59 protein-coding genes, 4 pseudogenes and 1 other annotated feature (2 of these 64 running past the window's edge) are annotated in these 56,800 nt (G+C 51.0%); of the genes and pseudogenes, 37 read left to right on the top strand and 26 right to left on the bottom strand.

The window, feature by feature from the left end:
- The 3 genes in view from pspC to pspA are tightly spaced (at most 54 nt apart) and all read right to left on the bottom strand, a layout consistent with a single transcriptional unit that may run on beyond the window.
- Positions 1–65, bottom strand: the beginning of a protein-coding gene (gene pspC, locus SK32_RS04610; protein ID WP_048211520.1) for an envelope stress response membrane protein PspC. Its footprint begins 295 nt before the window's first position; the window shows 65 of its 360 coding nt (coding positions 1–65); its start codon is at positions 63–65; the stop codon falls past the left edge of the window.
- Positions 65–289 (bottom strand): envelope stress response membrane protein PspB, encoded by a 225-nt coding sequence (pspB, locus tag SK32_RS04605; protein WP_048211519.1) that lies wholly within the window; start codon positions 287–289, stop codon positions 65–67. Before pspB ends, pspC begins: the two co-directional genes overlap by 1 nt.
- 54 nt (positions 290–343) lie before the next feature.
- A complete protein-coding gene (pspA, locus tag SK32_RS04600) occupies positions 344–1,012 on the bottom strand; it encodes a phage shock protein PspA (RefSeq protein WP_048211518.1) in 669 nt (222 codons plus the stop codon).
- A gap of 155 nt (positions 1,013–1,167) precedes the next feature.
- On the opposite strand from pspA, the gene pspF reads away from it, so the two are divergent.
- The 7 genes and pseudogenes from pspF to SK32_RS26380 form a co-directional block, all read left to right on the top strand.
- Positions 1,168–2,157 (top strand): phage shock protein operon transcriptional activator, encoded by a 990-nt coding sequence (pspF, locus tag SK32_RS04595; RefSeq protein ID WP_163190173.1) that lies wholly within the window; start codon positions 1,168–1,170, stop codon positions 2,155–2,157.
- A 214-nt stretch (positions 2,158–2,371) separates the two neighbouring features.
- Positions 2,372–3,235 carry an arginase family protein gene (locus SK32_RS04590; RefSeq protein WP_048211516.1) on the top strand — a complete coding sequence of 288 codons (864 nt, stop codon included), beginning with the start codon at positions 2,372–2,374 and terminating at the stop codon, positions 3,233–3,235.
- An 85-nt stretch (positions 3,236–3,320) separates the two neighbouring features.
- Positions 3,321–3,893 carry a TetR/AcrR family transcriptional regulator gene (locus SK32_RS04585; RefSeq protein ID WP_048211515.1) on the top strand — a complete coding sequence of 191 codons (573 nt, stop codon included), beginning with the start codon at positions 3,321–3,323 and terminating at the stop codon, positions 3,891–3,893.
- A gap of 374 nt (positions 3,894–4,267) precedes the next feature.
- A complete protein-coding gene (locus SK32_RS04580) occupies positions 4,268–4,663 on the top strand; it encodes a RidA family protein (RefSeq protein ID WP_048211514.1) in 396 nt (131 codons plus the stop codon).
- 26 nt (positions 4,664–4,689) lie between these two features.
- A complete protein-coding gene (locus SK32_RS04575) occupies positions 4,690–5,658 on the top strand; it encodes a threo-3-hydroxy-L-aspartate ammonia-lyase (protein ID WP_048211513.1) in 969 nt (322 codons plus the stop codon).
- Between the two features lie 126 nt (positions 5,659–5,784).
- Positions 5,785–6,426: a helix-turn-helix transcriptional regulator gene (locus SK32_RS04570; protein ID WP_048211512.1), complete on the top strand. Its 642-nt coding sequence runs from the start codon at positions 5,785–5,787 to the stop codon at positions 6,424–6,426.
- 5 nt (positions 6,427–6,431) lie between these two features.
- Positions 6,432–6,572: pseudogene (locus SK32_RS26380) on the top strand (pentapeptide repeat-containing protein); the annotation flags it as partial.
- Positions 6,573–6,646: 74 nt separating this feature from the next.
- Here the strand turns inward: SK32_RS26380 and SK32_RS04565 are convergent.
- On the bottom strand, positions 6,647–7,099 hold the full coding sequence (locus tag SK32_RS04565; RefSeq protein WP_048211511.1) for an SgcJ/EcaC family oxidoreductase: 453 nt from the start codon (positions 7,097–7,099) through the stop codon (positions 6,647–6,649).
- A gap of 545 nt (positions 7,100–7,644) precedes the next feature.
- Here SK32_RS04565 and sapA point away from each other — a divergent pair.
- Genes sapA through sapF form a run of 5 tightly spaced genes read left to right on the top strand, consistent with a single transcriptional unit; the run spans position 7,645 to position 12,927 of the window.
- Positions 7,645–9,288 carry an ABC transporter substrate-binding protein SapA gene (gene sapA, locus SK32_RS04560; protein ID WP_048211510.1) on the top strand — a complete coding sequence of 548 codons (1,644 nt, stop codon included), beginning with the start codon at positions 7,645–7,647 and terminating at the stop codon, positions 9,286–9,288.
- Positions 9,285–10,250, top strand: coding sequence for a peptide ABC transporter permease SapB (gene sapB, locus SK32_RS04555; RefSeq protein WP_005126482.1), 966 nt, complete (start codon positions 9,285–9,287; stop codon positions 10,248–10,250). Before sapA ends, sapB begins: the two co-directional genes overlap by 4 nt.
- Positions 10,237–11,127 (top strand): peptide ABC transporter permease SapC, encoded by an 891-nt coding sequence (sapC, locus tag SK32_RS04550; RefSeq protein ID WP_005126480.1) that lies wholly within the window; start codon positions 10,237–10,239, stop codon positions 11,125–11,127. The genes sapB and sapC overlap by 14 nt, the downstream gene beginning before the upstream one ends.
- Positions 11,127–12,119 carry a peptide ABC transporter ATP-binding protein SapD gene (gene sapD / locus SK32_RS04545; protein WP_003020556.1) on the top strand — a complete coding sequence of 331 codons (993 nt, stop codon included), beginning with the start codon at positions 11,127–11,129 and terminating at the stop codon, positions 12,117–12,119. The genes sapC and sapD overlap by 1 nt, the downstream gene beginning before the upstream one ends.
- Before the next feature lies 1 nt (position 12,120).
- Positions 12,121–12,927 carry a peptide ABC transporter ATP-binding protein SapF gene (sapF, locus tag SK32_RS04540; protein ID WP_048211509.1) on the top strand — a complete coding sequence of 269 codons (807 nt, stop codon included), beginning with the start codon at positions 12,121–12,123 and terminating at the stop codon, positions 12,925–12,927.
- 44 nt (positions 12,928–12,971) lie between these two features.
- Here the strand turns inward: sapF and SK32_RS04535 are convergent, their stop codons facing one another.
- Positions 12,972–13,661 (bottom strand): EAL domain-containing protein, encoded by a 690-nt coding sequence (locus SK32_RS04535; RefSeq protein WP_048212578.1) that lies wholly within the window; start codon positions 13,659–13,661, stop codon positions 12,972–12,974.
- A 499-nt stretch (positions 13,662–14,160) separates the two neighbouring features.
- On the opposite strand from SK32_RS04535, the gene fabI reads away from it, so the two are divergent.
- From fabI to osmB, 7 genes are all read left to right on the top strand, one after another.
- Complete coding sequence (gene fabI / locus SK32_RS04530) at positions 14,161–14,949, top strand: enoyl-ACP reductase FabI (RefSeq protein WP_005126472.1); 789 nt, start codon at positions 14,161–14,163, stop codon at positions 14,947–14,949.
- 216 nt (positions 14,950–15,165) lie between these two features.
- The gene (locus tag SK32_RS04525; RefSeq protein WP_048211508.1) at positions 15,166–16,311 is read left to right on the top strand and encodes a carboxymuconolactone decarboxylase family protein; all 1,146 of its coding nucleotides are present in this window, start codon (positions 15,166–15,168) and stop codon (positions 16,309–16,311) included.
- Between the two features lie 89 nt (positions 16,312–16,400).
- Positions 16,401–18,335, top strand: a complete 1,935-nt coding sequence (locus SK32_RS04520) for an exoribonuclease II (RefSeq protein ID WP_048211507.1) — start codon at positions 16,401–16,403, stop codon at positions 18,333–18,335.
- 261 nt (positions 18,336–18,596) lie between these two features.
- Positions 18,597–20,588, top strand: coding sequence for a cyclic di-GMP phosphodiesterase (gene pdeR, locus SK32_RS04515; protein ID WP_048211506.1), 1,992 nt, complete (start codon positions 18,597–18,599; stop codon positions 20,586–20,588).
- 194 nt (positions 20,589–20,782) lie between these two features.
- Positions 20,783–20,965 (top strand): YciZ family protein, encoded by a 183-nt coding sequence (locus tag SK32_RS04510; RefSeq protein ID WP_048211505.1) that lies wholly within the window; start codon positions 20,783–20,785, stop codon positions 20,963–20,965.
- Between the two features lie 96 nt (positions 20,966–21,061).
- Positions 21,062–21,814, top strand: a complete 753-nt coding sequence (gene yciT, locus SK32_RS04505) for a DNA-binding transcriptional regulator YciT (protein WP_048211504.1) — start codon at positions 21,062–21,064, stop codon at positions 21,812–21,814.
- A 266-nt stretch (positions 21,815–22,080) separates the two neighbouring features.
- The gene (osmB, locus tag SK32_RS04500; RefSeq protein ID WP_003020583.1) at positions 22,081–22,299 is read left to right on the top strand and encodes an osmotically-inducible lipoprotein OsmB; all 219 of its coding nucleotides are present in this window, start codon (positions 22,081–22,083) and stop codon (positions 22,297–22,299) included.
- Positions 22,300–22,390: 91 nt separating this feature from the next.
- Here the strand turns inward: osmB and yciH are convergent, their stop codons facing one another.
- The 5 genes from yciH to pgpB form a co-directional block, all read right to left on the bottom strand.
- Positions 22,391–22,717: a stress response translation initiation inhibitor YciH gene (yciH, locus tag SK32_RS04495; protein ID WP_048211503.1), complete on the bottom strand. Its 327-nt coding sequence runs from the start codon at positions 22,715–22,717 to the stop codon at positions 22,391–22,393.
- Positions 22,718–23,455: an orotidine-5'-phosphate decarboxylase gene (pyrF, locus tag SK32_RS04490; RefSeq protein WP_048211502.1), complete on the bottom strand. Its 738-nt coding sequence runs from the start codon at positions 23,453–23,455 to the stop codon at positions 22,718–22,720.
- A gap of 189 nt (positions 23,456–23,644) precedes the next feature.
- The gene (gene lapB, locus SK32_RS04485; protein ID WP_048211501.1) at positions 23,645–24,814 is read right to left on the bottom strand and encodes a lipopolysaccharide assembly protein LapB; all 1,170 of its coding nucleotides are present in this window, start codon (positions 24,812–24,814) and stop codon (positions 23,645–23,647) included.
- Between the two features lie 6 nt (positions 24,815–24,820).
- Positions 24,821–25,129 carry a LapA family protein gene (locus SK32_RS04480; protein WP_005126452.1) on the bottom strand — a complete coding sequence of 103 codons (309 nt, stop codon included), beginning with the start codon at positions 25,127–25,129 and terminating at the stop codon, positions 24,821–24,823.
- A gap of 155 nt (positions 25,130–25,284) precedes the next feature.
- Positions 25,285–26,043, bottom strand: coding sequence for a phosphatidylglycerophosphatase B (pgpB, locus tag SK32_RS04475; RefSeq protein WP_048211500.1), 759 nt, complete (start codon positions 26,041–26,043; stop codon positions 25,285–25,287).
- Positions 26,044–26,239: 196 nt separating this feature from the next.
- Between pgpB and ribA the strand changes: the two genes are divergently transcribed.
- Positions 26,240–26,830, top strand: coding sequence for a GTP cyclohydrolase II (gene ribA / locus SK32_RS04470; protein WP_005126450.1), 591 nt, complete (start codon positions 26,240–26,242; stop codon positions 26,828–26,830).
- Positions 26,831–26,884: 54 nt separating this feature from the next.
- On the opposite strand, the gene acnA is transcribed toward ribA, so the two are convergent.
- The 5 genes from acnA to topA all read right to left on the bottom strand — a co-directional run bounded on the left by acnA (position 26,885) and on the right by topA (position 34,265).
- Positions 26,885–29,560, bottom strand: coding sequence for an aconitate hydratase AcnA (gene acnA / locus SK32_RS04465; RefSeq protein WP_048211499.1), 2,676 nt, complete (start codon positions 29,558–29,560; stop codon positions 26,885–26,887).
- Positions 29,561–29,858: 298 nt separating this feature from the next.
- A complete protein-coding gene (locus SK32_RS26225) occupies positions 29,859–30,029 on the bottom strand; it encodes a hypothetical protein (protein ID WP_165712368.1) in 171 nt (56 codons plus the stop codon).
- A gap of 3 nt (positions 30,030–30,032) precedes the next feature.
- The gene (locus SK32_RS24310; protein WP_213083770.1) at positions 30,033–30,173 is read right to left on the bottom strand and encodes a YmiA family putative membrane protein; all 141 of its coding nucleotides are present in this window, start codon (positions 30,171–30,173) and stop codon (positions 30,033–30,035) included.
- Positions 30,174–30,484: 311 nt separating this feature from the next.
- Positions 30,485–31,459, bottom strand: coding sequence for an HTH-type transcriptional regulator CysB (cysB, locus tag SK32_RS04460; protein ID WP_005126442.1), 975 nt, complete (start codon positions 31,457–31,459; stop codon positions 30,485–30,487).
- Between the two features lie 208 nt (positions 31,460–31,667).
- Positions 31,668–34,265 (bottom strand): type I DNA topoisomerase, encoded by a 2,598-nt coding sequence (gene topA / locus SK32_RS04455; RefSeq protein ID WP_048211498.1) that lies wholly within the window; start codon positions 34,263–34,265, stop codon positions 31,668–31,670.
- A gap of 398 nt (positions 34,266–34,663) precedes the next feature.
- Between topA and SK32_RS04450 the strand changes: the two genes are divergently transcribed.
- Complete coding sequence (locus SK32_RS04450) at positions 34,664–34,915, top strand: YciN family protein (protein ID WP_003020616.1); 252 nt, start codon at positions 34,664–34,666, stop codon at positions 34,913–34,915.
- 108 nt (positions 34,916–35,023) lie between these two features.
- Here SK32_RS04450 and sohB read toward each other — a convergent pair whose 3' ends face one another.
- Positions 35,024–36,070 carry a protease SohB gene (sohB, locus tag SK32_RS04445; protein WP_048211497.1) on the bottom strand — a complete coding sequence of 349 codons (1,047 nt, stop codon included), beginning with the start codon at positions 36,068–36,070 and terminating at the stop codon, positions 35,024–35,026.
- 220 nt (positions 36,071–36,290) lie between these two features.
- Between sohB and SK32_RS04440 the strand changes: the two genes are divergently transcribed.
- Together SK32_RS04440 and cobO are read left to right on the top strand one after the other, a co-directional pair.
- On the top strand, positions 36,291–37,052 hold the full coding sequence (locus SK32_RS04440; protein ID WP_048211496.1) for a YciK family oxidoreductase: 762 nt from the start codon (positions 36,291–36,293) through the stop codon (positions 37,050–37,052).
- Positions 37,049–37,639, top strand: a complete 591-nt coding sequence (gene cobO / locus SK32_RS04435; RefSeq protein WP_048211495.1) for a cob(I)yrinic acid a,c-diamide adenosyltransferase — start codon at positions 37,049–37,051, stop codon at positions 37,637–37,639. The genes SK32_RS04440 and cobO overlap by 4 nt, the downstream gene beginning before the upstream one ends.
- A gap of 83 nt (positions 37,640–37,722) precedes the next feature.
- On the opposite strand, the gene rluB is transcribed toward cobO, so the two are convergent.
- The 3 genes from rluB to rnm form a co-directional block, all read right to left on the bottom strand.
- Positions 37,723–38,598: a 23S rRNA pseudouridine(2605) synthase RluB gene (gene rluB / locus SK32_RS04430; protein ID WP_048211494.1), complete on the bottom strand. Its 876-nt coding sequence runs from the start codon at positions 38,596–38,598 to the stop codon at positions 37,723–37,725.
- Positions 38,599–38,698: 100 nt separating this feature from the next.
- The gene (locus SK32_RS04425; protein ID WP_048211493.1) at positions 38,699–39,319 is read right to left on the bottom strand and encodes an L-threonylcarbamoyladenylate synthase; all 621 of its coding nucleotides are present in this window, start codon (positions 39,317–39,319) and stop codon (positions 38,699–38,701) included.
- Entirely contained in the window at positions 39,316–40,194 is an 879-nt protein-coding gene (gene rnm, locus SK32_RS04420; protein ID WP_048211492.1) for an RNase RNM, read from the bottom strand. Before rnm ends, SK32_RS04425 begins: the two co-directional genes overlap by 4 nt.
- Before the next feature lie 135 nt (positions 40,195–40,329).
- On the opposite strand from rnm, the gene trpL reads away from it, so the two are divergent.
- From trpL to trpA, 6 genes are all read left to right on the top strand, one after another.
- On the top strand, positions 40,330–40,374 hold the full coding sequence (trpL, locus tag SK32_RS26220) for a trp operon leader peptide (RefSeq protein ID WP_133087228.1): 45 nt from the start codon (positions 40,330–40,332) through the stop codon (positions 40,372–40,374).
- Positions 40,351–40,445, top strand: a sequence feature (Trp leader region). Its footprint overlaps the gene before it by 24 nt.
- 23 nt (positions 40,446–40,468) lie before the next feature.
- Positions 40,469–42,031: an anthranilate synthase component 1 gene (locus SK32_RS04415; protein ID WP_048211491.1), complete on the top strand. Its 1,563-nt coding sequence runs from the start codon at positions 40,469–40,471 to the stop codon at positions 42,029–42,031.
- Entirely contained in the window at positions 42,031–43,626 is a 1,596-nt protein-coding gene (trpD, locus tag SK32_RS04410; protein WP_048211490.1) for a bifunctional anthranilate synthase glutamate amidotransferase component TrpG/anthranilate phosphoribosyltransferase TrpD, read from the top strand. The genes SK32_RS04415 and trpD overlap by 1 nt, the downstream gene beginning before the upstream one ends.
- A 3-nt stretch (positions 43,627–43,629) precedes the next feature.
- Positions 43,630–44,988: a bifunctional indole-3-glycerol-phosphate synthase TrpC/phosphoribosylanthranilate isomerase TrpF gene (gene trpCF, locus SK32_RS04405; RefSeq protein WP_048212577.1), complete on the top strand. Its 1,359-nt coding sequence runs from the start codon at positions 43,630–43,632 to the stop codon at positions 44,986–44,988.
- Between the two features lie 10 nt (positions 44,989–44,998).
- On the top strand, positions 44,999–46,192 hold the full coding sequence (trpB, locus tag SK32_RS04400) for a tryptophan synthase subunit beta (RefSeq protein WP_003020645.1): 1,194 nt from the start codon (positions 44,999–45,001) through the stop codon (positions 46,190–46,192).
- Positions 46,192–46,998 carry a tryptophan synthase subunit alpha gene (trpA, locus tag SK32_RS04395; RefSeq protein WP_048211489.1) on the top strand — a complete coding sequence of 269 codons (807 nt, stop codon included), beginning with the start codon at positions 46,192–46,194 and terminating at the stop codon, positions 46,996–46,998. The genes trpB and trpA overlap by 1 nt, the downstream gene beginning before the upstream one ends.
- A 32-nt stretch (positions 46,999–47,030) precedes the next feature.
- Here trpA and SK32_RS25920 read toward each other — a convergent pair.
- A pseudogene (locus SK32_RS25920) lies at positions 47,031–47,213 on the bottom strand (GGDEF domain-containing protein); the annotation flags it as partial.
- 56 nt (positions 47,214–47,269) lie between these two features.
- Between SK32_RS25920 and SK32_RS04390 the strand changes: the two are divergent.
- Positions 47,270–47,967, top strand: a protein-coding gene (locus SK32_RS04390; RefSeq protein ID WP_094096600.1) for an IS1-like element IS1A family transposase whose coding sequence is annotated in 2 segments (ribosomal slippage) — positions 47,270–47,519 and positions 47,519–47,967 — 699 coding nt in all. Because the reading frame shifts where the segments join, the coding sequence is not laid out codon by codon here.
- Positions 47,968–47,983: 16 nt separating this feature from the next.
- Here SK32_RS04390 and SK32_RS04385 read toward each other — a convergent pair.
- The 3 genes and pseudogenes from SK32_RS04385 to ompW all read right to left on the bottom strand — a co-directional run.
- Positions 47,984–49,276, bottom strand: a pseudogene (locus SK32_RS04385) (GGDEF domain-containing protein); the annotation flags it as partial.
- A gap of 187 nt (positions 49,277–49,463) precedes the next feature.
- Positions 49,464–49,739, bottom strand: a complete 276-nt coding sequence (locus SK32_RS04380; protein WP_048211488.1) for a hypothetical protein — start codon at positions 49,737–49,739, stop codon at positions 49,464–49,466.
- 130 nt (positions 49,740–49,869) lie between these two features.
- Positions 49,870–50,508: an outer membrane protein OmpW gene (gene ompW / locus SK32_RS04375; protein WP_048211487.1), complete on the bottom strand. Its 639-nt coding sequence runs from the start codon at positions 50,506–50,508 to the stop codon at positions 49,870–49,872.
- Between the two features lie 281 nt (positions 50,509–50,789).
- Between ompW and SK32_RS26375 the strand changes: the two are divergent.
- The 4 genes and pseudogenes from SK32_RS26375 to yciA all read left to right on the top strand — a co-directional run.
- A pseudogene (locus tag SK32_RS26375) lies at positions 50,790–50,876 on the top strand (YkgJ family cysteine cluster protein); the annotation flags it as partial.
- Between the two features lie 28 nt (positions 50,877–50,904).
- A complete protein-coding gene (locus SK32_RS04370; protein ID WP_040233207.1) occupies positions 50,905–51,648 on the top strand; it encodes a YciC family protein in 744 nt (247 codons plus the stop codon).
- A 56-nt stretch (positions 51,649–51,704) separates the two neighbouring features.
- On the top strand, positions 51,705–52,244 hold the full coding sequence (locus tag SK32_RS04365; RefSeq protein ID WP_005126421.1) for a septation protein A: 540 nt from the start codon (positions 51,705–51,707) through the stop codon (positions 52,242–52,244).
- A gap of 165 nt (positions 52,245–52,409) precedes the next feature.
- A complete protein-coding gene (gene yciA / locus SK32_RS04360) occupies positions 52,410–52,811 on the top strand; it encodes an acyl-CoA thioester hydrolase YciA (RefSeq protein ID WP_048211486.1) in 402 nt (133 codons plus the stop codon).
- Between the two features lie 68 nt (positions 52,812–52,879).
- Here the strand turns inward: yciA and tonB are convergent, their stop codons facing one another.
- Positions 52,880–53,599 carry a TonB system transport protein TonB gene (tonB, locus tag SK32_RS04355; protein ID WP_048212575.1) on the bottom strand — a complete coding sequence of 240 codons (720 nt, stop codon included), beginning with the start codon at positions 53,597–53,599 and terminating at the stop codon, positions 52,880–52,882.
- A gap of 223 nt (positions 53,600–53,822) precedes the next feature.
- Here tonB and SK32_RS04350 point away from each other — a divergent pair, with 223 nt between their 5' ends.
- The gene (locus tag SK32_RS04350) at positions 53,823–54,119 is read left to right on the top strand and encodes a YciI family protein (RefSeq protein WP_048211485.1); all 297 of its coding nucleotides are present in this window, start codon (positions 53,823–53,825) and stop codon (positions 54,117–54,119) included.
- 52 nt (positions 54,120–54,171) lie between these two features.
- Here the strand turns inward: SK32_RS04350 and SK32_RS25915 are convergent, their stop codons facing one another.
- On the bottom strand, positions 54,172–54,345 hold the full coding sequence (locus SK32_RS25915; RefSeq protein WP_005126414.1) for a YciY family protein: 174 nt from the start codon (positions 54,343–54,345) through the stop codon (positions 54,172–54,174).
- A 142-nt stretch (positions 54,346–54,487) separates the two neighbouring features.
- On the opposite strand from SK32_RS25915, the gene cls reads away from it, so the two are divergent.
- Positions 54,488–55,948, top strand: a complete 1,461-nt coding sequence (gene cls / locus SK32_RS04345) for a cardiolipin synthase (protein ID WP_048211484.1) — start codon at positions 54,488–54,490, stop codon at positions 55,946–55,948.
- A 34-nt stretch (positions 55,949–55,982) separates the two neighbouring features.
- Complete coding sequence (locus tag SK32_RS04340) at positions 55,983–56,312, top strand: HI1450 family dsDNA-mimic protein (protein ID WP_040233211.1); 330 nt, start codon at positions 55,983–55,985, stop codon at positions 56,310–56,312.
- Positions 56,313–56,349: 37 nt separating this feature from the next.
- On the opposite strand, the gene SK32_RS04335 is transcribed toward SK32_RS04340, so the two are convergent.
- Positions 56,350–56,800, bottom strand: partial view of an ion transporter gene (locus SK32_RS04335; RefSeq protein ID WP_048211483.1) — the 3' portion only. It continues 386 nt past the right edge of the window; the window shows 451 of its 837 coding nt (coding positions 387–837); its start codon lies beyond the right edge, outside the window; its stop codon occupies positions 56,350–56,352.

Below are 56,800 nucleotides of genomic sequence, written 5' to 3'. Positions count from 1 at the left end.
ACCCCTTTAACCATGCCCTGCTGCGGGATACGCCACAGCTTTTTGTTCAGGTTAACGCCCCCCATTAGCGGTCCCTCCAGTTTGGATGTTCGGCATCAAGGATATCTTCCAGCGCCTGAATACGTTCACGCATACGCTGTGCATCATTGTTGAGCTCTACCAGACGTTGCTGATCGCTTTGCGACAGTTCACCACGGCTGGAACGATTGCTGTAATGCAGCCACAGCCAGATCGGCAAAACGAACAGCACAAAGATAGTTAACGGAATGGCCAGAAATAGCGCGCTCATGAGTACTCCTTACAGGTGATGAGCGGCGGCGCGTTCGGGCACCGCCAGATGTTATTATTGCTTGTCTTGCTGCATTTTGGCTTTAAGCTGCGCCAGCTGCTCGCTGATTTCATCATCTGCTTTCAGGCCAGCAAATTGCTGATCCAGAGATTTTTGCTTACCGAAGTTATGGCTTTCGGCTTCCGCTTCCATCTGATCAATACGGCGCTCAAAAGATTCAAAGCGGGCCATTGCTTCATCCAGTTTGCCGCTATCCAACTGACGACGGACATCACGAGAAGAACTCGCCGCCTGATGACGCAACATCAATGCCTGCTGACGAGCCCGGGTTTCACTGAGTTTATTTTCCAGCTCACCAATCTCTTTTTTCATCCGCGCCAGCGTATCGTCAACCAGCGTGACCTCATGCTCCAGAGAGGCAATCAGGTCAGTCAATTTCTGTTTTTCGATTAACGCAGAACGCGCCAAATCTTCTTTCTCTTTGCGCAGCGCCAGCTCCGCTTTTTCCTGCCACTCCGCCTGCTGCGCACTGGCCTGTTCAATCCGGCGGGACAGCTGTTTTTTTTCTGCCAGTGCACGCGCTGAGTTAGATCGAACCTCAACCAGCGTGTCTTCCATTTCCTGAATCATCAACCGCACCAGTTTCTGCGGATCTTCGGCCTTTTCCAGCAACGCATTAATATTGGCGTTCACGATGTCGGCAAAACGAGAAAAAATACCCATAATGTAATCCTCACTTACTGTTCTGATATCGGGCAATGCCCTGCTGCTTCCATAATGCACTTGTCGTGCCAACTTTTTATATTATTGATTTTTAAGATAATATCTAATTTTACCTGACGAGATAATTAGGGTAAATTGGTGAATAACACTAACAAATGGTGAATTTCATCATGGCAGGATACAAAGATACTCTTCTGGGGGAAGCAAACAGCTTCATTGAAGTGCTGGAACAAGTCTCCCATCTGGCCCCCCTGGAAAAACCCGTGCTGGTTATCGGTGAGCGTGGCACAGGAAAAGAGTTAATCGCCAACCGTCTGCACTACCTTTCCACTCGTTGGCAAGGACCGTTTATTTCTCTTAATTGTGCGGCGCTGAACGAAAATTTACTCGATTCCGAACTCTTCGGCCATGAAGCTGGCGCTTTTACCGGAGCGCAAAAACGCCATCCTGGCCGCTTCGAGCGCGCCGACGGTGGCACACTTTTTCTTGATGAACTGGCAACCGCACCGATGTTGGTACAGGAGAAATTGCTGCGCGTTATTGAGTATGGAGAGCTCGAGCGCGTAGGCGGTAGCCAGCCGCTGCAGGTTAACGTGCGCCTGGTCTGTGCCACCAATGCCGACTTACCGAGAATGGTCAGTGAAGGTACTTTCCGCGCAGACCTGTTGGATAGACTGGCCTTTGATGTCGTGCAACTTCCACCTTTACGGGAGCGTAAAAGCGACATCATGTTGATGGCCGAACATTTTGCGATTCAAATGTGCCGCGAGATTGGATTACCGCTGTTTCCCGGTTTTAGCACACAAGCCAGAGAAACACTTCTCCACTATCGCTGGCCGGGCAATATCCGCGAATTGAAAAACGTTGTTGAACGCTCGGTATACCGACATGGTACCAGCGATTATCCGCTGGACGAGGTAGTGATAGATCCGTTTAAGCGCCACACTACAGACGTTCAGCAGCAGGAAACCCCCTCTACAGCGGCAACGTTACCGCTGGATCTGCGCGCATTCCAGCAACAGCAAGAAAAGACGTTTCTGCAAACCAGCCTACAACAGGCAAAATTTAACCAGAAAAAGGCCGCCGAACTGCTTGGGCTGACGTACCATCAGCTCCGCGCGTTGCTTAAAAAACACCAGATTTAGCGATGCATTACCAACCGTTAAGCGCCTTCATGTGCAAAATCCTCCACAAAGCACATTGAAATAGTACCGTTTAACGGTTCCCACATATCATCAATCTTGCATAAGTTTCATACTGACCCCATAATGAATGAACGTTCATTCACATAATCACTACAAGGCGACCAACACGGATACGCCTTGAGGATCCTCTTTAGAAACTGACAGCAGGTAAATTATGGCTAAAAAAACGCTTCGACTTTCCTTCCCCCAGTGGCAGGGAGGCAACAATCCCCCCTATCATCTCGGATCACTTCTGTTGTCCTTTCTCTCGCCTGAAGCGAAAGGCCCCGTCGAGGATGTTCCGGTTGCTTTACCTGAAAGCGAGCCGCTGAGTGTAATAGATGGCATTACTGGTAAACCACAGATTCTTAAACAGTTGAACGATGCGGTGACGCGTATTGAAAAACACGATCCCGACGCGATTGTCGTATTGGGCGGTGACTGCCTGGTTTCTTTGGTGCCCTTCGCGCATCTGCTGAATAAGTACGGTGATAAGCTGGGCGTGCTTTGGATCGACTCTCACCCCGACGTGCAGACGGCTGAACAGTATCCAAATGCGCATGCCCATGTACTTGGCGCACTGATTGGCACGGGCGATAAAGATTTAGTGGATCACGTCACACACAAGGTTTCGCCGTCAAAAATTATGATTGCCGGCATTCACAATCCACTGATATACGAAAGCGACTATCTGGCCCATCACCGGATTGCGACGGTTGGCCCTGATGATGTCAAAAACGGTGCCAACGAGGTTATGGAATGGATTGCCCGCGAACACATTGAATATCTGGCGATTCATATTGATCTGGATGTTCTGGACCCGTCACTTTTCCGTTCTGTTTTGTTCGCCAAACCAGGCCGAGGGGAACATGATTTTGGCGATGTGGCTGAGGGTAAGCTGACTATTGAAGAGGTGCTTAAACTGGTTAATCTTGCCACTGCAAACGCCGAGGCCGTCGGGCTTACCATTGCTGAACATCTGCCGTGGGATATGGTGAACCTGAAGAACATGCTCAGTGCATTACCTCTCATGAAGTAACGCAAGATATCGATAAATCTCATCGCTGGTTCCAGGCCTCAAAGCACGGTAAAGTTTCGCCATAGATTCAAAGATAAAGGTCGATATGCTAAAGAATACTGAAACCTACCATAAGCTTATTACCGCTGCCGCAGCCTGTTTTGCTGAGAAAGGATTCAATGCAACCAGCGTGCGCGAAATTTCCACGCGTGCAGGTATCAGCCAGGGAGCCATGTACACTTACTTCAAAAGTAAGGATGAGCTTATTCGGGCAATCGTTCTGGAAGAGCAAAACACTGCGCTGGCTGCCCATAATGAGCCCTGTAGCGGATCGTTTTTTGATCGTCTTTGCAAGCAGGTCGTTTCTTGCATAAGCGATGTCGGTTACCCTGTCACGCACAACCTTTGGATAGAGATCATGGCCGAATCGGCACGCAATCCGGAACTCAGGGAAGCGTTTATCGCCAGTGATAACATCATGCGACAAAGCATTGCGGGAATAATTGCGCAAGGTATCGCCGCAGGAGAGTTTCGTCAGGATATTAACCCACAAGCGATAACCATCATTCTGTTTGCATTTATTGACGGACTGATTGCCCGTAAGGCTATTAACCCTGCGTTCTCATTGGAAACAGATGTACCAGCGTTCCCTGATTTAATGTCAAAGTTGCTTAAATAAAATACTTCCCGAGCCTGCTTTCTGATCTTTCCCCTGCCCACTTCGCGCCAGAAGTGGGCATTGCGGGCGTCAACACAATCAATACATAAAGTATCAATTTATACAATTGTCGGTGAATTGCAGCTGAACTCCCGACCACGAGTAAAAGCAAAAAATCATTTCTGCGCACTCATCATTCCTGCCCGACATCACAGCCATAAATCCTAACGTTATACAAGCATTTCAGCGGGTATGCCGATCGTTTTACGTCGTCCACAGGGCCATGTCGTTGAAAAAAGAGACTGGATGCCAGGATGACGATGGTGTATAAAATAATACAAACAGTATTATTTTATACTAAATGAATCATCAATACTTAAGCTGGAGATTGAACCATGCCCACCAATATTACCCAGAACACAACCACGGATAGCTTCCCGCCAGCAGGCCATTACTCACATAGTGTGACTGCCGGAGGATTCGTTTTCATTTCTGGACAGCTACCTGTCACGACTAATGGCGAAAGAAAAGCGGATGCTTCTTTTGAAGAACAGACCAGACTGGCTCTACAGAATGTTGATGCTTGTCTGGCAGGAGCCGGCGTTTCCCGTCAGCACCTGGTATCGGTACGCGTCTATGTCACGGACATTAATCAGTGGCCGACGTTTAATCGGATCTACGGCGAATGGATCGGTGATTCCCGTCCAGCCCGTGCTGTCGCTGGCGTTGCAGAGCTTCATTACGGCTTTGCCGTAGAAATTGAAGCCATTGCGTTAGCACAACAAGTGTGACTATTAACTGTTACAGGTGAACAACAATGACTGAAATGACACTACCTGATTACCACGATGTTGCCGCGGCCGCTGAGCGTATCGCAGGTTATGCGAACAAGACACCGGTTATGACATCACGAACGGTGAATGAAGAGTTTGGTGCTGACGTTTTCTTCAAATGCGAAAACTTCCAGCGGATGGGGGCATTTAAGTTTCGCGGCGCGATGAATGCTTTGCGCCAGTTTACACCAGAACAGAGAGCAGCCGGCGTCGTGGCTTTTTCATCCGGAAACCATGCTCAGGCAATTGCCCTGTCCGCAAAATTACTGGGTATTCCGGCGACAATTATCATGCCGCACGATGCGCCAGCCGCTAAGGTTGCTGCCACGAAAGGGTATGGCGGACATGTCGTGATGTACGACCGTTATACTGAAGATCGTGAAAAAATTGGCCGGGATCTGGCAGAAAAACAGGGACTAACGCTGATCCCACCTTACGATCACCCGCACGTTATTGCAGGCCAGGGTACTGCCACGAAAGAACTGATTGAAGAAGTTGGTGCTCTGGATGCCCTTTTTGTTTGTCTGGGTGGTGGCGGTCTTCTATCTGGTTCCGCACTGGCCGCGCGACACTTGTCCCCTGATTGTCTTATCTATGGTGTGGAACCTGAGGCAGGCAACGACGGTCAACAGTCGTTTCGCAGTGGCAAAGTTGTGCACATCGATACGCCGAAAACCATTGCAGATGGCGCGCAAACCCAACATCTAGGACAGCATACCTTTCCACTGATCCAGAAACATGTTAACGATATTCTGACGGTTTCAGATGATGAATTAATTGCCGCAATGAAATTTATCGCGGAACGAATGAAAATGGTCGTGGAGCCAACAGGCTGCCTTGGTTTTGCCGCCGCGAGAGCGCGAAAAGCAGGCCTTCGGGGAAAGAGAATCGGCATTATCATCAGTGGTGGCAATGTTGATATCAACCGCTACAGTGAATTCCTTGCAGGGTAATCTCATTAAGGTATCTGCGGTGCGGATACCTTATCGCTATACGCCTGTTCCAGTCTGGAAAAGAAGCCCCAGGACGCTGTAAACTGGCCGCCATAATGGCAACAGGCATCACTGCAGGAGACTGGCATGCCAAAAACCGACGATAACTCGCTACTCAATCAAATTGAAACCATCGCCAAAGGACTGAGCGATACCTTCTCTCCGTTTTGCGAGGTTGTGGTTCATGACCTCAAGAACCCTGAGCATGCGATCTTATCCATACATAATAATCTGTCCGGTCGCAAAGCTGGCCAGCCCGCAACGGAGCTTGGACTGGCGCGGATCGCATCACCTGATTTTCCTAGCATCGTTGCCAACTACAGCAATCAGTTTGCTGATGGTCGCCCGGTAAAAAGTACCTCTATTGGCATCAAGGACGAACAAGGCAAATACATCGCGGCGCTATGCCTGAATGTTGATATGACGCTATTTCGCGGGATGCAGAGTGCGCTTGCACGGTTTACTGAAACCGAGTGCTCACCTGTCAGCGAACACCTCGATCCTGGCAGTAATGAAGTGATTCGCCAGCGTATTGATAACTTTGCGGCTGAACGTGCAACAACGGCGCGAGCGCTGAAAACAGAAGACAGAAAGGTACTGATTCAACAATTGCGTAAGGAAGGTTTACTGAACGTACGAAAATCCATGGATACAGTGGCGCAGCATCTGGGAGTGTCCAGAGCAACCGCATACCTGTACGCCCGTCAGGCTAACGCTATCGGCGAATAAGTTGGTCGTTTAACTGGCGAGCAGCGAACTTCACGCATTGCGATCTGACCAATTCTGAACTGGGTGATTTAGATATTCGGGGCGTCGATTTACAAGGCGTTAAGATAGATAGTTACCAGGCCTCTTTGATCATGGAACGGTCTGGGCGGTTAGCCCTGGTTAATCAAGCCCGCAATACACCTGGGAGCGGTGAATCCCCGCCCCCTACGTATCTGTTCTGTTACCCTTCAGGCATTGCTGAAGAGTGGTGGGTGGAAATTTTCCACGCCTTCCCATCCCATGCGTAAGTAAACGTATAACGGGCCGAAACAGTCGATTTGTCTGCGAAGGTGAAGGTATAGGTACCAGCATCAATCGCCTTATTACAGCCAAGACGAATGGTACGACTGTCAATTTTCCCGGTCGGTTTCTTTGCCAGAAAATGTTCAAAATAATCCTCACGCTCAGCATCTGTTAAGCGGGCTTTATTCGACACCGTGGGAAGTAATACTGCATCACTAAGATAATTTTCAGATACTGTCTTCGCGTTACCCGTTTTCAGTGATTCATTCCACTTGTCGAATAGCGCTTCGATTTGCGCTTTGTTCACCTTCACACATTCTGGGGCCGGAGTCGCAAAAACGGGGCCCGATAAAAGGATCAGTGAACAAGCAAAACCAAGTAATTGCTTCATAGTAATCATTCCATTAATGGTTAGATGGCCACAAGAAGGTCATTGATAACCGGATAGTCAAATCACCTGTAATAACCAATAGAAACCATTAACATACGCCGGGTGTAGAAAATAAAGACGTTAAATAAATGAGTAATTAATACAATGAAATAATTAGATATTTTGGCGTTGATGCTCTGTATTTAACATAAACCACTACCTGAATGATTATAGTTCAGCATGCATATGATTTCTGTCCCCCTTCCCGAATCTCTTTAACGCTATCCCTTCCTTACGTTTCGGTACTTGCGACACCCCTGCACATAAATTTGGCATAGCTATACCCTCATGAAACTCGCGCTTCGTTTATTACGGGTCAGATGAGGCATGAAAATGCTAAGATAGTTTATGAGTTATATTCAAAGTGGAGCGCTGGTATGAATATTGACCAGGCCGCGACGTAGAATTTGCAACTAACTGTATGGTTGCCCCCAAACTCAAACGGTAATGGCGAATGTCATTAAATATTAGTAAGATAGCTTCTTTATTCATAGTCCCTTAAAATTATGCGCCTGGTTTTATCAACTCTGATCGTAATGGCTGGACTTCTGAGTGGTCAGGCTGTTGCCGCGCCTCTGCAGACCACGCACGCTGATATTCGTGACAGCGGCTTTGTCTATTGCGTCAGCGGGCAAGTCAATACATTCAACCCACAGAAAGCGAGCAGCGGCCTGATTGTCGACACTCTGGCAGCCCAACTCTATGACCGGCTACTTGATGTGGATCCGTACACCTACCGACTGGTGCCAGAACTGGCTGAGAGCTGGGAAGTGCTGGACAACGGCGCAACCTACCGTTTCCACTTGCGCCGCGACGTTTCGTTTCAAAAGACGGCCTGGTTTAAGCCTACCCGTAAGCTAAATGCAGATGATGTGGTATTTACCTTTGAGCGCATATTTGACCGTCACCATCCGTGGCACAACGTCAATGGCAGCAGCTTTCCCTACTTCGATAGCCTGCAATTCGCTGATAACGTGCAAAGCGTGCGCAAGCTGGATAACAACACGGTTGAATTTCGTCTGACTCAGCCAGATGCCTCCTTCCTGTGGCATCTGGCGACACACTATGCCTCTGTAATGTCGGCTGAATATGCCACACAACTGGCCAAACAGGATCGCCAGGAATTACTCGACAGGCAGCCCGTCGGTACCGGACCGTTCCTGCTTTCAGAAAACCGCGCGGGGCAATATATTCGTCTACAACGTCACGAAAAATTCTGGCGCGGCACGCCCCTGATGCCACAGGTCGTTGTGGATCTCGGTTCAGGCGGCACCGGACGGTTATCAAAGCTCCTGACCGGGGAGTGCGACGTTCTGGCCTGGCCCGCGGCCAGTCAGCTCACCATATTACGTGATGACCCACGCCTGCGCCTGACGCTGCGTCCTGGAATGAACATTGCCTATCTGGCATTCAACACCAATAAACCGCCGCTGGATAACCCCGCAGTGCGGCATGCGCTGGCACTGGCCATTAACAACCAGCGTCTGATGCAGTCTATCTACTACGGTACGGCAGAAACTGCAGCATCTATTTTGCCCCGCGCCTCGTGGGCTTATGACAACGAAGCTAAGATTACTGAATACAACCCGGCTAAATCCCGTCAGCAGCTAAAAGCACTGGGACTTGAGAACCTGACGTTGCAACTGTGGGTCCCGACCAGCTCTCAGGCCTGGAATCCGAGTCCGCTGAAAACAGCGGAACTGATCCAGGCAGATATGGCGCAGGTGGGTGTGAAAGTGAAGATCATCCCGGTTGAAGGTCGTTTTCAGGAGGCGCGATTAATGGATATGAACCATGATCTGACGTTGTCCGGTTGGGCGACGGACAGTAACGATCCTGACAGTTTTTTCCGACCGTTGCTCAGTTGTGCCGCCATCAACTCACAGACTAACTTCGCACACTGGTGCAATCCGCAGTTCGACAGCATTTTACGCAAAGCGCTGTCTTCGCAGCAGCTCTCCTCGCGTATTGACGCCTATGACGAAGCACAAAATATCCTGGCGCAAGAGTTGCCGATCCTGCCGTTGGCCTCATCATTGCGTCTACAGGCTTACCGCTATGACATCAAAGGTCTGGTGCTAAGTCCGTTCGGGAATGCTTCCTTTGCCGGGGTTTCCAGGGAAAAGACTGATGAGGTGAAAAAACCATGATTATCTTCACCCTGCGCCGCTTCTTATTGCTGCTGGTCACCCTGTTCTTCCTGACATTCATTGGGTTCAGCCTGAGCTACTTCACCCCCCATGCGCCGTTACAAGGCGCATCGCTGTGGAACGCCTGGATATTCTGGTTCAACGGTCTGATCCACTGGGATTTTGGCGTTTCCAGTATTAACGGTCAGTTAATCTCAGAACAGCTGAAAGAGGTTTTCCCAGCCACGATGGAGCTGTGTATTCTTGCCTTTGGGTTTGCGCTGATGGTCGGGATCCCCATCGGCATGCTGGCCGGCATCACACGTAATAAATGGCAGGATCGCTGCATCAGCGCATTGGCTCTGATGGGGTTTTCCATTCCCGTTTTTTGGCTGGCGCTGCTGCTGACGCTCCTCTTCTCACTGACTCTCGGCTGGTTACCCGTTTCGGGACGTTTCGATCTACTTTACGAAGTAAAACCGGTGACCGGTTTCGCCATTATTGATGCGTGGATCTCTGACTCCCCCTGGCGCGACGAAATGTTGGTTAGCGCAATCCGTCATATGGTGCTTCCGGTATTGACGCTTTCCGTCGCGCCCACCACGGAGGTCATTCGCCTGATGCGTATCAGCACCATTGAGGTCTTCGATCAGAACTATGTCAAAGCGGCAGCCACGCGCGGTTTGTCACGCTTCACCATTCTGCGTCGCCACGTATTGCACAACGCACTTCCGCCGGTCATTCCTCGCCTTGGATTACAGTTTTCCACCATGCTGACGCTGGCGATGATCACCGAGATGGTCTTTAGCTGGCCAGGGCTGGGACGTTGGTTGATTAACGCGATTCGCCAGCAAGACTACGCCGCTATTTCGGCGGGTGTGATGGTGATTGGCTCCCTGGTTATTATCGTTAACGTCATCTCTGATATTTTGGGTGCTATGGCTAACCCTCTGAAACATAAGGAATGGTATGCCTTACGATAGCGTATATAGCGAGAAGCGCCCACCCGGAACGCTACGCACCGCATGGCGTAATTTTTATGGCGATGCTTCTGCGATGGTGGGTCTGTACGGTTGTGCGGGACTGGTCATTCTGTGTGTGTTCGGTGGCTGGTTTGCCCCTTACGGCATCGATCAGCAATTTCTTGGCTACCAACTGTTGCCACCGTCCTGGTCACGCTATGGCGAAGTGTCATTCTTCCTCGGAACTGACGATCTGGGCCGCGACGTATTAAGCCGTCTGCTCAGCGGCGCGGCCCCGACCGTTGGCGGTGCGTTTGTCGTTACCCTCGCCGCCACACTCTGCGGTCTGTTGCTGGGCGTGGTTGCCGGGGCAACGCACGGACTACGCTCAGCGGTGCTGAACCACATTCTGGATACCCTGCTGTCAATTCCATCGCTACTGCTGGCCATTATTGTGGTGGCTTTTGCCGGGCCACATCTGACGCATGCGATGTTCGCCGTCTGGCTGGCTTTACTGCCGCGTATGGTGCGCTCCGTCTACAGCATGGTACATGACGAGCTGGAAAAAGAGTATGTCATTGCTGCTCGTCTGGATGGCGCGAGCACGCTCAATATCCTGTGGTTTGCAATTCTGCCGAATATCACTGCCGGTCTTATCACTGAAATCACCCGAGCACTGTCAATGGCGATTCTGGATATCGCCGCCCTGGGCTTCCTTGATCTCGGCGCACAGCTGCCCTCCCCAGAATGGGGCGCCATGCTCGGCGATGCGCTGGAGTTGATCTATGTTGCGCCGTGGACCGTCATGCTGCCCGGAGCGGCAATTATGATAAGTGTGCTGCTGGTAAATCTGTTAGGTGACGGCGTACGCCGCGCAATTATTGCGGGGGTGGAATAATGCCATTACTGGATATCCGCAACCTGACAATCGAGTTCAGGACCGGTGACGACTGGGTGAAAGCAGTGGACCGCGTCAGCATGACGCTAAACGAAGGTGAGATCCGTGGACTGGTCGGTGAATCGGGTTCAGGTAAAAGTTTGATCGCTAAGGCCATCTGCGGCGTCGCCAAAGATAACTGGCGCGTTACCGCGGACCGCATGCGTTTTGATGATATCGACCTGTTGCGCCTTTCCGCCCGCGAGCGACGTAAGCTGGTCGGCCATAACGTGTCCATGATCTTTCAGGAGCCGCAGTCTTGTCTGGATCCGTCTGAACGTATTGGACGCCAACTGATGCAAAACATTCCCGCCTGGACTTACAAGGGGCGCTGGTGGCAACGTATCGGCTGGCGCAAACGCCGCGCGATTGAGCTGCTGCACCGCGTCGGGATAAAAGATCATAAAGATGCCATGCGCAGTTTCCCTTATGAGCTGACCGACGGTGAGTGCCAGAAGGTCATGATCGCCATCGCACTGGCAAACCAACCTCGCCTGCTGATTGCAGATGAACCCACCAATGCGATGGAACCCACAACCCAGGCGCAAATTTTTCGTCTGCTGACTCGACTGAATCAAAACAGCAATACCACCATTTTGTTGATCAGCCATGACCTGCAAATGCTCAGCCAATGGGCAGACAAAATCAACGTAATGTACTGCGGACAAACGGTGGAAACCGCGCCCAGTAAAGATTTGGTGACGATCCCCCATCACCCTTATACGCAAGCGCTGATTCGCGCCATTCCTGATTTTGGTAGCGCAATGCCGCATAAAAGCCGCCTGAATACCATGCCAGGAGCAATTCCGTTGTTAGAACAGTTGCCCATCGGCTGTCGTCTGGGGCCGCGTTGCCCTTATGCGCAGCGAGAATGCATTGAAACCCCAAGGCTGACCGGAGCAAAGAATCATCTCTACGCCTGTCATTTCCCGCTGAATATGGAGAGAGAGTGAGATGGTAGAAACCCTGCTCGAAGTGCGTAATCTGAGCAAAACCTTCCGCTACCGGACGGGATTATTTCGCCGCCAGACCGTCGAAGCCGTTAAACCGCTGAGCTTTACGCTGCGTGAACGTCAAACGCTCGCTATTATTGGCGAGAACGGCTCAGGCAAGTCCACGCTGGCGAAAATGCTGGCTGGGATGGTTGAGCCGACCAGCGGCGAGCTGCTGATTGACGATCATCCGCTAAAATATGGCGATTATTCATTTCGTAGTCAGCGTATTCGCATGATTTTCCAGGATCCGTCAACGTCGCTAAACCCACGGCAGCGTATCTCACAGATCCTCGATTTTCCGTTACGCCTGAATACCGATCTGGAGCCTGAACAGCGCCGCAAACAGATTGTGGAAACTATGCGTATGGTGGGTCTGCTACCCGATCATGTTAGCTACTATCCGCATATGCTGGCCCCAGGGCAAAAACAGCGTCTGGGCCTTGCCCGTGCGCTGATTTTGCGGCCAAAAGTTATTATCGCCGACGAAGCGCTGGCTTCTCTGGATATGTCGATGCGATCGCAACTCATCAACCTGATGCTGGAATTACAGGAAAAACAGGGGATTTCGTATATCTATGTGACCCAACACATTGGGATGATGAAACACATCAGCGACCAGGTGCTAGTTATGCATCAGGGCGAAGTTGTCGAGCGCGGCAGTACGGCGGACGTGCTGGCCTCTCCGCTACATGAGCTGACTCGTCGTCTTATTGCAGGGCATTTTGGCGAGGCGCTTACCGCCGATGCCTGGCGGAAAGACCGTTAATCAGATAATAGCCCACCAGGACGGGAGGGCTATCCGTTCTGTCATCAGTGACAAAACCGGGGCAAGAGGAGCGCGTCAACCTCAGAGAACGTGACTGACGGGAAAATTTCACCCTGCATCGCCCAAACGCCGGCGGTGCAGACCTCCTCGATAAGATGGGTCGTATCTATCCCCTCAACCACAACGCGCTCGCAATATCCCCTGATATTTTTAATCAACACCGGGAAAATTGTTTTTTCTACCTGTGACAGGAAGAAGTCGCGATCCATTTTCACAACGTCAAAACGGCCGCACACCAGCGGACTCGCGCCAATACTGCCAGATCCGAGATCGCCCAGCCACAAGGCATTTGGGCCATCACTCAGCGAATTAATCAGCAGGTTGTTCAGGCAAACTGTATTCGACAGAAAGCGTTCTGAAAGTTCCAGCGCAATAAAGGGCATGGAATGCAAGGCCGACTTAATGACGGGATCACCAATTGCTAATAGCGCCATTTCATCAATAAGGCTTAGCGTACAGAGCAGATTATTGTTCTCGAACCAATTACGCTTTTCTGCAATTAACCGAATTTGCTCAAGCATGAAATTACGTTTTTGTTCGCTACTCCATGCCGAAATGATGGAATCTGCGTGTAACGGATGAACCGTCTCAGAGGTGAAGCGGGCGAGCATCTCAACACCCAGCAACTTATCTGTTGTGTCTCTCATCGGTTCCGCGATGAAATGATAGTGCATAAGACCACTCCAATTGATCATAACGTCCTGATAATGCACTTTTAATCATAATCAATCAATAATATCGATCAATGAATCGATATTGATCGATAAAAACAATATATCATAACTAAATGAATATGGTCATATTTTTTGTTTTAAGAATGTTCTTACATTGATATGTGTTAAAACATCGACTAGAGGTCAGATCATACCATTTTAACCCTCTGACGCCTTGTATTTTCACCTTATACCCCTGCTCTTCTCTGGTTGGATGAGGCAGAACCAGGGGGGAGTGATATACTCCTCACGTGCAATGAATAGTGACAGGCCACCAGATTCCCTGCCCTCTGAAATGCCGATTACTGCTGCTCACCGTCTGGTGAATAGCAGAGAAAGATCGTGACACAAGGGGCAAAGAGTGGGATATAATTTCACACCAATTTTGAGTGACCTTGAAATTGCAATCATAACTCATTGATTGCTAAAAAAATAAGTAATGACTATAAGGATTAAAGCTATGGGTTTTCTTTCCGGTAAGCGCATTCTGGTGACCGGTCTTGCCAGTAAACTGTCCATCGCCTATGGTATCGCACAGGCGATGCACCGCGAAGGCGCTGAACTGGCGTTCACCTACCAGAACGACAAACTGAAAGGCCGCGTGGAAGAATTTGCCGCTCAGCTGGGTTCCAACATCGTACTGCAGTGTGATGTGGCTGAAGACGCCAGCATCGACACCATGTTCGCTGAACTGGGCAAAGTCTGGCCGAAATTCGACGGTTTCGTACATTCCATCGGTTTCGCACCTGCTGACCAGCTGGATGGCGACTACGTGAATGCGGTCACCCGCGAAGGCTTTAAAATTGCTCATGACATCAGCGCATACAGCTTTGTTGCAATGGCAAAAGCATGCCGTTCAATGCTGAACCCTGGTTCTGCACTGCTGACGCTGTCCTACCTGGGTGCAGAGCGCGCGATCCCGAACTATAACGTAATGGGTCTGGCGAAAGCCTCTCTGGAAGCCAACGTTCGTTATATGGCTAACGCGATGGGTCCTGAAGGCGTGCGTGTGAACGCAATCTCCGCCGGCCCAATCCGTACTCTGGCGGCTTCCGGTATCAAAGATTTCCGTAAAATGCTGGCACATTGCGAAGCGGTTACGCCGATTCGTCGTACCGTTACCATTGAAGATGTGGGCAACTCTGCGGCATTCCTGTGCTCAGACCTGTCCGCCGGTATCTCCGGTGAAGTCGTTCACGTTGACGGTGGCTTCAGCATCGCCGCAATGAACGAACTGGAACTGAAATAATCTTTCAGACTTCCTCTATGGGCGACGCTCCGTCGCCCATTATTTTCCTCTCCCTTCTCCTTCGCTCGTGGCTATATATGCTTTTCTGATATTTATTATCACTTAACAATCTTTCATCACCTCATTCGCTTACGTCAGGATATCGCAGCGCAAACGATCCGGCGTACAGGTATGACGACGTATCCGGGTCGCCACTTTTTAGACCAAGGAACGCCCATGGAACAACGCCGAATTGAAGGCAAAAGCCACTGGTATCATGAGACACAGTCCAGTACATATCCGCAAGATGTTCTACCGTTGGTGCCCGAAGCCGCACACGTAGAGGACCGATTTTTGCTGGATCTGACGATACCTGCCGTTGCGCTTTTACCCTTTCAGTCCTGGTTAGAACCTGCCCGTAAACTTGCTCAACTTCTCTTCCCAGTGCATGTTTCTCTGGACTCAATGCTCACGTTCAGCGCCTATGAACGTATGAGTACCGCTTTAACCGTCGCACAGGTTTGTGGCGTACAGCGTTTATGTAATCATTATGCTGCACGTCTGACCCCCCTTCCTGGCCCTAATTCATCCAGGGAAAGCAACCACCGACTGGCGCAAATCACCCAATATGCTCGCCAGCTAGCCAGCTCTCCGGACGTCATCGGCTCACGCGATCGCCAGCATCTGGAGGCGGTTGGCCTCACGACCAGCGACAGTGTTCTAATGAATCAAATCGTTGGCTTTGTCGGCTTTCAGGCCCGCGTCGTTGCGTTGTTTCAAGCCTGGTTTGGCCATCCTGTGCGACGCATTCCAGGCCTTGATATTCAGCAATTTGCCGAGGCATCCCCCTTTAGTGCAGAAGAAGCACAGTGGCACACCGCCGACCTGCCAATTGAAAAACATCTTGCCGGCGCAGAAGCACATGCCAGCCATACTCCCATTGTGTTGCAAGCGCTGAGGCCATTACTTCAACACTCACCTGAAGAACTGGCGTTATTTGAAGCGCTTTTTACCAGCACATTACACAGCGATGTGCAATCACGGACATTTTCTCTGACCACGCTGTTCACATCGCGGATTAACGGTAGCGTGTCCTGCTTCAATGAGTACGCCCTCTCAGCCACTGAGCTCACTGAGATTATTACCGTACTTCGCCAGGATGAGCGCCAAATACAGCGTTGGGAGCAACGACATCCGGTTGAGCGCGTCACCCTGCAGGCGGTACAATGGCTAACCCGGGCGCCCGATCGCTTTAGCGCCGCACTGCTTACTCCGTTACTCGACCAGGGTATATCTTCAGAACAGGCAATTAACGTACTGGCCTGGAGCGGATTGTGCGGATGGTTAAATCGTTTGAAGATCGCGTTGGGCGAGACGTATTAACCGATCCACTTGCTGAAAGAGCGCTTGCTGCGACTGGCAGATTCGCGTAAAACTGTCAGCCGCTCTTTCAGCCACGAAAATAGACAATTATGCTTCAGGACAACCCGCTGCTAGCGCAGCTTAAACAGCAACTACATTCCCAGACGCCACGTGCTGAAGGGGTGGTAAAAGCCACGGAAAAAGGCTTTGGCTTCCTGGAAGTCGATGCACAAAAAAGCTATTTCATTCCACCGCCGCAGATGAAAAAAGTGATGCATGGCGACCGCATTGTGGCGGTTATCCATACGGAAAAAGATCGCGAATCTGCCGAACCGGAAGAACTGATCGAGCCGTTCCTGACGCGCTTCGTGGGCAAAGTTCAGGGTAAGAATGACCGCCTGTCCATTGTGCCGGATCATCCGCTCCTGAAAGATGCGATTCCCTGCCGCGCCGCGCGTGGCGTTGAACATGAATTTAAAGAAGGTGACTGGGCTGTTGCAGAAATGCGTCGCCACCCGTTAAAAGGCGACCGCACCTTCTACGCCGAGTTAACCCAATTTATTACCTTCGCTGACGATCACTTCGTTCCGTGGTGGGTCACACTGGCTCGCCATAATCTGGAAAAAGAAGCACCCGATGGCATCGCCACTGAGATGCTGGATGAGGGTCTGGTGCGCGAGGACTTAACCGCACTGAACTTCGTCACCATCGACAGCGCCAGTACGCAGGACATGGATGACGCGCTTTACGCCGAAGAACAAACGGACGGTAAATTGCAGTTAACCGTCGCGATTGCCGATCCTACCGCCTGGATTGCTGAAGGCAGTAAGCTGGATAACATTGCAAAAATTCGTGCATTTACCAACTACCTGCCGGGGTTCAACATCCCAATGTTGCCGCGCGAGCTTTCGGACGATCTGTGTTCTCTGCGTGCTAACGAAATTCGCCCGGTTCTGGCCTGCCGCATGAGCATCACTGCTGACGGCACGATCGAAGACAATATCACCTTCTTCGCAGCAACGATTGAATCGAAAGCGAAGCTGGCCTACGACAACGTCTCTGACTGGCTTGAAGGCTCGGGTGACTGGCAGCCGGAGAATGACGCAATTGCACAGCAGATCCATCTGCTGCACCGTATCTGTCTCAGTCGTGGCGAATGGCGCCATAATCACGCTCTGGTATTCAAAGACCGCCCGGATTACCGTTTTGTTCTCGGTGAAAAAGGCGAAGTACTGGATATCGTGGCGGAACCGCGCCGCATCGCGAACCGCATTGTGGAAGAGTCCATGATTGCGGCGAACATTTGTGCTGCCCGCGTACTGCGCGACAAGCTGGGCTTTGGTATTTATAACGTGCATATGGGATTCGATCCGGCTAACGCAGAAGCACTGGCTGCCCTACTGAAAACCCATGGTATGCACGTTGATGCTGAAGAGGTCCTGACGCTGGAAGGCTTCTGTAAACTGCGTCGTGAACTGGATGCGCAGCCTTCCGGTTTCCTCGACAGCCGCATCCGCCGATTCCAGTCTTACGCTGAGATTAGCACCGAGCCGGGTCCGCATTTTGGTCTGGGCCTGGAAGCTTATGCCACCTGGACCTCGCCTATCCGTAAATATGGCGACATGATCAACCATCGCTTGCTTAAGGCCATCATCAAAGGTGAGACAATTTCCCGCCCGCAGGATGATACGACTTTGCAGATGGCTGAACGTCGCCGCCTGAACCGCATGGCCGAGCGTGATGTGGGTGACTGGCTGTATGCACGTTTTCTGAATGACAAAGCCGGCACCGACACCCGCTTTGCGGCCGAGATTATTGATGTCAGCCGTGGTGGTATGCGTGTACGTTTAATTGATAACGGCGCGGTAGCCTTTATTCCGGCCCCCTTCCTGCACGCGGTTCGTGATGAACTGGTGTGTAGCCAGGAAAGTGGTACGGTCCAGATCAAAGGTGAGGTGGTTTACAAAGTTACTGATGTCATTGACGTCACCATCGCCGAAGTGCGGATGGAAACCCGCAGCGTCATCGCGCGCCCTGCCGTATAATACGCATTAACTCAACGACCTTTCTCTTTTGTGAAAGGTCGTTTTCTTTTTTCCCGACCAATTGCCTGCTACGCACTACACTTCTTCCATCCAGTCAGATTTATTTTTTACTATTTTCCGTTCGCCAGCTTTGCTTTTTCCTGAATCTGGATTACACATAAATATATAAATAAAACAATATGTTCAGCCATCATCACCCTTTGAATTATGGCTACCCTTACTTTTGAGGCTCCATGCGCTTTAAACGGGATAGTACACATCATGAAAGACGTTCGGGAGCTGGCTACGTTGTATAGCTATGTGGGCACCCATAACCCCTACTGGCGTTTGTCAGAGGGTTGCGACATCCTGCATTTCTCTATTGACGAAGCGGCAGAAACGAACCAAAACATCGAATTATCACCTGAGCAAGCCGACCGCATCCGGGAGATGACGGTCATCACGTCAAGCCTGTTAATAACACTGTCGATTGAAGATGACGATATCCCTGTTCACCTGGTCGGGCGGAAAATAAATAAACGCGAATGGGCCGGAAGTGCATCCGCCTGGGATGATACCCCTCCGGTCGCCCGCGATTTGGCACAAGGACTTTCTTTTGCCGAACAGGTGGTCTCTGAAGCCAACTCCGTTATTGTCATCCTTGACCGCATGGGGAACATTCAGCGTTTCAATCGCCTGTGTGAAGAATATACCGGACTCAAAGAACGCGAAGTGATTGGTCAAAGTGTCTTCACGCTGTTTATGAGTCGACGCGAAGCCGCAGCCTCCAGACGCAACATCGATGTTTTCTTTCGCGAAGGTAACTCATATGAAGTCGAACGTTGGGTGAAGACCTGTAAAGGTCAGCGACTGTTTCTGTTTCGCAATAAATTTGTGCACAACGGCAGCGGTAAGAACGAAATATTTCTAATCTGCTCAGGTACCGATATCACCGAAGAACGGCGTGCTCAGGAACGCCTGAGAGTTCTGGCAAATACCGACTCCATTACCGGATTACCTAATCGGAATGCGATTCATGAACTGATCACTGAAGCCATTGAGAATGCAGGAGATACCCAGGTTGGTATTGTGTACCTCGACCTGGATAATTTCAAAAAAGTAAACGATGCCTACGGACATATGTTCGGCGATCAACTGTTGCAAAGCGTGTCACTGGCAATTCTCAGCTGTCTTGATGATAACCAGTTACTGGCCCGTTTTGGTGGCGATGAGTTTATTGTCCTCGCGACTCAAACATCTCAAGTGGCGCTGGAAGCCACGGCATCACGTATTTTGACCCGTTTGCGCCAGCCCTTCCGAATTGGCCTGATTGAGGTTTATACCGGTTGTTCGATTGGAATTTCCCTTGCACCACAGCATGGACACGACTGCGAGAGCGTTATTCGCAATGCCGATACTGCCATGTATACCGCAAAGGAAGGCGGACGGGGACAATTCTGCGTTTTCTCTCCGGAAATGAACCAGCGAGTCTTTGAGTATCTTTGGCTGGATACCAACTTGCGTAAGGCGCTGGAAAACGATCAACTGTTGATTCATTACCAACCGAAAATAACATGGCGTGGTGAAGTACGTAGTCTGGAGGCGCTGGTGCGCTGGCAGTCCCCTGAACGTGGTCTCATTCCTCCGCTGGAGTTTATCTCCTACGCTGAAGAATCAGGCTTGATTGTGCCGCTGGGGCGCTGGGTTATTCTCGACGTTGTTCGTCAGGTCGCAAAGTGGCGCGATAAAGGGATTAATCTGCGAGTGGCCGTGAACGTTTCTGCTCGCCAGCTTGCCGATCAGACGCTGTTTACCGACCTGAAACAGGTGCTTCACGATCTCAATTTTGAATATTGCCCTATCGATGTCGAATTGACCGAGAGCAGTTTAATTGAAAACGAACACCTGGCACTGTCCGTTATTCAGCAATTTAGCCAGCTTGGGGCACAGATCCATTTAGATGATTTTGGGACGGGTTATTCATCGTTGTCTCAACTGGCCCGCTTCCCACTTGATGCCATTAAGCTGGACCAGGCGTTCGTCAGGGATATTCATAAACAACCCATTTCACAGTCGCTGGTGCGCGCTATTGTCGCAGTGGCGCAGGCGCTTAACCTACAGGTGATAGCTGAAGGCGTTGAAAGTACGAAAGAGGATGCTTTTTTGACCAAAAATGGCGTCAATGAACGTCAGGGTTTTTTGTTCGCCAAGCCAATGCCAGCCGCTGCATTTGAACGTTGGTATAAACGTCATCTGAATAAAAAATTGCGATAACGCAACAAGAAAAGTGCAAGGGATAAACGTGAAAAATAGCCATAAATGGACACTACGTGATGACCATATCTGTATGTAATCACGGAATATATAATATTCTCCAATCATTCATGTTAATACTATTTTTCCCTTCTCTTTTGGCATGAATTTCTGCATCATGAAATTCAAACCTTTTTGACATTAGGATGATGACCATGTCTGATACCGACGCACAACGTCTGGCCGAGCGCATTGATACTGTGCTGGATATTCTCGTTGCAGGCGATTACCACTCAGCGATCCACAATCTCGAAATTCTCAAGGCTGAACTGTTAGATACGGTCAAAGAAGATACAGCGTCTGTGTCAAAAAAACCGAAGGCCCCGTGGGAAATCTGATGACTTCACTCACGTTATGTCGCTGTAGCCATCAGATTTCAGATAACGCAGCTACCGTTTAATTTCCGATACGATATCGCTATAAAAATTAATACTATGAATTCCCGACAACAATCTATTTTGCAGATGGTGATCGATAAAGGTCAGATGAGCGTGGCCGACCTGGCTAAAATCACCGGTGTCTCCGAAGTGACGATTCGACAGGATCTGAACACACTGGAAAAACAGAGCTACTTGCGCCGTGCGCACGGTTTTGCGGTGTCACTGAACAGTGATGATGTCGAAACGCGCATGATGACCAATTTCACCCTTAAACGTGAACTGGCCGAATTTGCGGCGTCACTGGTTAATCCTGGTGAATCCGTCTTTATTGAAAATGGCAGCAGCAATGCGCTGCTGGCCAGAACGTTGGCAGAACAAAAAGATGTCACCATCATCACGGTCAGTAGCTACATCGCGCACCTGCTCAAAGAAACACCGTGTGAAGTCATTCTCCTCGGTGGGATCTATCAGAAAAAAAGCGAGAGCATGGTCGGACCGCTGACTCGCCAGTTTATTCAGCAGGTACATTTCAGTAAAGCCTTTATCGGTATTGACGGCTGGCAGGCTGACACCGGCTTCACCGGGCGTGATATGATGCGCTCTGATGTGGTTAATGCGGTTCTGGAAAAAGGCGCTGAGGTGATTGTACTCACCGATAGCTCTAAATTTGAGGCCATTCATCCATACACGCTGGGCCCGTTAGACAGATTCAGTCGCGTAGTCACGGACTCCAGACTCAGCGCCAGCGTGCAAATGCAACTTGAACACTCGGGTTTAACCGTCAATATCATTGATGCTCACGCATAATACTTCAGCAGATGATTTGTCCGCGGGCAGATCATCTTCTCTCTGAGACTTATCCGACAGTCCAATTAAGACTTTTTACCTGTCGTTAACAGGATAAAGTCGTAGAATTAATGTTAGCGATATAACAGGAGCGAACAGTCACCTCAGGATTTGATTGTAACGTCCTGCGCTAAACGGTTTCGCGGAAATATCTTTAGTCGTCCTATTTTGGCGCTATCATTAAAGTGAACTGGATTCCGTGATTCAATAATTCAGGAGAAAGTATTATGTTAGTAACGAGCAAAAAAATGACCGCTGCCATTCTGGCGATTACACTAGCAATGTCTTTGAGTGCCTGCTCTAACTGGTCCAAACGTGACCGTAACACTGCGATAGGTGCTGGTGCGGGTGCGATAGGCGGTGCAGTCCTGACTGACGGCAGCACGCTGGGTACGCTGGGTGGTGCTGCAGTAGGTGGTATTATCGGCCACCAGGTGGGTAAATAATTTACGGTTGAACGGCTCGATATAATAATACGTTTACTTTTTCAGGTTTGTATTATTAGAGAAGCCACGGATGCTCTCCGTGGCTTTTTTATTAGCCGCCGGCCAGCTTAACTTTCATTCCTTTGGCTTCCAGCAGCGATTTTATCAGGTCGCGTTTATCACCCTGAATTTCAATTACGCCGTCCTTCACTGCCCCACCACAACCACATTTTTTTTTCAGCTCTGCGGCCAATTTAACCAGTGCAGCGTCATCTTGATCAATACCGGTAATCAGGCAAACGCCCTTACCTTTACGACCGCTGGTCTGGCGCTGGATGCGAACAATACCATCGCCCTTCGGACGCTCTGCTACCACTCTGGGTTCATCAATTCGTCCGGACTCAGTTGAATAAACCAGTCGAGAGTTTGAGTCGCTCATTTATGCACCTCGATTCAGAGAGGCGTTGATCATCTTCAGCGTTTGCGCCGGATCTTCCGACTGCGTGACTGGACGACCAATCACCATGTAATCCACACCAGCGGCCAGCGCCTGCTGTGGCGTCATAATACGGCGCTGGTCACCCGCCTCACTACCTTCAGGACGAATGCCTGGCGTCACCAGCTTGAATGTCTGTCCAAACGCCTGCTTGAACCTCACCGCTTCATGCGCCGAGCATACTACCCCGTCCAACCCACAATTTTGCGTCAAACGCGCCAACTTTTCAGCATGCTCCGCAGGTGACAACGTCACACCAAGATCGGCAAGGTCGCTGGCTTCCATACTGGTCAGGACCGTCACTGCAATTAACAGTGGCGCATCTTTACCAAAAGGCAGTAATGCCTCGCGGGCAGCGGTCATCATTCGTGCCCCACCACAAGCATGCACGTTTACCATCCAGACGCCAAGGTCAGCAGCTGCCGCGACGGCATGCGCCGTGGTGTTGGGAATATCATGAAATTTCAAATCCAAAAAGATGTCGAAGCCACGTTGTTGCAGATCCCGTACCAATTGAGGTCCAAAAAGCGTGAACATCTCTTTGCCCACTTTCAAACGACAATCACGGGGATCAATTCTGTCGACAAACGCTAATGCCTTATCACGATTTGAGTAATCCAACGCGACAACGACGGGAGAATCAGTAGCTGCGCGGGAAGAAGATGAAGCAGTAAACGTCATGACCAGACCTTCTTGATGATGGGCGCACGAACGGCGCAAAATGGATAAACGGCGTGCATTCTACCTGTGGTCATAGAAAATTAACAGGTGCGTTTACATTTCTGCGAAACGATGTGGCTCAGGAGCCTGAGCGCTGGATGAAGAAAAATAAATAAGTATGTTGTAACTAAAGTGAGTTTTTTTTAAAAATTAGAGCCCGTCCAGACCGCGAATTGGCTTAATGGTTGACCAGGAGCGGCACGATGGGCAGTGCCAGTACAGCGAATAAGCAGTAAACCCGCACTTCTGGCAACGATAACGCGGCTTGCTGCGCACCTGCTCACCAACCATATCGCGCAGGACCATCAGACTCTCTTTTGCGCGCCCTTCTTCCGCTTCATTAAGGTGGTAATCCATCAGTTTATGGAACACGCGCATCGTCGGATGACGTTGCAACTGACGGGTAATATAAACCTGCGCAGTATCAGTACCCTCGCGCGCCTCAAGAATATCAGCCAGCATCAACTCAGCGGCAGCACCGGTGTTTTCTTCGACCGCACGGCGTAAAAACTCCGCCCATTCATCGTTTTTACCCAACTGTTGGTAGCAGCTCTGCAGCATTTCCAGCGTTTCACTGACCAACTCTTTATCCTGCGAGATCACGCGTTGCAGGCATTCAACGGCCTTCGCGTAATCTCCCTTCAGCATGTAAACGCGCCCCATCATAATCGAGACACGAGCACTGTTTTTGTCTGCAGCAGCTCCTTTTTTCAGCAATGCCATGGCGCGATCCATATCGTCGCTACCCATTTGCTGCAAGGCCAGTTCACAGTAAAAATGCGCTATTTCAATACGCTGTTTATCTTTGCCGAGTTTCACCAGCCGTTCTGCAACATCAATGGCTTTTTGCCATTCGCTGGTTGCCTGATAGATTTGCAACAGTTGCTGCAATGCCCCTACACGGAAATCCGTTTCATCAGTTAGCTGATTGAACATGTCTTCCGCACGGTCATACAATCCGGCTGCCATGTAGTCACGTCCCAACTGCTGTATAGCCAACAAACGTTGCTCGTAAGTCAGCGAAGCACTTTCCATGAGGGTTTGGTGGATACGGATAGCGCGGTCGACTTCACCGCGTGAGCGGAACAGGTTTCCGAGGGTGAGATGAGCCTCAACGGTGCCGGTATCCTCTTTCAACATATCGAGGAACAGATCTACCGCTTTATCTTGTTGGTTGCTCAAGAGGAAGTTAACCCCGGCGACATAGTCGCGCGAAAGACGGTTAGCTTCATCCTGCTTTGTTTGTTGCGCACTTCTGCGACCCATATACCACCCATAGGCAGCGGCTACAGGCAAAAGCAGAAACAACAACTCCAACATAAATAATTATTCCTTCACAACCGACGAGTCGGCAGTTACCGCAACGTCGGTCGCAGGCGCAAGCTGGTTTTCCAGGCGTTTAATTTTGCGTTCGGCGCGCGCAAGAGACACACGAACCTTCAGCCAGAACAGGCCGCAAATTAACCAACCAATCGCAAAACCTGCTGCAAACAATACAGCAAGCAGCGTGGAGATACGATACTCACCCTGAGCTAGCAGGTAATTAAACGTAACCTGTTGATCGTTTTGCGCACCCAATGTCACCGAAATAACAAAAATCGCCAACACCAGTAAGAAAATGAGTAAATATTTCACATTACTTCCCGTTATGTGGTTTGAGCGAATAAATCGTGTACAACTTACCGCGTTAAGCCTTTTAAATTACCATTTTCACGACGAGTGCGAAACGGAAAAGCGCCTTACGCTGTATGATTTGAGGGCTAAATTTGAAAAATCAATCACGGTCTGCGTTATTGCTCACGCTGCGCTATTTCCTTTGTCTCCTGGACGGGCGGTGTCAGAGGTCCACATATTCGCTGTGCAAGCCATGTTGCCAGCGTTACCAGCAGCCACGATATCAGCGTCGCAACAACCAAATCGCGCGGCCAGTGCATGCCCAGAAGCAAACGACTGCCCATTACGCCGGTCGCCCAGACGAGTAAGAACACAATCGTCAGCGTGCGCCTGCGTGGCCATAACAACCCGACACCCAGTAACGCCCAACTGGCAGCAAACAGGGTATGCCCGGAAGGGAAAGCAAAACCGGTCTCTTTTTGCCAGTGCTTACGTAAAAAAGGCGGAATATCCTGCTGCCCGGACAACTGCTCTTTTACTAAGTGTCCGCGATCTTTACGTTTTAAAGTGTAGAACTCATCTACCGGAACATGGTGCGTTTTTTCCAGCCACAGAACAAATGGCCGGGGCTCCTGCACCCTCTCTTTAACCCAGGATTTCACACCCTGGCCAATTAAGATAGCCGCCGCCAGGATCGCAAATAGCATAAACGCAGCTTTCAGACGAAATCGCAGACACCACAAAAACCACGCACAGAGAACAACATGGGTGATAATCCCCCAGGGTTGCGTCACCGTTTCAGTTACCCAGTATAAGGATTTTAACCACCAGACATTCTGTCCAGGCTGCCAGCTCCAGCCGGATATCCATACGGAAACCGGCATAATCAGTAACAGTGCTGCGCCTACAGTGGTTCGCTTGGCAATAGACAGCATTGCGTCTCCTTTCGTCGATAAGTCCCACAATCATAACTGAAAAATCCGCACACCGGGGAAATTGACAATTTTGTGCCATTCGGAAATGAATGCGTTGCTGCAATTAGGTGAACACCCTTGCCTTATGGCAAAATAGTGCAATACAGAAGCCAACAGGCGACGGCACGCACAGTGCCAGCATAATCTGGAGAATTACATGCAGCTTAAACGTGTGGCAGAAGCCAAACTGCCAACCCCCTGGGGTGATTTCCTGATGGTGGGATTTGAAGAACTGGCAACCGGACACGATCATGTCGCACTGGTTTTTGGCGATATTTCAGGCCAGACGCCTGTCCTGGCACGTGTTCATTCCGAATGTCTGACCGGCGATGCGCTGTTCAGTCTGCGTTGTGATTGTGGCTTTCAGCTGGAAGCGGCGCTTACGCATATCGCTGAAGAAGGACGCGGTATTCTGCTCTACCATCGTCAGGAAGGACGTAACATCGGCCTGTTGAATAAGATCCGCGCCTATGCGTTGCAGGATCAGGGCTATGACACCGTCGAAGCCAACCATCAGTTAGGCTTTGCGGCGGACGAGCGTGACTTCACCTTGTGTGCTGATATGTTCAAATTATTGGGCGTGGATGAAGTCCGTCTGCTAACCAATAACCCGAAGAAAGTGGAAATTCTGACAGAAGCTGGGATCAATATTGTGGAGCGTGTACCGCTAATTGTTGGCCGTAACCCGAAGAATGAACACTATCTGGATACCAAAGCCGCTAAGATGGGACATCTGTTAAGCGAGTGACATTCTCGCTTGCTGACAGTACAAAAAGCCTGCTTTCGCAGGCTTTTTTATAATTTAATTCAACATATTACGAATAACATAGTGCAAAATACCATCGTTTTGGTAATAGGTCAGCTCTGTCGCGGTATCAATACGACAGCGACACGAAATCACCTCTTTTCGCCCATCCGCACGGACCATATTCACCGGGATAGTCGCTCCCGGTTTAATATTTTGTAAGTCCGTAATATCAATGACTTCCTCCCCGGTTAACCCCAGGGTTTTACGTGTAACCCCCTGCGGAAATTCCAGAGGCAGGATCCCCATGCCAATCAGGTTAGAACGGTGGATGCGCTCAAAAGATTCGGCAATTACTACGCGAATACCTAACAAACGCGGGCCTTTCGCCGCCCAGTCCCGACTGGAACCCGAGCCATACTCCTTGCCGGCAACAATCGCCAACGGGGTCTTCTCTTGCTGGTATTGCATAGCGGCGTCATAGATAGCCATCACTTCTGTACCCGGCAAATGACGCGTCATCCCCCCTTCCACACCCGGTACCATTTCGTTACGGATACGGATATTGGCAAACGTGCCACGCATCATTACTTCGTGGTTTCCACGGCGAGAACCGTAGGAGTTAAAATCTTTGCGCTCAACACCGTGGCTTTGCAGATAGCGACCCGCCGGGCTGTCCGGCTTGATGCTCCCCGCAGGAGAAATATGATCGGTGGTGACGGAATCGCCGAGCATCGCCAGGATACGAGCACCATGGATATCCTGTACCGGGTCCGGCTTCGCCTGCATACCATCAAAGAACGGTGATAACCGGATGTAGGTTGAGTCCGACTGCCAGCCATAGGTGTCTGCACGATCAACGTTAATCGACTTCCATTCCGGCGTGCCTTCGAACACTTCGGCATACTCTTTATGGAACATCTCGGTAGAGACCTGCTCCACGGCACGGGCAATTTCCTGCGCACTCGGCCAGATATCTTTCAGATAGACAGGATCGCCTTTTCTGTCATGACCCAGCGGATCTTTCGTCAGATCAATATTCATATTCCCGGCCAGCGCATAAGCCACCACCAGCGGCGGAGAAGCCAGCCAGTTTGTCTTCACCAGCGGGTGGATACGCCCTTCAAAGTTACGGTTACCGGAAAGCACCGCCCCTACCGTCAGATCACCTTTTTTAATCGCCGTTTCAATAGGGTCAGGTAACGGGCCAGAGTTGCCGATACAGGTAGTACAGCCATAACCAACAAGGTTAAAACCCAGCTCATCAAGATACGGCGTCAGTTTTGCCTGCGCCAGGTAATCAGAGACGACTTTTGACCCAGGCGCCAGCGACGCTTTCACCCACGGTTGGCGCTTCAGACCAAGCGTCACTGCTTTTTTCGCCAGCAACCCAGCCGCCATCAGGACGCTGGGGTTGGAGGTGTTGGTACATGACGTGATCGCTGCAATCACCACAGCACCATCCGGTAGCTGATATTGATGACCGCTCATGACATAGTCGACCGGTTGACGATCTTTTTGCGAGCTATTCACTTCAAGTTCATTACTCGCGGCGAATGCTTTCGGCACATCACCCAATGCGACACGATCCTGTGGACGCTTCGGCCCGGCCAGGCTGGCTTCCACAGTGCCCATGTCCAGTTCCAGTGAGCTGGTAAACACAGGCTCATCACCTGGGTTACGCCACATCCCCTGTGCTTTAGCATACGCACCGACTAATTCAACCTGCTCTTCACTACGCCCACTCAGACGCATGTACTCAAGAGTTACCCCGTCAATCGGGAAAAAGCCGCAGGTTGCGCCGTATTCCGGCGACATGTTAGCAATGGTCGCCCGGTCAGCGAGCGGCAGGCTGTCCAGCCCATCACCATAGAACTCAACAAATTTACCGACCACACCGTGTTTACGCAGCATCTGCGTGACGGTCAGTACCAGATCGGTAGCGGTGATCCCTTCGCGAAGTTTACCAACAAGTTTGAAGCCCACGACATCCGGAATCAGCATTGAAACCGGTTGCCCCAGCATGGCGGCCTCAGCTTCAATCCCTCCGACACCCCATCCCAGCACACCAAGACCATTAATCATCGTGGTATGGGAATCGGTACCGACCAGCGTGTCCGGGTAAGCGATCCACTCGCCGTTTTGCAGCTCACTCCACACCGCTTTACCCAGGTATTCGAGGTTTACCTGGTGGCAAATTCCTGTTCCCGGTGGAACGACACTGAATCGGCTAAATGCCTGCTGCCCCCATTTAAGGAACACATAGCGCTCATGGTTGCGCTCCATTTCCAGTCGAACGTTCTCTTCAAAAGCATCATCGTCACCAAAACGATCGACCGTAACGGAGTGATCAATAACCAGATCAACAGGTGAAAGCGGGTTCACTTTTGCTGTATCCCCGCCAAGGCGTTTAACCGCTTCGCGCATGGCAGCCAGATCGACCACCGCCGGAACGCCGGTAAAGTCCTGCATGAGAACGCGAGCGGGTCGGTAGGCAATTTCGCGCTCGGCATGCGCCGTTTTCAACCATTGCGCCAGAGCATGAATATCCTCTTCGGTAACAGAGTCACCGTCCTGCCAGCGAAGCAGATTTTCCAGCAATACTTTTAGTGATTTAGGTAAACGGGTGATATCACCCAGTGATTTGGCAGCCAGGGGCAAACTGTAGTAGCGGTAGGTTTTATCTTTAACCTGCAATGTGTCCTTACTGGCTTCTCGTAGGGTAGACGACATAGCTCCTCCTTAAATGACAGGGTTGGATCCCCTGATTTTCCTCAGGGTTAGTATTAAAGATAACACAAACAAAATGTAACGCTTTGATAACAACTCAAATTGATAAACGAGGAGAACGACAAAAAGGTAACGAACTATGCAAGTGGCGGGGAATAAGATTAAAGTGCGGTAAATGAAAGGACCCGATACATCGATGCAACCGACAATACGCTGTTTAGATGGCGTACTGCGATTGCGATGTGATTATTCATACTGAATTCAATAAGCATGTTAATACTTATTATAAAACACGTATTGCTTATTGTTCTTGCTTATCATCTTCAATAAACAGATCAATAAATGCCCGTTGCTCAGGTGAAAGATCCCACGAAGCGGGAATATCCTGCTTTTTTTCTATACCGGTTTCATTCTCTTGCTCATTATTATGATGAGCAGGTGTAACAGTAGACTGCTGTTCCTGCGTGGACATCAATTACCCCCACACTTTCCAGACCACCAGAGCAACCACGATCCAGAACACGGCGGAGCCCAGAAACACGATGAACCATGCTTTACGTTTCATCGCGGGATCTCTGCGCGCAGGCTGGTTTCCAGAAGGCATTGCTAACCTCATACTATCGAAATCACTTATCATTTAGGCACCAAACAATCGGTACAATTAATCATCAGATAAGAGGAATCCTAATAAAAACATCCTGAAAAAGCCAGATAATTTTCGAAACCAGCTTTATAAATAACTTAATTGTTTGATCGGTTATAAATATTTGAAAGGGATTTTGGCAGGGTTACTCATTTGAAACTACTTTGGAGAATATTTTCCATAAATAATATAGGGATAATAGACAAATAAAAAATCATGAGTACATTCAACCGCCCCGCTGGTATGGCTGGAGAACCAGGATACCAACGAGGCAACTTCCGTTATTATTTCTCTGGCAATTTAATATCTTTGAACATAGCTTCAATATCATCGTTGGAACGCAACGCCACCGCCGTATCCACCACATCGCGTGTCAGATGCGGTGCGAAACGCTGAATAAAATCATACATGTAGCTGCGTAAAAACGTGCTGCGACGAAAACCAATTTTAGTGGTGCTGTGACTGAAAATATCATGAGCATCAACACGCACCAGATCCGGATCAGAGATAGGATCTACCGCCATGCTGGCAATCACGCCCACGCCCAGCCCCAGTCGGACATAGGTCTTAATAACATCGGCATCAGTCGCGGTAAAGACAATACGCGGCTCCAGACCCGCACGGTTGAACGCAGTGTCCAACTCCGAGCGTCCGGTAAATCCAAACGTGTAGGTCACCAGCGGATATTGCGCCAGCTCTTCAATGGATACGGAGGCTTTGCCTGCCAACGGATGGTCTGGCGTAACAACAATCGAACGGTTCCAGTGATAGCATGGCAGCATCACCAGATCATCGTACAAATGCAGTGCTTCCGTCGCGATGGCAAAATCAGCATTCCCTTTCGAAACAGCCTCGGCAATTTGCGTCGGCGATCCCTGATGCATATGCAACGAGACGCGAGGATAACGCTCAATAAAACCTTTAATCACGTTGGGCAGCGCGTAACGCGCCTGGGTGTGCGTGGTGGCGATATACAACGAGCCTTTGTCGGGCCAGGTATGTTCACCTGCAACCGACTTAATAGCATCCACTTTAGACAAGACTTCGCGGGCAATACGAATAACTTCCTGCCCTGCCGGAGTCACCTGCGTCAGGTGCTTACCGCTACGGGCAAAAATCTGGATGCCAAGCTCATCTTCCAGCATACGAACTTGCTTACTGATCCCTGGCTGGGAGGTATAGAGTCCTTCGGCCGTTGAGGAGACATTAAGGTTGTGATTTACCACCTCAACGATATAGCGAAGCTGCTGTAATTTCATGTTAAGCCATCCAGAATTATGCCATCAGAACATCGTTTAAAAGCAGACTCACACGCGCTGCTAATACGATTTAATAATAAAAAGCCTGCCAACTATAACCACTATATCATTTCTATGTACGCTGTATAGGGATGACAAAAAATAATACGCCAGAAACAAAAAGGGCCGCTTACGCGACCCTTTGAGGAGAAATTCAGCCGGAATGCTGTTATTTCTTCCCTTCTACCCATTTGCCATCAACGAAAAATGCAGACCACCCGGTTGCTTTACCGTCTTTTTCCGCAGCGACATACTGCTGCTTAGTTTTACGGCTAAAGCGAACCATCGACTTATTACCATCGGGGTCCGTCTGCGGCGCATCGGCCAGATAGCGCAGTTTTTCCGGCAGACGATCGCGGAAGCGATACAACTCTTCCACTAACGGCGCACGGGTTTCACGTGATTTCGGGAAGGTGTTCGCAGCCAGGAAAATACCTGCTGCACCATCACGCAACACGAAATACGCGTCCGATTTTTCACACGGCAGTTCCGGCAATGGAACAGGATCTTCTTTCGGCGGAGCCACTTCGCCGTTACGCAGGATCTTACGGGTGTTTTTACACTCGTCGTTAGTACATGCCATGTATTTACCGAAACGCCCCATTTTCAGGTGCATTTCAGAACCACATTTCTCGCACTCAACGACAGGACCGTCATAACCCTTAATGCGGAACTCGCCCTCTTCGATCTCGTAGCCGTCGCAGGTTGGGTTATTACCACACACATGCAATTTACGCTTAGGATCGATAAGATAACTGTCCATTGCCGTACCGCACTTCTGGCAGCGGCGTTTGGCGCGCAATGCGTTCGTTTCCGCGTCGTCGCCTTCCAGCACGTTCAATACTTCGTTTTCCGGCACCAGGTTAATGGTGGTTTTGCAACGCTCTTTCGGGGAAAGTGCGTAGCCGGAGCAACCAAGGAAAACGCCGGTGCTGGCGGTACGAATACCCATCTTGCGCCCACATGTCGGACAATCAATGCTGGTCAGCACCATCTGGTTCGGACGCATACCGCCTTCTTCAGGATCTTTCTCGGCTTTATCCAGTTGCTGAGTAAAATCGCTGAAGAAGTTGTCGAGCACACCTTTCCACTCGGCTTCGTGGTTCGCCACCTGGTCAAGGCTGTCTTCCATCTGCGCGGTGAAATCGTAGTTCATCAGTTCGCGGAAGTTTTCTTCCAGACGATCGGTGACGATTTCACCCATTTTTTCTGCGTAGAAACGACGGTTCTCCACGCGAACATAACCGCGATCCTGAATCGTAGAAATGATCGACGCATAGGTAGATGGACGACCAATGCCACGCTTTTCAAGCTCTTTAACCAGCGAAGCCTCACTGAAGCGCGCAGGCGGTTTAGTAAAGTGCTGTGCTGGCGTCAGTTCGATAAGCGTCAGCATATCGCCTTTTTCTACCGCCGGTAAGATGCGATCTTCATCACCCTTACGCAGTGCAGGCATTACTTTCGTCCAGCCATCGAAGCGCAGAATACGACCGCGCGCCTTCAGACGGAAATCACCCGCGCCCACGGTCAGCGTGGTGGAGTCGTATTTCGCTGGCGTCATCTGACAGGCAACAAACTGGCGCCAGATCAGCTGATACAGTTTTTGCGCATCGGCTTCCATATCTTTCAGCGATTCTGCCTGTACGGCGACATCGGAAGGACGGATAGCTTCGTGCGCTTCCTGCGAGTTCTCTTTGCTGGCGTACTGGTTCGCGCTCTCCGGCAAATACTTTTTGCCAAAATTATCGCTGATGTAATCGCGAACCATCGCCACCGCATCCTGACTCAGGTTGGTTGAGTCAGTACGCATGTAAGTGATGTAACCCGCTTCATACAAGCGCTGCGCCATCATCATGGTTTTCTTCACACCGAAGCCCAGACGCGTGCTGGCGGCCTGCTGTAGCGTGGAGGTGATGAACGGCGCGCCCGGCTTGCTGCTGGTCGGCTTATCTTCACGTTCCAGAACGCTATAACGTGCTTTTTCCAGCAGGCTTACTGCCGCGAGTGTTTGCTCGCGATTAACCGGACGGAACGGTTTATCGTTCTGATGCGTCACTTCGAGCGGTAACGCGTCGCCGCCTGGCGTCGTGGTATTGGCATCAATTTCCCAGAACTCTTCGGGTACAAATGCCTTGATTTCGCGTTCACGCTCAACCACCAGACGCACGGCAACCGACTGTACGCGGCCAGCAGACAGGCCACGGGCAATTTTTTTCCACAGCAGCGGCGATACCATATAGCCGACAACGCGGTCCATAAAGCGACGCGCCTGTTGCGCATTAACGCGGTCGATGTTCAGCTCGCCCGGTTTTTCAAACGCCTGACGAATAGCATTTTTAGTAATTTCGTTAAACACCACGCGGCTGTAGCGGGTGTCGTCGCCACCGATAACTTCCCGCAGGTGCCAGGCAATGGCTTCCCCTTCGCGGTCAAGGTCGGTTGCGAGATAGATGTGGTCGGCTTTTTCAGCCAGTTGTTTCAGTTCAGAGACAACTTTCTCTTTACCAGGCAGCACTTCATAGCGCGCATCCCAGTTGTGCCACGGGTCAACGCCCATGCGGTTGACGAGAGCGCCACGTTCATCCTTTTTGGGCTTTTTAGCCGTTTTGGTGGAGGTTGAGTCGGCGCTCTTTTTAGTTGCTGAGCCACTAGTCGGCAAATCACGGATATGACCGACGCTGGATTTCACCACGTAGTCATTACCCAGATACTTGTTGATCGTTTTGGCTTTTGCCGGGGACTCAACGATGACAAGAGCTTTACCCATATTCACCTTTACCTAATTTGATTCTTCCAGAATGCGTCGCACGTTGATTCACCTTCCACTGGCGACGAGACATCGATATGGTCTCTGTGTCGGCGGATATCAACCCCTTAAACTGATTCGCGCTTGTAATGTAACGCTCATATAACTGAGTTAACAGGCTTTTTCACACGCAAACGCTATGGCGCGACGGAGTATTGGTCGAATGTCAAGCAAATCTGTTGCCAGATTGACGAAAGCGTCACACTGTACCTGATAAAATGCGTTACGCAACTTTATTAGCATGCAAAAACAAATCTCGCCAGTTGTAACACTGTCGTAAAACCTTCATTTATGTCAGGGAATATTTGCCCATAAGGCGGGCTCAGCGTAGACTAATGTCCTTGTTTAAGGAGTAAATCATGCATAAAGACACTCAACCCATCGATCGCGAGACACTGCTGATTGAAGCCAACAAAATCATTCGTGAGCATGAGGACACGCTGGCGGGGATTGTCGCCACCGGCGTTACGCAGCGAAACGGCGTGCTGGTTTTCAGCGGAGATTACTTTTTAGACGAGCAGGGGCTGCCGACGCCCAAAAGTACGGCTGTGTTTAATATGTTTAAACACCTGGCGCACGTACTTTCTGAAAAGTATCACTTGATCGATTAACGCGAGAAATCATTTGCCGGATGGCGGCGCTGCCTTCTCCGGCCTACGATGCTCTGAACCTGTAGGCCGGATAAGATGCGTGAGCATCGCCATCCGGCAATTGCAATTTTACATCAGGGGCTTCTGTCCCCGCTGCCACCAACGCATGAGTAAGCGGTCTGCACTTTCTGCCGCGCTGCCAGTGAAACGGTCCATCAGTTTTTTACGCTGCATATAGCGGACGTTCAGCACTTCACGGCCATCCATCAACCCCAGAATCACTTCGTCACTGGTATTGATCTCATCGACCAACCCGTTTGCCAGCGCCTGTTGCCCGAACCAGTGTTCACCTGTAGCAACCTGTTCGATGTCCAGAGTTGGACGCATACGCTGCACAAAATCTTTAAACAGATGATGGGTTTCATTCAAATCTTCACGGAATTTCTGTCGCCCTTCTTCCGTGTTTTCACCAAGCAGTGTCAGCGTGCGTTTGTACTGTCCTGCCGTGTGCAGTTCGATATCAATATCCTTGCTTTTCAGGAAACGGTTAAAGTTTGGGATCTGCGCGACGACGCCAATAGAGCCGACAATGGCAAACGGCGCTGAGACAATTTTATCCGCCACGCAGGCCATCATATATCCGCCGCTGGCAGCGACTTTATCTACCGTGACGGTTAGCGGGATCTGCTTATCGCGCAGGCGTTGTAACTGCGAAGCGGCCAGACCATAGCCATGTACCACACCGCCGGGGCTTTCCAGACGCACAACCACCTGATCTTGCGGTTTCACCACTGCCAGTACCGCCGTGACCTCTTCCCGTAATGCGCTGACCTCGTGGGCGTCCATACTGCCCTTAAAATCAAGCACCCAGACGCGAGGTTTTTCTGATGACAAACTGTCCCCCAGTTTTGCTTTGGCTTTGGCGGTTTTGGCCTCCAGCTTGTGCTTCTTTTTCTGCGCTTTATGCCATAACTTCTGCTGATGACTATCCAACAATGCCATCGACAGATCTTCCTTCATCTCTTTATATTGATCGCTAAGATTAATAACGCGTAGTTCACCACGCTGACGCTTACGTTGTGTCGCGTTTACAATCAGCATGACAATCACCGCAATAGCCACCACAACAGTGACAATTTTTGCCAAAAACAGCCCATATTCAGACAACAATTCCACGAGACCCACCTTGGTTAAACAACGCTACTTTCGCTCAGTGTACAACAGGCGTGTAAACCCGTCTTGCTTCATCCATCCGATGCTGAATCGGCAAAAAGCATGACAAAGTGTTCATTTTGCGGTGTTATTACCTTTGGCTGATTGAAAAACACCAGTGTTTAAGGCATAAAGCCGAAAAGTTATCGCGAACGAGATGGCCAGACGTCGCCGAGGAGTAGCCGTGCATTACCAACCTAAACAAGACCTGTTACAGGATCGCATTATTCTGGTCACCGGTGCCAGTGATGGCATCGGGCGTGAAGCCGCGCTTACCTATGCACGCTACGGTGCGACCGTTATCCTGCTTGGACGTAATGAAGAAAAATTGCGTCAGGTTGCCCGCGCCGTCGCCGATGAAAACGGAACACAACCACAATGGTTCACGCTGGATCTGCTCACCTGCACTACTGACGAATGCCACCAGCTCGCGCAGCGTATTGCCGCGCATTTCCCACGTCTGGATGGCGTACTGCATAATGCCGGATTGCTGGGCGATATCTGCCCGATGAGCGAACAAAACCCGCAGGTATGGCAGGATGTCATGCAGGTCAATGTCAACGCGACATTTATGTTGACTCAGGCATTGCTGCCGCTGTTACTCAAATCAGATTCAGGATCGCTGGTCTTCACCTCCTCCAGCGTCGGTCGTCAGGGACGGGCTAACTGGGGAGCGTACGCCACCTCGAAATTTGCTACTGAAGGAATGATGCAGGTACTGGCAGACGAATACCAGAATCGTCATTTGCGCGTAAATTGCATTAATCCAGGCGGCACGCGTACCGGCATGCGTGCCAGCGCATTCCCAACGGAAGATCCGCAAAAACTCAAAACCCCCGCCGATATTATGCCGCTTTACCTGTGGCTGATGGGCGATGACAGCCGCCGTAAAACCGGTATGACTTTTGATGCCCAGCCGGGCCGTAAACCAGGAATTGCCCAATGAGTGAAGAACGCTATCAGCAGCGCCAGCAGCGCGTAAAAGACCGGGTTGACGCGCGTGTTGCGGCCGCCAGGGACGAGCGCGGAATTATCATCGTTTTTACCGGTAATGGTAAAGGTAAAACTACAGCTGCGTTCGGTACAGCGACTCGCGCGGTGGGCCACGGCAAAAAAGTCGGTGTAGTGCAGTTCATTAAAGGTACATGGCCAAACGGCGAAAGAAACCTGCTCGAACCTCATGGTGTAGAATTTCAGGTGATGGCGACCGGGTTTACCTGGGAAACACAGAATCGTGAAGCTGACACCGCTGCCTGTCTGGCCGTATGGGAACACGGTAAGCGAATGTTGACCGAACCTGAGCTGGATATGGTTGTGCTGGATGAACTGACGTATATGGTGGCCTACGACTACCTACCGCTTGAAGAGGTGATCAACGCCTTAAACGCGCGCCCAGCCCAGCAGACGGTCATTATTACTGGTCGAGGATGCCATCGCGATATTCTGGAGTTAGCCGACACGGTCAGCGAGTTGCGTCCGGTCAAGCATGCTTTTGAGGCGGGCATTAAAGCCCAAATGGGGATTGATTACTAACAGCAGGCCGGATAAGGCGCTTGCGCCGCATCCGGCTCCACGCTAACGCCTGATGGCGCTTTGCTTATCAGGCCTGGTCATGATTAACCGTTGTTGCTGCGTCCGCCCGGGCGACGGCTGCTGCCGACCTGAGAGTGACGTTTCACCGCACGGCGGATCTGATTCGCCTTCATACGGCGACGATCTTTCTCGACGGCCACTTTAGAGGTCGTTTCTGGCTTCAGCTCCACCAGTTCACGCAAATAGTTGGTCTGAGCAAGATCAAGCTCTGTCCAGCCACCACGCGGCAGGCCTTTCGGCAGCGGGATATCACCGTAGCGTACACGGATCAGACGGCTTACCTGCACACCTACCGCTTCCCACAGACGGCGAACCTCGCGGTTGCGGCCTTCAGTCAGCGTGACGTTATACCACTGGTTAATCCCTTCACCACCGCTGAACTTGATCGTTTTAAACGCAGCCGGACCATCTTCCAACTGTACGCCACGGCTCAGATCACGCAGTTTAGCATCGTCAACCTGACCGAATACTCGCACCGCGTACTCGCGTTCAACTTCACGGCTCGGGTGCATCAGACGGTTCGCCAGTTCACCATCAGTAGTAAACAGCAGCAGACCACAGGTGTTCACGTCCAGACGACCTACGGCAATCCAGCGCGCGTCGCGCAGTTTTGGCAGGCGATCAAATACGGTCGGACGACCTTCCGGGTCGTTACGGGTACACAGTTCACCTTCCGGCTTGTAATAAGCCAGAACGCGGCAGATTTGTTCTGCAGATTCTTTCACCGAAATCAGATGACCGTCGATACGGATTTTCAGACCCGGCGTCACTTCAACGCGATCGCCGAGCGTGGCAATTTTGCCATCAACGCTCACGCAACCCGCGGCAATTATGGATTCAATTTCACGGCGAGAACCGTGGCCAGCACGCGCCAGCACTTTTTGTAACTTTTCGCTCATAGAGCTTCCTTTAGGTGTCGCCTTCACAGGCGTCGAACAGGAGAATCAACGGCGCCAGTCAGCGCCATTTTAAGGCCGCGTAGTATAGCGGTTCGCGCCCTTATAAGAAAGGTTTAACGTCACCAACACCTTCGCGCAATACCACCGGGGAATCGTCGGTTAAATCGATGACCGTGGTCGGCTGTTGGCCAAGATATCCACCATGGATAATCAAATCCACCTGTTTCTCCAGACGGTCTTTAATTTCTTCCGGATCTGACTCAGTAAAATCACTGCCCGGCAGCATCAGTGATGTGGAGAGCATCGGCTCGCCCAGCGCTTCAAGCAGCGCCAGTGCAATTGGGTTCGAGGGTACACGAAGGCCGATAGTCTTACGTTTTTCCTGCAACAAGCGGCGCGGAACCTCTTTCGTCCCCTTCAGGATGAAGGTGTAGTTGCCCGGCGTGTTGTTTTTGATCAAACGGAAGGCCACGTTGTCGACAAACGAATAGGTCGACAATTCGGACAGGTCACGGCACATCAGCGTAAAGTTGTGCCCGTCCGGCAGGTGACGGATGCAGCAAATGCGCTCCATTGCGCCTTTATCTTCAATTTTACACCCCAACGCATAGCCGGAATCGGTTGGATAGACAATCACCCCACCTTTCCGCACGATATCAACGGCCTGGTTAATCAGTCGCTGCTGCGGGTTTTCGGGATGAATATAAAAAAACTGGCTCATACTTTCCTCTCTGTGGTCTCGGGCTGCTCCCAAAGTTGCCAGACGCCTTCCACGCCTGCGGGCAACCAGAGTTTACGCCCCAGTTCAATCCATGGGCAGGGTAGATGAAAATCAGACCCTTGCGATGCCCACAGTTGATGCTGACGCGCAAGCGTCGCCAGATGGGTGCGTTCATTGGGAGACTGCTGGCACTGTGCCACCTCCATCGCGTCACCGCGGTGCTCAGCAAAATGCGCAACCAGTCTTTTCAGCCACTTAGCGCTAAGATCGTACCGACCTGGATGAGCCAGAACTGCCTTACCGCCAGAATGATGAATGACATCAATAGCTTGTTCTATTGTACACCACTGTGGCGGAACGTAACCGGTTTTCCCACGAGCAAGATATTTTTTAAAGACATCCGCCATGGTTGTGGCTTTGCCACATTCCACCAGGAAACGCGCAAAATGCCCCCGCGTAACCGCCCCGCCATCAGCCAGTCGTAGAGCCCCTTCCCATGCGCCGGGAATGTGCGCTTTGTCGAGCCGTTCAGCAATCAGGCGCGCGCGCTGCTGGCGACGTTCCGTCTGTTGCGCCAGAAAGTCGCACATCACTGGATGCGCGATATCAATGTTCAGACCCACTATATGGATCTCATGGTTTTCCCAGACCGTTGATATCTCAACGCCAGAGATCAAATTTAACGCTAAACCTGAACGTGAAATTTCTTCTCTTGCCGCCGCAATGCCCGCCGTGGTGTCATGATCTGTGATCGCCAGTGTACCGACTCGCATCTCTACCGCACGGTGTACTAAGGCTTCTGGCGTTAATCGCCCATCAGAAGCAGTAGTATGGCTGTGCAGGTCATAAATCACTGCGTAATTCGTGTCGCTCAAGGCGGCTCCCGTTTCAATAAATGTCGTAACACGCCCATCATAACGGTTTCGACAAATATACTGAAATCAGGTGTTGACTTTATTCCACCGAACCAGTTAACTAGTACGCAAGTTCACATGAAGAAGGTATCTGAGATGAAAGCAACATTTATCCTGCACGGTTGGTGGCGCACTTCCTGATTTCGGGCAGTGTCTTACGTCTGCAATATGCAACCAGATACCCGGCCCGCCAAATGAGCGGGCTTTTTTTTGAACAAAATTAATGAGAATAACGATGCAAACACAAAAACCAACACTTGAACTGCTCGCCTGCGATGCCGCCTACCGTGAGAACCCGACGGCGCTGTTTCATCAGGTGTGTGGCGCACGACCGGCAACGCTGCTGCTGGAATCCGCCGATATCGACAGCAAGGACGATCTCAAGAGCCTGCTGCTGGTCGACAGCGCATTGCGCATTACCGCCCTGGGTGACACTGTCACTATTCAGGCACTGTCGGCGAATGGCGCATCGCTGCTGCCCCTGCTGGACGCCGCCCTGCCCGCGGGCGTTGACAACGATAAACAGCCGAATGCTCGTCAGTTGACATTCCCCAGCGTAAGCCCGCTGCTGGATGAAGATGCCCGCTTATGTTCCCTTTCTGTATTTGATGCGTTCCGTTTACTGCAGGAACTGGTTAATGTTCCGGCGCAGGAACGTGAAGCGATGTTCTTCGGCGGTCTGTTTTCCTACGACCTGGTTGCCGGATTTGAAGATTTACCCCAGCTTGAGGCGGGTAACCAGTGCCCGGACTACTGCTTCTATCTGGCAGAAACGCTGATGGTTATCGACCACCAGAAAAAAAGCACCCGCATTCAGGCCAGCATCTTTACGCCAAATGACGAGGAAAAACTACGACTGAACGCCCGCCTGGCACAGTTGAGCCAACAGCTCACCGAACCCGCACCGCCGCTGCCCGTCACTGAAGTCCCGCAGATGCTCTGCGAATGCAATCAGAGCGATGAAGAGTTCGGCGCCGTAGTACGTGGCATGCAAAAAGCGATTCGCGCAGGTGAGATTTTCCAGGTGGTTCCATCTCGTCGTTTCTCGCTGCCCTGCCCGTCGCCGCTGGCAGCCTACTATGTGCTGAAGAAAAGCAACCCCAGCCCGTACATGTTTTTCATGCAGGACAACGAGTTCACACTGTTCGGCGCATCGCCGGAAAGCTCGTTGAAATACGATGCCACCAGCCGCCAGATTGAAATTTACCCGATTGCCGGGACCCGCCCACGCGGTCGTCGTGCGGACGGTTCGCTTGACCGCGACCTTGACAGCCGTATCGAGCTGGAGATGCGTACCGACCATAAAGAGCTTTCTGAGCACCTGATGCTGGTTGACCTTGCGCGTAACGACCTGGCGCGCATCTGTACGCCGGGTAGCCGCTACGTTGCGGATCTCACCAAAGTGGATCGTTACTCCTTCGTTATGCACCTGGTTTCACGCGTTGTCGGCGAGCTGCGAAGCGATCTGGATGTGCTGCATGCTTACCGCGCCTGTATGAATATGGGCACGTTAAGCGGTGCGCCGAAAGTTCGCGCTATGCAGCTTATCGCCGAGGCCGAAGGTCGACGCCGTGGAAGCTATGGCGGTGCCGTAGGTTACTTCACCGCCCATGGCGATCTGGATACCTGTATTGTGATTCGTTCCGCCCTCGTGGAAGACGGTATTGCTACCGTACAAGCCGGTGCCGGGATTGTTCTGGATTCTGTTCCGCAGTCTGAAGCCGATGAAACCCGTAATAAAGCGCGTGCGGTTCTGCGTGCTATCGCTACCGCACACCACGCACAGGAGACTTTCTGATGGCTGACATTCTGCTGCTCGATAACATCGACTCATTTACCTACAACCTGGCAGATCAGCTGCGCACTAACGGTCACAACGTGGTGATTTACCGTAACCATATCCCGGCCCAGACGTTAATTGACCGTTTAGCGACGATGAAAAATCCGGTGCTGATGCTTTCTCCAGGGCCTGGCGCACCCAGTGAAGCAGGCTGCATGCCAGAGCTGTTAACCCGCCTGCGCGGCAAGCTGCCGATCATTGGCATCTGTCTGGGTCATCAGGCGATTGTTGAGGCCTATGGCGGATATGTGGGCCAGGCTGGAGAAATCCTGCACGGCAAAGCCTCCAGCATTGAACACGACGGTCAGGCAATGTTTGCTGGTCTGGCGAATCCGCTGCCGGTGGCACGCTATCATTCGTTGGTTGGCAGCAACGTTCCGGCAGGATTAACCATTAGCGCCCATTTTAACGGCATGGTGATGGCGGTACGTCACGATACCGATCGCGTCTGCGGCTTCCAGTTCCATCCGGAATCCATTCTGACCACCCAGGGCGCGCGTCTGCTGGAACAAACGCTGGCCTGGGCGCAACAGAAGCTTGAACAGACCAATACGCTGCAACCTATTCTGGAGAAACTGTATCAGGCTCAGACGCTGTCCCAGCAGGAAAGCCACCAGTTGTTCTCTGCCGTGGTCCGCGGTGAACTGAAGCCGGAACAACTGGCAGCGGCGCTGGTGAGCATGAAAATTCGTGGCGAGCATCCGAATGAAATTGCCGGTGCGGCAACCGCGCTGCTGGAAAATGCCGCCCCGTTCCCACGCCCTGATTATCTGTTTGCCGATATTGTCGGTACCGGTGGTGATGGCAGCAACAGTATCAATATTTCCACCGCCAGCGCCTTTGTTGCAGCGGCTTGCGGACTGAAAGTTGCCAAACACGGTAACCGCAGCGTTTCCAGCAAATCGGGTTCTTCGGATCTGTTAGCGGCATTTGGCATCAATCTGGATATGAATGCCGATAAATCCCGCCAGGCGCTTGACGATCTCGGCGTGTGCTTCCTGTTTGCGCCGAAATACCACACCGGTTTTCGCCATGCCATGCCGGTACGCCAGCAGTTGAAAACCCGCACGCTGTTTAACGTGCTCGGCCCGTTGATTAACCCGGCACATCCGCCGCTGGCGCTGATCGGCGTTTACAGCCCGGAGCTGGTGCTGCCGATTGCCGAAACGCTGCGCGTGCTCGGCTATCAGCGAGCAGCCGTAGTGCACAGTGGTGGCATGGACGAAGTTTCGCTGCATGCACCGACCATTGTGGCTGAGCTGCACGATGGGGAAATCAAGAGCTACCAGCTAACGGCGGAAGACTTTGGCCTGACGCCATATCATCAGGAACAGTTGGCTGGCGGCACGCCGGAAGAAAACCGTGACATTCTGAGTCGCTTGTTACAAGGTAAAGGTGAGGCCGCTCATGAGGCTGCTGTTGCCGCGAATGTCGCCATGTTAATGCGCCTGCACGGTGAAGAAGACTTAAAAGCCAACGCGCAAACCGTGATTAATGTGCTGCGCAGCGGTGCGGCTTACGACCGTGTTACTGCACTGGCAGCGAGAGGGTAAATGATGCAAACCGTTTTAGCGAAAATTGTCGCTGACAAGGCGATTTGGGTAGAAGCCCGCAAACAGCAACAACCGCTGACCAGCTTTCAAAATGATGTTCAACCCAGCACGCGTGATTTCTACGATGCGCTGCAAGGGACACGTACCGCTTTTATTCTGGAGTGCAAAAAAGCCTCTCCATCAAAAGGCGTAATTCGTGATGACTTCGACCCGGCACAGATTGCGGGAGTATACAAACATTATGCGTCAGCAATTTCCGTGCTAACGGACGAGAAATATTTTCAGGGTAGCTTTGATTTTCTGCCCATCGTCAGTCGCATCGCACCACAGCCGATCCTGTGTAAAGACTTTATTATCGATCCTTACCAGATTTATCTGGCACGTTTCTACCAGGCGGACGCCTGCCTGCTGATGTTGTCGGTTTTAGATGATGAACAGTATCGTCAGCTCGCCGCCGTCGCCCACAGCCTGAAAATGGGCGTGCTGACCGAAGTTAGCAATGAAGAAGAGCTGGAGCGCGCCATTGCGCTGGGGGCGAAAGTCGTCGGTATTAACAACCGTGATTTGCGTGACCTGTCGATTGACCTCAACCGTACTCGCCAGCTTGCACCACGTTTGGGTCATGGCGTCACCGTCATCAGCGAATCCGGGATCAACACTTATGGTCAGGTTCGCGAACTCAGCCATTTCGCCAACGGATTTCTGATAGGTTCTGCGCTGATGTCCCATGATGATCTTCACGCCGCCGTTCGTCGTGTTTTGCTTGGCGAAAATAAAGTCTGCGGACTGACTCGTGCACAGGATGCAAAAGCAGCGTACGAATCTGGGGCCATTTATGGCGGCGTAATTTTTGTCCCGACCTCACCACGCGCTGTCAGCGTTGAGCAGGCGCGAGACGTTATGACGGGTGCGCCGCTACAGTATGTAGGCGTGTTCCGTAACACCGACATCGCAGACGTCCGCGAAAAAGTCACCGCACTGTCGCTGGCCGCCGTACAACTACATGGAAGCGAAGATCAGGCCTATATTGATGCTCTGCGCAATGTGCTACCCGCGCAGGTGCAAATCTGGAAGGCGCTAAGCGTCAGCGAGACATTGCCAGCCCGTGATTACCAGCATGTCGATAAATACGTTTTCGACAACGGTCAGGGCGGTAGCGGGCAACGCTTCGACTGGTCACTCTTAGGCGGACAATCGCTGGATAACGTTTTACTCGCTGGCGGACTCGGTGCAGATAACTGCGTCGACGCGGCTAAAACCGGCTGTGCCGGGCTCGATTTCAATTCTGGCGTAGAGTCACAGCCGGGCATCAAAGATGCGCGTCTTCTGGCTTCAGTCTTTCAGACGCTGCGCGCATATTAAGGAAAAGGACATGACAACATTACTCAATCCGTATTTTGGTGAATTTGGCGGTATGTATGTGCCACAGATTCTGATGCCTGCGCTGCGTCAACTGGAAGAAGCGTTCGTCAGTGCACAAAAAGACCCTGAGTTTCAGGCACAGTTTACAGACCTGCTGAAAAACTATGCTGGTCGCCCAACTGCACTGACCAAATGCCAGAACATTACTCAAGGCACCAACACCACGTTGTACCTTAAACGTGAAGATTTGCTGCACGGCGGCGCGCACAAAACCAACCAGGTGCTGGGCCAGGCGTTGCTGGCGAAGCGAATGGGTAAAACCGAGATCATCGCCGAAACCGGCGCGGGTCAGCATGGTGTGGCGTCTGCCCTTGCCAGCGCCTTGCTGGGTTTAAAGTGCCGTATTTATATGGGTGCGAAAGACGTCGAGCGCCAGTCGCCTAACGTTTTCCGTATGCGTCTGATGGGCGCTGAAGTGATCCCGGTTCACAGCGGTTCCGCGACGCTGAAAGATGCCTGTAATGAAGCGTTGCGCGACTGGTCTGGCAGCTATGATACTGCGCACTATATGCTCGGTACGGCGGCAGGTCCGCATCCCTTCCCGACCATTGTACGTGAATTCCAGCGCATGATCGGTGAAGAAACCAAAGCGCAGATCCTCGAAAAAGAGGGTCGCCTGCCGGACGCCGTGATCGCCTGCGTGGGCGGCGGTTCTAACGCCATCGGTATGTTCGCCGACTTTATTAATGAAACCAGCGTCGGTCTGATTGGCGTAGAGCCAGGCGGTCACGGGATTGAGTCTGGGGAACACGGCGCGCCGTTGAAACATGGTCGTGTCGGGATTTACTTCGGCATGAAGTCCCCGATGATGCAAACCGAAGAAGGACAGATTGAAGAGTCTTACTCTATTTCCGCCGGGCTGGACTTCCCGTCAGTCGGGCCACAGCACGCTTATCTGAACAGTATCGGACGTGCTGACTATGTATCGATTACTGATGATGAAGCGCTGGAAGCCTTCAAAACGCTGTGTCTGCATGAGGGGATTATCCCGGCGCTGGAGTCCTCCCATGCCCTGGCGCACGCGTTGAAAATGATGCGTGAAAATCCGGAAAAAGAGCAGTTACTGGTGGTTAATCTCTCCGGTCGCGGCGACAAAGACATTTTCACCGTACACGATATTCTGAAAGCGCGAGGGGAAATCTGATGGAACGTTACGAAAACCTGTTTGCACAGCTGAAGGACCGCAAAGAAGGCGCTTTTGTCCCCTTCGTGACCCTGGGCGATCCCTCTGTTGAACAGTCACTGAAAATCATTGATACGCTGATCGAAGCGGGTGCCGATGCGCTTGAGCTGGGTATTCCGTTCTCCGACCCGCTGGCCGACGGCCCAACCATTCAGGAAGCAACATTACGTGCGTTCGCGGCAGGCGTCACGCCGTCACAATGTTTTGAAATGTTGGCGTTGATTCGGCAAAAACACCCAACCATTCCAATTGGTTTACTGATGTATGCCAACCTGGTGTTCAGCAAGGGTATTGACGAATTTTACGCACAGTGTGAGAAGGTCGGCGTAGATTCGGTATTAGTCGCCGATGTGCCGGTTGAAGAGTCTGCGCCATTCAGAACGGCCGCATTACGTCATAATGTAGCGCCAATTTTCATTTGCCCGCCTAACGCTGACGAAGAACTGCTGCGTCAGATTGCCGCTCATGGCCGCGGTTATACCTATTTATTGTCACGCGCAGGCGTTACGGGTGCCGAAAATCGTGCGGCGTTACCGTTGCATCATCTGGTCGAAAAGCTGAAAGAATTCAATGCCCCGCCTTCTTTACAGGGCTTTGGTATCTCTGCACCGGAACAGGTGACAGGCGCCATTGAAGCAGGTGCTGCGGGGGCTATTTCCGGATCGGCGATTGTCAAAATCATTGAGAAAAATGTTGCAGCACCAGAGCAAATGCTGGCTGAGCTGAAAGCGTTTGTCAGCGCGATGAAAGCCGCCACCCAACAGTAAGCTAATTAAACCGCCAGTGACTTCTGGCGGTTTTACTCCCTGGCCTGCTTCATTTTGTACATGGCAGTATCCGCATTCTGGATTGCCGCATCCAGCTCCCCCTTCACCTCTGCAATCCCCCACGACACTGACAAGGGTATAGTGTTGCCGTCCACCACAAATACATGGCTGGTCACCTGTCCGCTTATACGCTGCGCAATCGCGATAGCATCACTGGGTGATGCTGCCAACTTACTGATTTAGTGTATGATGGTGTTTTTGAGGTGCTCCAGTGGCTTCTGTTTCTATCAGCTGTCCCTCCTGTTCAGCTACTGACGGGGTGGTGCGTAACGGCAAAAGCACCGCCGGACATCAGCGCTATCTCTGCTCTCACTGCCGTAAAACATGGCAACTGCAGTTCACTTACACCGCTTCTCAACCCGGTACGCACCAGAAAATCATTGATATGGCCATGAATGGCGTTGGATGCCGGGCAACTGCCCGCATTATGGGCGTTGGCCTCAACACGATTTTACGTCACTTAAAAAACTCAGGCCGCAGTCGGTAACCTCGCGCATACAGCCGGGCAGTGACGTCATCGTCTGCGCGGAAATGGACGAACAGTGGGGCTATGTCGGGGCTAAATCGCGCCAGCGCTGGCTGTTTTACGCGTATGACAGTCTCCGGAAGACGGTTGTTGCGCACGTATTCGGTGAACGCACTATGGCGACGCTGGGGCGTCTTATGAGCCTGCTGTCACCCTTTGACGTGGTGATATGGATGACGGATGGCTGGCCGCTGTATGAATCCCGCCTGAAGGGAAAGCTGCACGTAATCAGCAAGCGATATACGCAGCGAATTGAGCGGCATAACCTGAATCTGAGGCAGCACCTGGCACGGCTGGGACGGAAGTCGCTGTCGTTCTCAAAATCGGTGGAGCTGCATGACAAAGTCATCGGGCATTATCTGAACATAAAACACTATCAATAAGTTGGAGTCATTACCCATCACTGGCCTGAGAGCGAAACAGCAGGATCATAAATTCATCTCCGCCGGTGCGGATCACAAGATCGTGGCTGGTACGGGTGTTAGACAACATTCTGTTGGCGATAATTTGCAGCGCACGGTCCCCAGCAGCATGCCCCCAGGTATCATTGACGGCCTTGAACTTATTGCAATCCAGTAGCACTACCGAGCAATGTGATAAATCCCTGCGCTTGATGATGTCGAGAATTCGGCGATTAAAGCAGCCGGTCAGCGTATCAATATAAACTTTCAGGTCGCTTTCATTCAGCCATGATTTTAGCGAGAAAGTAATCATGATGAAAAAGAACGGCGCCAGCAGAATAACAATGCCGGCTTGCGTATCGCGCGCCATAAAACGGCCTAATGACAGCGAATAGTGCAGCGCATATTTTTCTGAGAAATTGCGCACCAAATAGCTGGATTGTCCCGCACATTTGCCGGATAAACAAAGGCTCTCTTTGTTGGTTAAATTCACTAACTCCACGTTCAATCCGGGAAGAATTTGATTATCAAACGCCTCGGCCAACGCTTCCTGCAGCTCGGGTTTCGAATGATCATAGACCAGATAGGCAACGATTTGGTCTGATATCTCTTTACCCGACAGATCGTAGATATAGCTCACCACGCTGTAGGCTTTTTCACCGGTAATTTTATCGGTATAGAAGTTTGTTGAACTGAGAGCTTTATTTTTGACATTTTTTTGCAGCAACCGGGTATAGAAATCGACGGGCGGATAGAAAAACTGCGTAATATCCATCGCCATTTCGGAGTCAGAAAAACTGAAATTGCGCGAGTCGGAAGCCATAAACCAGTAAAAATAATCTGAATGGCTGGCGATAATGTAACGATGCGCATCGAAGCTGCCTGGATTTAGCTCATTAACCATTCCACGAATGAACTCCGCCGCAGTATACATACACAGCGCATTATGGCTGGGTTGCTGAGCAATAATCGTCCCTGTCGCGGAATGAACCCGCTTTGGGTCGGCGTTAATTCCCCATTCATCTTTATTTCGCGGAACAAACTGCGCCATAACACCACACTGTTCGCCGGTTTTGATGTGGTAGTAACGCTCGCCAATCGCATCGGCAATTAGTTCATTATCGTTAAAAATGTCCAACATGTGAGCTTGCAGGCGGCTCACGCCTTCACTGGCGGTCGCCATACGCTGTTCATAAATGATAAACAGAAACAGCGAGGTAAATACCAACGTAATGAGCCCGGATACCAGCAGAGCCTGCCTGTTTCGGAGCTTATCCTGCACAATCTTCACGAGTCCACCCCGATAGTTAACAGTATTACCAAACCGGTTACCCGTTTATGTTGTTGCATAACAGCGTTGTATATGGATAAAGATGTTAACCATCCAGAGACTAATGAGTTGAAATAAGAAGCGCACTCGTGCACGAAAGTTACAGACTTATACAATAAAAGCACATTTTTGTTAACACAAATGCAAACTAATCATCACCTTCAATCGGATACCCTGCCCGACGGATGGCCTCACGGCAGTCGCTCACGCCTGCGGCATAGCCCGCTTCAATCTCGCAAACCGGGCTGGCGCTGCAGTAAGGTAGTGTGATTTGTGTGGCGATGACCTTTTCCAGGGCTTCCACCCTGCTCATGTAATTCAATAATTCGCGCGCAGCATACACGGCAAACTCTGTTGTATCATCGTCTATGGATGCTTCCATAAGGGAAATTTTTTGTTGTAACAGCTGACGGGTCAATATCATCGTCAATACCCTCAAAGCCAGTTTGCTTAAAGAGTAGCATTACATCGAAGGGGAGAAAGTCGGGAAGGGAAAAAGAGAGGAGAAAAAGCTGGCCGCGAAACGACCAGCCTATCAGACTGGAATCATTGACTTAAAAACGATAACCCGCAGAGAACATAAACACCCACGGATCGAGGCGTACGCTGTCACGCTGCTGGACGCCACCCATTTTATAGCTCGCGGTGGTGTCGATATCCATGTACCAGACTGACATGTTAATCAGCCAGTCGCGGTTGATCAGATAGTCCATACCGACCTGTCCTGCTGCACCCCAGGAGTCTTTCAGGCTCAGATCGGATAAACCTGCTTCTTTCCCGTTGTTGTTAAAACCTTCATCGAAGAAAGTCGTGTAGTTCACACCCACGCCAACGTAAGGACGCAGTTTGCTGCTGGAGTCGCCAAAGTACCACTGCGCCATTAACGTCGGCGGTAAATGATGAACGGTGGCAATATCACCGGTTGCCCCGGTGCCTATCTTATGGCGAAACGGCGTGGCTGCCAGTAATTCAACGCCAATATTGTCGGTTGCCATATAGGTGAATGTCAGGCCCAACTGCGTATTGTTGCTGACATCAAAGCCACCCAGGCTTCCCAGCGTACCACCCGCGCCTTCCGTCGGTCTGACGGTAGCCGAGCCTGCTCGAATAAAGAACTCTCCGGCCTCATGCGCAAATGCGTTACCAGAGAGAATAGTTGTTAAAGCCAATGCTGCAACTGTTAATTTTTTCATGTCCGCTCCATCGTTATGGTTATAAAAGCGGAACGAATATACCCACAATGGAGTAATAAGTGATCTAACCTGGATCACATTGAGTTTGATAATTTAACATTTATTGATCCAGATTAAGTTAGAACTTGCATTCAAAATCCTGGTTAAATTAATTCAGATCAATTTTGATATATTTTCACTATGCAAGTACCTTTAGCGACAACACGAAGCGTTGGTTATTTGAACGTGATGCACAGAGAACAAACAACGATGTTGCAAGATGCTGAAGTCCTGGCCAAAAATTACCGGAGCTTTACAAAGATATGCCTTTCCATACATCGTACGATGCTGCCACTGTAGAGTTATCCAGGGTACAATTGCGCGCAAATGAACACCTGCAAAACTCAAGGAGAGTGCATGTCTATCACGGCGAAATCCGTTTACCGTGACACGGGAAACTTTTTCCGTAATCAATTCATTACCATCTTGCTGGTATCGTTATTGTGCGCGTTTATCACAGTGGTGCTAGGGCATGCCTTTTCTCCCAGCGACGCGCAAATCGCGCAACTGAGCGAAGGGGATCAGCTAACCAGCAGTGTGGGCCTGTTCGATCTGGTACAGAATATGACGCCGGAGCAGCAGCAAATTTTGCTACGCGCTTCTGCAGCATCGACGTTTTCAGGGCTGATTGGTAATGCCATCCTTGCAGGAGGCATCATCCTGATGATTCAATTGATTTCGGCGGGTCATCGGGTTAGCGCATTACGCGCCATTGGCGCCAGCGCGCCGGTATTACCTAAATTGTTTATTCTGATTTTTCTGACTACCCTGCTGGTACAGGTCGGTATTATGCTGGTTGTCGTACCTGGTATTCTGTTGGCTATCTTGCTGGCCCTCGCGCCGGTGATGGTCGTGCAGGATAAAATGGGCGTCTTTGCCGCTATGCGCAACAGTATGCGTCTGGCGTGGTCTAATATGCGACTGGTAGCGCCGGCAGTAATCGGTTGGTTACTGGCAAAAACGCTGCTGTTGCTTTTTGCGCCAAGTTTTGCAGTACTAACGCCAAACGTAGGCGCGGTATTGGCGAATACGCTGAGCAATATGATCTCTGCTGTGCTGCTGATCTATTTGTTCCGCCTGTATATGCTGATTCGTCAATAAACCCTGAACGCATGCCGGGTGTGTTACCCAATGCTTTTTGATTACGGACTCGAAGAATGAAGCAGTTTCTTGATTTTTTACCGCTGGTTGTCTTTTTTGCTTTTTATAAGCTTTATGACATCTACGCGGCAACCTCGGCGCTTATTGTCGCAACAGCTGTGGTGTTGATTTACAGTTGGGTTCGCTATCGCAAAGTCGAGAAGATGGCGTTAATCACCTTTGTTCTGGTTGCTGTCTTCGGTGGCCTGACTATTTTCTTCCACAACGATGAATTCATTAAGTGGAAGGTTACGGTGATTTACGGACTGTTTGCCGGTGCACTGCTGGTTAGCCAGTGGGTGATGAAAAAACCGTTGATTCAGCGCATGTTAGGAAAAGAGCTGACGCTGCCGCAGCCGGTATGGTCGAAGCTAAATCTGGCCTGGGCCGTTTTCTTCATCCTGTGTGGACTGGCCAATATCTACATTGCGTTTTGGCTACCACAGAACATTTGGGTCAACTTCAAAGTGTTCGGTTTAACCGCCCTGACCTTATTCTTCACGTTGCTGAGCGGAATCTATATCTACCGCCATCTGCCGCAGGAAGATAAATCGTAATAAGTGTTCGCCAGATCTGCGGATCTGGCGAATTTTTACCCACCCACGCTCTTCGTGGCAGACAAGCTGGCTTACATCCCCTCCGCGCGCTGCATCCCCTCTGTTCTCCGCTCGTAAATTCTAGTAGCATCCCGCCTGTAATCTTTCTCTACAGTCGGTTCTACAATGACAACAACGAATAACACCCCCCAGGGTGAACTGGTTTTACGCACTCTGGCCATGCCTGCCGATACCAATGCTAACGGTGATATTTTTGGCGGCTGGCTGATGTCACAGATGGATATTGGTGGCGCTATTCAGGCCAAAGAGATCGCACATGGCCGCGTGGTGACGGTGCGAGTGGAAGGAATGAGCTTTTTGCGCCCGGTTGCCGTGGGTGATGTGGTCTGTTGCTACGCACGCTGCGTAAAACGCGGGACGACGTCAATCAGCATTAATATTGAAGTCTGGGTGAAGAAAGTCGCTTCGGAACCTATTGGCCAGCGTTACAAAGCCACTGAAGCCCTGTTTATCTACGTCGCTGTAGATAAAGACGGTAAACCTCGTCCGATACCAACACAGGTCTGATAACCGCGTTGACACCGTTATCAGACCTGCTTGCCGGAGAAAGCCTGACGCCGACTCCGGCACGCCAGTTACTCAATCTGCGCCGTACCGTTCAGACGGAATACGATATTCACCACCAGGCCAGATCCCGGTTTGCCCGCTTCGTAACGCCATCTGCGCATCGCATTTTTCACTTCACGCTCAAACATGTTGGCAGGCTGTGCGGAAAGCACTTCAACATTCTCCACACGGCCATCTGATGTCACATCAAACTTGACCTTCACCCGACCTTCAATGCGCAAAGCCTGCGCGCGCGCCGGATACTGTGGCTGATTACGACTTAAGGCGCGTGGCCCAGACGGTGCGCTAACCGCAGGTTTACTGGTTGCCGGCGCGGTGCTGGTCGTTGCCGAACGAGCAGGCGCCGTGTTCTCAAACGGCGATACTGGACGCGACTCAACCGGTTTCACGTCACGTTTGGGCTGCTCTTCAACCTTTTTCACCGGTTTTGGCTTCGGTTTTGGTTTAGGTTTCGGTTTCTCAATCACCACCGGCGCCTCTTTTGGCGGTTCCGGTATCGGTTCAGGTTCCGGTTCAGGCTCAACGACAGGCTGCGGCGGTGGTTGAACTGCCTGAGGTGGCTCAAGATCGGCAGGTGCGACCATCGTGATGGAGATCGGCTGCGCGGGTGCAGGCAGTTCAATAACCTGATGTACCGAGGTATACAGCAGACCCGCCACTACAGCGCCGTGAATGCCGACGGAAAGTAACGTCGGCCAGGGAAAGCGACGAGGTAAATCAAGGGTCATTGCAGTCATAATCGTTTCAGTTATAAAACCAGGCCTCGATTTTAAATGCAAATAGCAATCATATTCAATAAGCCCATGACAGTAAGCCGCATTTAAAACGCAATTTCATGTAAAAAAACCATTATCTTAATATGGCCTTAACAAAGCTATTATCTTTACGTTGCAGTTGCCAGGGCTTTCCAATAACGTAAACGCGACTTTTACCGATCAAGGAGCTCTACCCGTGCTGTATGTTATTTATGCTCAAGATATCGCAGATTCTCTCGAGAAACGTCTTTCCGTGCGCCCTGCTCACCTGGCCCGTCTGCAACTCCTCCATGATGAAGGTCGTCTACTGACGGCGGGCCCCATGCCAGCTGTCGACAGTAACGATCCGGGTGCGGCGGGATTTACCGGATCGACGGTGATTGCGGAATTTGAATCTTTAGAGGCAGCGCAGGCGTGGGCAGATGCCGACCCGTATGTAGCTGCAGGCGTTTATGCGCAAGTTTCGGTCAAACCGTACAAAAAAGTATTTTAAGAAACAGAACGGACAGGAATACATTGGGCACCGCAACGGTGCCCTTTTTGGATCAAATGCTGTAGATCGCAAACAGCAACGAATTTCGTTGATGATTGAGAATGCATTTTCTGATGGAGTGGATACGCATGTTACGGCGCGATTGCCCTTCAAGCCAACGTGCTTTACGGCGGCTAGCCTGACGCAGCATCCGCCAGCGTCCCACTTCCGTTCTACTACGCTTCATGTTAACTACTCTTCCAGTCACAGAGCGGGCATTATACCCCCAGACCGCATGCAGACCAGTGGTTTTCCCGTGTTTTTATTTGCCAGATGACTCCTGATGCGTAAACTCTTAACAATACGCTTTCAAAAGGATTTTTAATTTTATGACAACCTTCTACACCGTGGTGAGTTGGCTGGTCATTCTGGGTTACTGGGTACTCATTGCTGGCGTAACGTTACGCATTCTGATGAAGCGACGCGCAGTACCCTCCGCAATGGCCTGGCTTTTGATCATCTATATACTGCCATTGGTAGGGATCATTGCTTATCTGTCCTTTGGTGAACTCCACCTGGGCAAACGCCGCGCCGAGCGCGCCAGAGCGATGTGGCCATCAACAGCCAAATGGCTGAACGATCTCAAAGCCTGCAAACATATATTCGCGCAAGAAAACAGCAGCGTTGCCTCCTCATTATTTAAGTTATGCGAGCGTCGCCAGGGCATTGCCGGCGTTAAGGGAAATCAGCTGCAGCTGCTCACCAGTTCAGATGACGTGATGCAGGCGTTAATCCGTGATATTCAGCTGGCGCGTCACAACATTGAAATGGTGTTCTACATCTGGCAACCTGGCGGTATGGCCGATCAGGTCGCGGAATCATTAATGGCCGCCGCGAGGCGTGGCATTCACTGTCGCCTGATGCTGGACTCCGCCGGCAGCGTGGCATTCTTCCGCAGTCCGTGGGCGGCGATGATGCGCAACGCGGGTATCGAGGTGGTCGAAGCGCTGAAGGTTAACCTGATGCGTGTATTTTTACGCCGTATGGACCTGCGCCAGCACCGTAAAATGATCATGATCGACAACTACATCGCCTACACCGGTAGCATGAATATGGTCGATCCGCGTTTCTTTAAACAGGATGCCGGTGTCGGACAATGGGTTGATTTAATGGCAAGAATGGAAGGCCCGGTGGCCACCGCTATGGGCATCGTCTACTCATGCGACTGGGAAATTGAAACCGGTAAACGTATTTTACCGCCGCCTCCCGATGTCAACATCATGCCGTTTGAGCAGGCCAGCGGGCACACCATTCACACTATTGCCTCCGGTCCTGGCTTCCCTGAAGACTTGATCCATCAGGCCTTATTGACCGCCGCATATTCTGCTCGTGAATATTTAATCATGACCACCCCCTACTTCGTCCCCAGTGACGATCTGCTGCACGCCATCTGTACGGCAGCGCAGCGTGGTGTAGATGTCAGCATCATTCTTCCACGCAAGAATGACTCGATGCTGGTTGGCTGGGCAAGCCGGGCTTTTTTCACCGAGTTGCTGGCGGCAGGCGTGAAAATCTACCAGTTCGAAGGTGGGTTGTTACATACCAAGAGCGTGCTGGTTGATGGCGAATTGAGTCTGGTCGGTACTGTTAACCTGGATATGCGCAGCCTGTGGCTGAATTTTGAGATAACACTAGTGATTGACGATGCCGGATTCGGCGGTGACCTCGCTGCGGTACAGGATGATTATATTTCGCGTTCCCGCCTGCTAGATGCACGTTTGTGGGTAAAACGACCACTCTGGCAGCGTATCGCTGAGCGACTGTTTTACTTCTTTAGCCCGTTGCTGTAAAACGTGCCCATCAGACAGTAAACAGGTAGTCATTATGGATATGGATTTGAACAACCGCCTGACCGAAGACGAAACGCTCGAGCAGGCTTATGACATTTTTCTCGAACTGGCGGCGGACAATCTCGATCCGGCCGACATCCTTCTGTTCAATTTGCAGTTTGAAGAGCGTGGCGGTGCAGAGTTATTCGACCCTGCACAAGACTGGCAGGAGCACGTTGATTTTGACCTGAATCCTGACTTCTTCGCCGAAGTGGTGATTGGTCTGGCAGACTCAGAAGACGGCGAGATTAACGATATTTTTGCGCGTGTTCTGTTATGTCGCGAAAAAGATCACAAACTCTGCCACATCCTCTGGCGTGAATAATGAAAACAAAAAGCTGCTCTCGCAGCTTTTTTTATTTCTAGTCAGGCAATTTACTTCCGCAACGATTACAAAATTGCGCGCTGTGCTCATGCTGGCTTTGTTGGCACTGTGGACATTTGCGCTGATTTTGCCGGTGCTGAAACGCACTACTCATATGTGTTGTTATCAATCCTGTCGGGATTGCGATAACCGAATAACCAATCAGGATCAGCACTGACGCAACCATGCGGCCAAGCGGTGTATGCGGGGTAATATCACCATAGCCAACAGTTGTAACCGTAACGATTGCCCAATATACCGACGCATTCAGCGTAGTAAAACCATATTTCGGGCCTTCAATCAGGTACATCAGGGCGCCAAAGACAATCATCAGAATGGCAATAAACGAATAAAACAGCATCAACTGATGACGGGCACTTTTAATTGCGCTCCAGAACACACGCAGCGACGGCATAAATCGCAGCAGTTTGAGTATTCGCAGTACACGC

Origin of the sequence: Citrobacter sp. MGH100 (genome assembly GCF_001034465.1) — a bacterium.
In the GTDB taxonomy this organism is placed as follows: Bacteria; Pseudomonadota; Gammaproteobacteria; order Enterobacterales; family Enterobacteriaceae; genus Citrobacter; species Citrobacter youngae.
This window is presented reverse-complemented; position numbering and strand designations above follow the sequence as displayed.

Excerpts from the sequence above, each read along its gene's own strand:
- SK32_RS04415 (WP_048211491.1), top strand. The coding sequence starts at position 40,469 with ATGCAAACACAAAAACCAACACTTGAACTGCTCGCCTGCGATGCCGCC.
- osmB (WP_003020583.1), top strand. The coding sequence starts at position 22,081 with ATGTTAGTAACGAGCAAAAAAATGACCGCTGCCATTCTGGCGATTACA.
- SK32_RS24310 (WP_213083770.1), bottom strand. The coding sequence starts at position 30,173 with ATGAGGTTAGCAATGCCTTCTGGAAACCAGCCTGCGCGCAGAGATCCC.
- sapF (WP_048211509.1), top strand. The coding sequence starts at position 12,121 with ATGGTAGAAACCCTGCTCGAAGTGCGTAATCTGAGCAAAACCTTCCGC.
- yciH (WP_048211503.1), bottom strand. The coding sequence starts at position 22,717 with ATGAGCGACTCAAACTCTCGACTGGTTTATTCAACTGAGTCCGGACGA.
- cobO (WP_048211495.1), top strand. The coding sequence starts at position 37,049 with ATGAGTGAAGAACGCTATCAGCAGCGCCAGCAGCGCGTAAAAGACCGG.
- sapA (WP_048211510.1), top strand. The coding sequence starts at position 7,645 with ATGCGCCTGGTTTTATCAACTCTGATCGTAATGGCTGGACTTCTGAGT.
- sapB (WP_005126482.1), top strand. The coding sequence starts at position 9,285 with ATGATTATCTTCACCCTGCGCCGCTTCTTATTGCTGCTGGTCACCCTG.
- pdeR (WP_048211506.1), top strand. The coding sequence starts at position 18,597 with ATGAAAGACGTTCGGGAGCTGGCTACGTTGTATAGCTATGTGGGCACC.
- trpB (WP_003020645.1), top strand. The coding sequence starts at position 44,999 with ATGACAACATTACTCAATCCGTATTTTGGTGAATTTGGCGGTATGTAT.
- trpCF (WP_048212577.1), top strand. The coding sequence starts at position 43,630 with ATGCAAACCGTTTTAGCGAAAATTGTCGCTGACAAGGCGATTTGGGTA.
- SK32_RS04340 (WP_040233211.1), top strand. The coding sequence starts at position 55,983 with ATGGATATGGATTTGAACAACCGCCTGACCGAAGACGAAACGCTCGAG.
- SK32_RS04380 (WP_048211488.1), bottom strand. The coding sequence starts at position 49,739 with ATGATATTGACCCGTCAGCTGTTACAACAAAAAATTTCCCTTATGGAA.
- rluB (WP_048211494.1), bottom strand. The coding sequence starts at position 38,598 with ATGAGCGAAAAGTTACAAAAAGTGCTGGCGCGTGCTGGCCACGGTTCT.
- cysB (WP_005126442.1), bottom strand. The coding sequence starts at position 31,459 with ATGAAATTACAGCAGCTTCGCTATATCGTTGAGGTGGTAAATCACAAC.
- trpA (WP_048211489.1), top strand. The coding sequence starts at position 46,192 with ATGGAACGTTACGAAAACCTGTTTGCACAGCTGAAGGACCGCAAAGAA.
- acnA (WP_048211499.1), bottom strand. The coding sequence starts at position 29,560 with ATGTCGTCTACCCTACGAGAAGCCAGTAAGGACACATTGCAGGTTAAA.
- SK32_RS04370 (WP_040233207.1), top strand. The coding sequence starts at position 50,905 with ATGTCTATCACGGCGAAATCCGTTTACCGTGACACGGGAAACTTTTTC.
- SK32_RS04585 (WP_048211515.1), top strand. The coding sequence starts at position 3,321 with ATGCTAAAGAATACTGAAACCTACCATAAGCTTATTACCGCTGCCGCA.
- topA (WP_048211498.1), bottom strand. The coding sequence starts at position 34,265 with ATGGGTAAAGCTCTTGTCATCGTTGAGTCCCCGGCAAAAGCCAAAACG.
- SK32_RS04510 (WP_048211505.1), top strand. The coding sequence starts at position 20,783 with ATGTCTGATACCGACGCACAACGTCTGGCCGAGCGCATTGATACTGTG.
- SK32_RS04565 (WP_048211511.1), bottom strand. The coding sequence starts at position 7,099 with ATGAAGCAATTACTTGGTTTTGCTTGTTCACTGATCCTTTTATCGGGC.
- SK32_RS04450 (WP_003020616.1), top strand. The coding sequence starts at position 34,664 with ATGCATAAAGACACTCAACCCATCGATCGCGAGACACTGCTGATTGAA.
- SK32_RS04525 (WP_048211508.1), top strand. The coding sequence starts at position 15,166 with ATGGAACAACGCCGAATTGAAGGCAAAAGCCACTGGTATCATGAGACA.
- SK32_RS04590 (WP_048211516.1), top strand. The coding sequence starts at position 2,372 with ATGGCTAAAAAAACGCTTCGACTTTCCTTCCCCCAGTGGCAGGGAGGC.
- yciA (WP_048211486.1), top strand. The coding sequence starts at position 52,410 with ATGACAACAACGAATAACACCCCCCAGGGTGAACTGGTTTTACGCACT.
- SK32_RS04575 (WP_048211513.1), top strand. The coding sequence starts at position 4,690 with ATGACTGAAATGACACTACCTGATTACCACGATGTTGCCGCGGCCGCT.
- fabI (WP_005126472.1), top strand. The coding sequence starts at position 14,161 with ATGGGTTTTCTTTCCGGTAAGCGCATTCTGGTGACCGGTCTTGCCAGT.
- lapB (WP_048211501.1), bottom strand. The coding sequence starts at position 24,814 with ATGTTGGAGTTGTTGTTTCTGCTTTTGCCTGTAGCCGCTGCCTATGGG.
- pspB (WP_048211519.1), bottom strand. The coding sequence starts at position 289 with ATGAGCGCGCTATTTCTGGCCATTCCGTTAACTATCTTTGTGCTGTTC.
- yciT (WP_048211504.1), top strand. The coding sequence starts at position 21,062 with ATGAATTCCCGACAACAATCTATTTTGCAGATGGTGATCGATAAAGGT.
- ompW (WP_048211487.1), bottom strand. The coding sequence starts at position 50,508 with ATGAAAAAATTAACAGTTGCAGCATTGGCTTTAACAACTATTCTCTCT.
- pgpB (WP_048211500.1), bottom strand. The coding sequence starts at position 26,043 with ATGCTGTCTATTGCCAAGCGAACCACTGTAGGCGCAGCACTGTTACTG.
- SK32_RS04425 (WP_048211493.1), bottom strand. The coding sequence starts at position 39,319 with ATGAGCCAGTTTTTTTATATTCATCCCGAAAACCCGCAGCAGCGACTG.
- tonB (WP_048212575.1), bottom strand. The coding sequence starts at position 53,599 with ATGACCCTTGATTTACCTCGTCGCTTTCCCTGGCCGACGTTACTTTCC.
- pspF (WP_163190173.1), top strand. The coding sequence starts at position 1,168 with ATGGTGAATTTCATCATGGCAGGATACAAAGATACTCTTCTGGGGGAA.
- SK32_RS26225 (WP_165712368.1), bottom strand. The coding sequence starts at position 30,029 with ATGTCCACGCAGGAACAGCAGTCTACTGTTACACCTGCTCATCATAAT.
- SK32_RS04570 (WP_048211512.1), top strand. The coding sequence starts at position 5,785 with ATGCCAAAAACCGACGATAACTCGCTACTCAATCAAATTGAAACCATC.
- cls (WP_048211484.1), top strand. The coding sequence starts at position 54,488 with ATGACAACCTTCTACACCGTGGTGAGTTGGCTGGTCATTCTGGGTTAC.
- SK32_RS04520 (WP_048211507.1), top strand. The coding sequence starts at position 16,401 with ATGCTTCAGGACAACCCGCTGCTAGCGCAGCTTAAACAGCAACTACAT.
- SK32_RS04580 (WP_048211514.1), top strand. The coding sequence starts at position 4,268 with ATGCCCACCAATATTACCCAGAACACAACCACGGATAGCTTCCCGCCA.
- trpD (WP_048211490.1), top strand. The coding sequence starts at position 42,031 with ATGGCTGACATTCTGCTGCTCGATAACATCGACTCATTTACCTACAAC.
- pspA (WP_048211518.1), bottom strand. The coding sequence starts at position 1,012 with ATGGGTATTTTTTCTCGTTTTGCCGACATCGTGAACGCCAATATTAAT.
- SK32_RS04365 (WP_005126421.1), top strand. The coding sequence starts at position 51,705 with ATGAAGCAGTTTCTTGATTTTTTACCGCTGGTTGTCTTTTTTGCTTTT.
- pyrF (WP_048211502.1), bottom strand. The coding sequence starts at position 23,455 with ATGACGTTTACTGCTTCATCTTCTTCCCGCGCAGCTACTGATTCTCCC.
- SK32_RS04535 (WP_048212578.1), bottom strand. The coding sequence starts at position 13,661 with ATGCACTATCATTTCATCGCGGAACCGATGAGAGACACAACAGATAAG.
- ribA (WP_005126450.1), top strand. The coding sequence starts at position 26,240 with ATGCAGCTTAAACGTGTGGCAGAAGCCAAACTGCCAACCCCCTGGGGT.
- SK32_RS25915 (WP_005126414.1), bottom strand. The coding sequence starts at position 54,345 with ATGAAGCGTAGTAGAACGGAAGTGGGACGCTGGCGGATGCTGCGTCAG.
- sapC (WP_005126480.1), top strand. The coding sequence starts at position 10,237 with ATGCCTTACGATAGCGTATATAGCGAGAAGCGCCCACCCGGAACGCTA.
- sapD (WP_003020556.1), top strand. The coding sequence starts at position 11,127 with ATGCCATTACTGGATATCCGCAACCTGACAATCGAGTTCAGGACCGGT.